Source organism: Citrobacter sp. Ce129 (assembly GCF_030334545.1).
Taxonomy (GTDB): domain Bacteria; phylum Pseudomonadota; class Gammaproteobacteria; order Enterobacterales; family Enterobacteriaceae; genus Citrobacter; species Citrobacter europaeus.
Map to the genome: position 1 here is coordinate 1 of NZ_JAOWDS010000051.1, position 57,671 is coordinate 57,671.

The 57,671-nt window shown below is 52.4% G+C and carries 54 protein-coding genes (1 of these 54 running past the window's edge); 26 read left to right on the plus strand and 28 right to left on the minus strand.

The genetic code is table 11. From position 1 onward, the window contains the following. Window positions 1-194: 194 nt before the first annotated feature. The 10 genes from rlmC to OGV77_RS02120 form a co-directional block, all read right to left on the minus strand. Window positions 195-1,325: a 23S rRNA (uracil(747)-C(5))-methyltransferase RlmC gene (rlmC, locus tag OGV77_RS02075; protein ID WP_043015736.1), complete on the minus strand. Its 1,131-nt coding sequence runs from the start codon at window positions 1,323-1,325 to the stop codon at window positions 195-197. Between the two features lie 166 nt (window positions 1,326-1,491). Further along, window positions 1,492-1,980 carry a YbjO family protein gene (locus OGV77_RS02080; RefSeq protein WP_043015735.1) on the minus strand — a complete coding sequence of 163 codons (489 nt, stop codon included), beginning with the start codon at window positions 1,978-1,980 and terminating at the stop codon, window positions 1,492-1,494. Between the two features lie 59 nt (window positions 1,981-2,039). Next, window positions 2,040-2,885, minus strand: a complete 846-nt coding sequence (gene potI, locus OGV77_RS02085; RefSeq protein ID WP_003831669.1) for a putrescine ABC transporter permease PotI — start codon at window positions 2,883-2,885, stop codon at window positions 2,040-2,042. Continuing rightward, on the minus strand, window positions 2,882-3,835 hold the full coding sequence (gene potH, locus OGV77_RS02090; protein ID WP_043015734.1) for a putrescine ABC transporter permease PotH: 954 nt from the start codon (window positions 3,833-3,835) through the stop codon (window positions 2,882-2,884). The genes potI and potH overlap by 4 nt, the downstream gene beginning before the upstream one ends. 9 nt (window positions 3,836-3,844) lie before the next feature. Then, a complete protein-coding gene (gene potG, locus OGV77_RS02095) occupies window positions 3,845-4,978 on the minus strand; it encodes a putrescine ABC transporter ATP-binding subunit PotG (protein WP_043015733.1) in 1,134 nt (377 codons plus the stop codon). Window positions 4,979-5,116: 138 nt separating this feature from the next. After that, window positions 5,117-6,229, minus strand: a complete 1,113-nt coding sequence (potF, locus tag OGV77_RS02100; protein ID WP_043015732.1) for a spermidine/putrescine ABC transporter substrate-binding protein PotF — start codon at window positions 6,227-6,229, stop codon at window positions 5,117-5,119. Between the two features lie 433 nt (window positions 6,230-6,662). Continuing rightward, window positions 6,663-7,139: a type III secretion system chaperone family protein gene (locus OGV77_RS02105; RefSeq protein WP_047412390.1), complete on the minus strand. Its 477-nt coding sequence runs from the start codon at window positions 7,137-7,139 to the stop codon at window positions 6,663-6,665. A 90-nt stretch (window positions 7,140-7,229) separates the two neighbouring features. Continuing rightward, window positions 7,230-8,132, minus strand: a complete 903-nt coding sequence (rimK, locus tag OGV77_RS02110; RefSeq protein ID WP_043015730.1) for a 30S ribosomal protein S6--L-glutamate ligase — start codon at window positions 8,130-8,132, stop codon at window positions 7,230-7,232. A 59-nt stretch (window positions 8,133-8,191) separates the two neighbouring features. Further along, window positions 8,192-8,914: a nitroreductase NfsA gene (gene nfsA, locus OGV77_RS02115; protein WP_043015729.1), complete on the minus strand. Its 723-nt coding sequence runs from the start codon at window positions 8,912-8,914 to the stop codon at window positions 8,192-8,194. Beyond that, complete coding sequence (locus OGV77_RS02120; protein ID WP_080625477.1) at window positions 8,898-9,188, minus strand: YbjC family protein; 291 nt, start codon at window positions 9,186-9,188, stop codon at window positions 8,898-8,900. Before OGV77_RS02120 ends, nfsA begins: the two co-directional genes overlap by 17 nt. A 172-nt stretch (window positions 9,189-9,360) precedes the next feature. On the opposite strand from OGV77_RS02120, the gene OGV77_RS02125 reads away from it, so the two are divergent. Further along, window positions 9,361-9,624, plus strand: coding sequence for a GrxA family glutaredoxin (locus OGV77_RS02125; protein ID WP_016152408.1), 264 nt, complete (start codon window positions 9,361-9,363; stop codon window positions 9,622-9,624). Between the two features lie 34 nt (window positions 9,625-9,658). On the opposite strand, the gene OGV77_RS02130 is transcribed toward OGV77_RS02125, so the two are convergent. Continuing rightward, window positions 9,659-10,039 (minus strand): inner membrane protein YbjM, encoded by a 381-nt coding sequence (locus tag OGV77_RS02130; RefSeq protein WP_043015727.1) that lies wholly within the window; start codon window positions 10,037-10,039, stop codon window positions 9,659-9,661. 270 nt (window positions 10,040-10,309) lie between these two features. Here OGV77_RS02130 and OGV77_RS02135 point away from each other — a divergent pair, with 270 nt between their 5' ends. Both OGV77_RS02135 and OGV77_RS02140 read left to right on the plus strand, forming a co-directional pair. Next, a complete protein-coding gene (locus OGV77_RS02135; RefSeq protein WP_043015726.1) occupies window positions 10,310-11,995 on the plus strand; it encodes an aspartate:alanine antiporter in 1,686 nt (561 codons plus the stop codon). Between the two features lie 268 nt (window positions 11,996-12,263). Further along, window positions 12,264-13,061 carry an SDR family NAD(P)-dependent oxidoreductase gene (locus tag OGV77_RS02140; protein ID WP_087051497.1) on the plus strand — a complete coding sequence of 266 codons (798 nt, stop codon included), beginning with the start codon at window positions 12,264-12,266 and terminating at the stop codon, window positions 13,059-13,061. On the opposite strand, the gene OGV77_RS02145 is transcribed toward OGV77_RS02140, so the two are convergent. Further along, window positions 13,048-13,608, minus strand: coding sequence for a TetR/AcrR family transcriptional regulator (locus OGV77_RS02145; protein ID WP_043015724.1), 561 nt, complete (start codon window positions 13,606-13,608; stop codon window positions 13,048-13,050). The genes OGV77_RS02140 and OGV77_RS02145 overlap by 14 nt on opposite strands. Window positions 13,609-13,693: 85 nt before the next feature. Here OGV77_RS02145 and OGV77_RS02150 point away from each other — a divergent pair, with 85 nt between their 5' ends. The 3 genes from OGV77_RS02150 (at window position 13,694) to OGV77_RS02160 (ending at window position 16,106) form a co-directional block, all read left to right on the plus strand. Next, window positions 13,694-14,902 carry an MFS transporter gene (locus OGV77_RS02150; RefSeq protein WP_047412405.1) on the plus strand — a complete coding sequence of 403 codons (1,209 nt, stop codon included), beginning with the start codon at window positions 13,694-13,696 and terminating at the stop codon, window positions 14,900-14,902. Continuing rightward, complete coding sequence (locus OGV77_RS02155) at window positions 14,902-15,717, plus strand: Cof-type HAD-IIB family hydrolase (protein ID WP_043015722.1); 816 nt, start codon at window positions 14,902-14,904, stop codon at window positions 15,715-15,717. Before OGV77_RS02150 ends, OGV77_RS02155 begins: the two co-directional genes overlap by 1 nt. Window positions 15,718-15,824: 107 nt before the next feature. Continuing rightward, window positions 15,825-16,106, plus strand: a complete 282-nt coding sequence (locus OGV77_RS02160) for a hypothetical protein (protein WP_043015721.1) — start codon at window positions 15,825-15,827, stop codon at window positions 16,104-16,106. A 28-nt stretch (window positions 16,107-16,134) separates the two neighbouring features. Here the strand turns inward: OGV77_RS02160 and OGV77_RS02165 are convergent, their stop codons facing one another. After that, window positions 16,135-17,367: an MFS transporter gene (locus OGV77_RS02165; RefSeq protein WP_043015720.1), complete on the minus strand. Its 1,233-nt coding sequence runs from the start codon at window positions 17,365-17,367 to the stop codon at window positions 16,135-16,137. Window positions 17,368-17,664: 297 nt separating this feature from the next. Here OGV77_RS02165 and ybjG point away from each other — a divergent pair, with 297 nt between their 5' ends. After that, the gene (gene ybjG, locus OGV77_RS02170; protein WP_043015719.1) at window positions 17,665-18,273 is read left to right on the plus strand and encodes an undecaprenyl-diphosphate phosphatase; all 609 of its coding nucleotides are present in this window, start codon (window positions 17,665-17,667) and stop codon (window positions 18,271-18,273) included. A gap of 64 nt (window positions 18,274-18,337) precedes the next feature. Next, the gene (deoR, locus tag OGV77_RS02175) at window positions 18,338-19,096 is read left to right on the plus strand and encodes a DNA-binding transcriptional repressor DeoR (protein ID WP_043015718.1); all 759 of its coding nucleotides are present in this window, start codon (window positions 18,338-18,340) and stop codon (window positions 19,094-19,096) included. Between the two features lie 45 nt (window positions 19,097-19,141). Here the strand turns inward: deoR and dacC are convergent, their stop codons facing one another. Beyond that, on the minus strand, window positions 19,142-20,344 hold the full coding sequence (gene dacC, locus OGV77_RS02180; RefSeq protein WP_032944358.1) for a serine-type D-Ala-D-Ala carboxypeptidase: 1,203 nt from the start codon (window positions 20,342-20,344) through the stop codon (window positions 19,142-19,144). A gap of 328 nt (window positions 20,345-20,672) precedes the next feature. On the opposite strand from dacC, the gene OGV77_RS02185 reads away from it, so the two are divergent. After that, a complete protein-coding gene (locus tag OGV77_RS02185) occupies window positions 20,673-21,299 on the plus strand; it encodes a glutathione S-transferase family protein (RefSeq protein ID WP_075144939.1) in 627 nt (208 codons plus the stop codon). A 5-nt stretch (window positions 21,300-21,304) separates the two neighbouring features. Here the strand turns inward: OGV77_RS02185 and OGV77_RS02190 are convergent, their stop codons facing one another. Continuing rightward, window positions 21,305-22,402 (minus strand): PQQ-dependent sugar dehydrogenase, encoded by a 1,098-nt coding sequence (locus OGV77_RS02190; RefSeq protein ID WP_087051498.1) that lies wholly within the window; start codon window positions 22,400-22,402, stop codon window positions 21,305-21,307. A 102-nt stretch (window positions 22,403-22,504) separates the two neighbouring features. Further along, a complete protein-coding gene (gene bssR / locus OGV77_RS02195) occupies window positions 22,505-22,888 on the minus strand; it encodes a biofilm formation regulator BssR (RefSeq protein ID WP_006685335.1) in 384 nt (127 codons plus the stop codon). A 220-nt stretch (window positions 22,889-23,108) separates the two neighbouring features. Between bssR and OGV77_RS02200 the strand changes: the two genes are divergently transcribed. Beyond that, entirely contained in the window at window positions 23,109-24,035 is a 927-nt protein-coding gene (locus tag OGV77_RS02200) for a LysR family transcriptional regulator (protein WP_047412423.1), read from the plus strand. A 31-nt stretch (window positions 24,036-24,066) separates the two neighbouring features. Here the strand turns inward: OGV77_RS02200 and glgP are convergent, their stop codons facing one another. Then, entirely contained in the window at window positions 24,067-26,517 is a 2,451-nt protein-coding gene (gene glgP / locus OGV77_RS02205) for a glycogen phosphorylase (protein WP_087051500.1), read from the minus strand. A 52-nt stretch (window positions 26,518-26,569) separates the two neighbouring features. After that, window positions 26,570-26,755 (minus strand): glycine cleavage system protein T, encoded by a 186-nt coding sequence (locus OGV77_RS02210; RefSeq protein ID WP_226791845.1) that lies wholly within the window; start codon window positions 26,753-26,755, stop codon window positions 26,570-26,572. A 231-nt stretch (window positions 26,756-26,986) separates the two neighbouring features. Between OGV77_RS02210 and rimO the strand changes: the two genes are divergently transcribed. Next, entirely contained in the window at window positions 26,987-28,294 is a 1,308-nt protein-coding gene (gene rimO, locus OGV77_RS02215; RefSeq protein ID WP_003831616.1) for a 30S ribosomal protein S12 methylthiotransferase RimO, read from the plus strand. 93 nt (window positions 28,295-28,387) lie between these two features. Here the strand turns inward: rimO and gsiD are convergent, their stop codons facing one another. From gsiD to iaaA, 5 genes are read right to left on the minus strand one after another with little or no spacing between them, the layout of a single operon-like run. After that, window positions 28,388-29,299: a glutathione ABC transporter permease GsiD gene (gene gsiD, locus OGV77_RS02220; protein WP_043015712.1), complete on the minus strand. Its 912-nt coding sequence runs from the start codon at window positions 29,297-29,299 to the stop codon at window positions 28,388-28,390. A gap of 2 nt (window positions 29,300-29,301) precedes the next feature. Beyond that, on the minus strand, window positions 29,302-30,222 hold the full coding sequence (gene gsiC, locus OGV77_RS02225; RefSeq protein ID WP_032942797.1) for a glutathione ABC transporter permease GsiC: 921 nt from the start codon (window positions 30,220-30,222) through the stop codon (window positions 29,302-29,304). 46 nt (window positions 30,223-30,268) lie between these two features. Then, window positions 30,269-31,807, minus strand: coding sequence for a glutathione ABC transporter substrate-binding protein GsiB (gsiB, locus tag OGV77_RS02230; RefSeq protein ID WP_043015711.1), 1,539 nt, complete (start codon window positions 31,805-31,807; stop codon window positions 30,269-30,271). Window positions 31,808-31,835: 28 nt separating this feature from the next. Further along, window positions 31,836-33,707, minus strand: coding sequence for a glutathione ABC transporter ATP-binding protein GsiA (gene gsiA / locus OGV77_RS02235; RefSeq protein ID WP_043015710.1), 1,872 nt, complete (start codon window positions 33,705-33,707; stop codon window positions 31,836-31,838). After that, window positions 33,694-34,659: a beta-aspartyl-peptidase gene (iaaA, locus tag OGV77_RS02240; protein WP_286502596.1), complete on the minus strand. Its 966-nt coding sequence runs from the start codon at window positions 34,657-34,659 to the stop codon at window positions 33,694-33,696. The genes gsiA and iaaA overlap by 14 nt, the downstream gene beginning before the upstream one ends. A 200-nt stretch (window positions 34,660-34,859) precedes the next feature. On the opposite strand from iaaA, the gene moeA reads away from it, so the two are divergent. Next, on the plus strand, window positions 34,860-36,095 hold the full coding sequence (gene moeA, locus OGV77_RS02245; RefSeq protein ID WP_075144944.1) for a molybdopterin molybdotransferase MoeA: 1,236 nt from the start codon (window positions 34,860-34,862) through the stop codon (window positions 36,093-36,095). Continuing rightward, window positions 36,095-36,844: a molybdopterin-synthase adenylyltransferase MoeB gene (gene moeB, locus OGV77_RS02250; protein ID WP_087051503.1), complete on the plus strand. Its 750-nt coding sequence runs from the start codon at window positions 36,095-36,097 to the stop codon at window positions 36,842-36,844. Before moeA ends, moeB begins: the two co-directional genes overlap by 1 nt. Window positions 36,845-36,919: 75 nt before the next feature. Here the strand turns inward: moeB and fsa are convergent, their stop codons facing one another. Then, window positions 36,920-37,582: a fructose-6-phosphate aldolase gene (gene fsa, locus OGV77_RS02255; RefSeq protein WP_043015706.1), complete on the minus strand. Its 663-nt coding sequence runs from the start codon at window positions 37,580-37,582 to the stop codon at window positions 36,920-36,922. 131 nt (window positions 37,583-37,713) lie between these two features. Here fsa and OGV77_RS02260 point away from each other — a divergent pair, with 131 nt between their 5' ends. The 4 genes from OGV77_RS02260 (at window position 37,714) to OGV77_RS02275 (ending at window position 43,449) form a co-directional block, all read left to right on the plus strand. After that, entirely contained in the window at window positions 37,714-38,613 is a 900-nt protein-coding gene (locus OGV77_RS02260; RefSeq protein WP_075144946.1) for a glycyl-radical enzyme activating protein, read from the plus strand. A gap of 5 nt (window positions 38,614-38,618) precedes the next feature. Continuing rightward, window positions 38,619-41,051 (plus strand): glycyl radical protein, encoded by a 2,433-nt coding sequence (locus OGV77_RS02265; protein WP_087051505.1) that lies wholly within the window; start codon window positions 38,619-38,621, stop codon window positions 41,049-41,051. Between the two features lie 167 nt (window positions 41,052-41,218). After that, on the plus strand, window positions 41,219-42,034 hold the full coding sequence (locus OGV77_RS02270) for a Cof-type HAD-IIB family hydrolase (protein WP_087051506.1): 816 nt from the start codon (window positions 41,219-41,221) through the stop codon (window positions 42,032-42,034). Window positions 42,035-42,186: 152 nt separating this feature from the next. Next, window positions 42,187-43,449 (plus strand): DUF1479 domain-containing protein, encoded by a 1,263-nt coding sequence (locus OGV77_RS02275; protein ID WP_043015701.1) that lies wholly within the window; start codon window positions 42,187-42,189, stop codon window positions 43,447-43,449. 83 nt (window positions 43,450-43,532) lie between these two features. Here the strand turns inward: OGV77_RS02275 and OGV77_RS02280 are convergent, their stop codons facing one another. Further along, complete coding sequence (locus OGV77_RS02280; protein WP_087051508.1) at window positions 43,533-45,125, minus strand: ABC-F family ATPase; 1,593 nt, start codon at window positions 45,123-45,125, stop codon at window positions 43,533-43,535. A 232-nt stretch (window positions 45,126-45,357) separates the two neighbouring features. Here OGV77_RS02280 and ldtB point away from each other — a divergent pair, with 232 nt between their 5' ends. Then, window positions 45,358-46,278, plus strand: a complete 921-nt coding sequence (ldtB, locus tag OGV77_RS02285; protein ID WP_003035268.1) for a L,D-transpeptidase — start codon at window positions 45,358-45,360, stop codon at window positions 46,276-46,278. A gap of 63 nt (window positions 46,279-46,341) precedes the next feature. Here the strand turns inward: ldtB and OGV77_RS02290 are convergent, their stop codons facing one another. Both OGV77_RS02290 and mntR read right to left on the minus strand, forming a co-directional pair. Further along, entirely contained in the window at window positions 46,342-47,451 is a 1,110-nt protein-coding gene (locus OGV77_RS02290) for an anion transporter (RefSeq protein ID WP_087051509.1), read from the minus strand. Then, complete coding sequence (gene mntR, locus OGV77_RS02295; protein WP_003035264.1) at window positions 47,448-47,921, minus strand: manganese-binding transcriptional regulator MntR; 474 nt, start codon at window positions 47,919-47,921, stop codon at window positions 47,448-47,450. Before mntR ends, OGV77_RS02290 begins: the two co-directional genes overlap by 4 nt. A 186-nt stretch (window positions 47,922-48,107) precedes the next feature. On the opposite strand from mntR, the gene mntS reads away from it, so the two are divergent. Both mntS and OGV77_RS02305 read left to right on the plus strand, forming a co-directional pair. Beyond that, window positions 48,108-48,236, plus strand: coding sequence for a manganase accumulation protein MntS (gene mntS / locus OGV77_RS02300; protein WP_003831584.1), 129 nt, complete (start codon window positions 48,108-48,110; stop codon window positions 48,234-48,236). Between the two features lie 276 nt (window positions 48,237-48,512). Further along, window positions 48,513-50,099 (plus strand): phosphoethanolamine transferase, encoded by a 1,587-nt coding sequence (locus tag OGV77_RS02305; protein ID WP_047412464.1) that lies wholly within the window; start codon window positions 48,513-48,515, stop codon window positions 50,097-50,099. 63 nt (window positions 50,100-50,162) lie between these two features. Here OGV77_RS02305 and ompX read toward each other — a convergent pair whose 3' ends face one another. Further along, window positions 50,163-50,678: an outer membrane protein OmpX gene (gene ompX / locus OGV77_RS02310; RefSeq protein WP_003035257.1), complete on the minus strand. Its 516-nt coding sequence runs from the start codon at window positions 50,676-50,678 to the stop codon at window positions 50,163-50,165. A gap of 410 nt (window positions 50,679-51,088) precedes the next feature. Between ompX and rhtA the strand changes: the two genes are divergently transcribed. The 6 genes from rhtA to ybiO all read left to right on the plus strand — a co-directional run. Next, window positions 51,089-51,976: a threonine/homoserine exporter RhtA gene (gene rhtA, locus OGV77_RS02315; RefSeq protein WP_003035255.1), complete on the plus strand. Its 888-nt coding sequence runs from the start codon at window positions 51,089-51,091 to the stop codon at window positions 51,974-51,976. 302 nt (window positions 51,977-52,278) lie between these two features. Continuing rightward, complete coding sequence (gene dps / locus OGV77_RS02320) at window positions 52,279-52,782, plus strand: DNA starvation/stationary phase protection protein Dps (RefSeq protein WP_006685362.1); 504 nt, start codon at window positions 52,279-52,281, stop codon at window positions 52,780-52,782. Window positions 52,783-53,147: 365 nt separating this feature from the next. After that, on the plus strand, window positions 53,148-53,894 hold the full coding sequence (glnH, locus tag OGV77_RS02325) for a glutamine ABC transporter substrate-binding protein GlnH (RefSeq protein ID WP_016152370.1): 747 nt from the start codon (window positions 53,148-53,150) through the stop codon (window positions 53,892-53,894). 139 nt (window positions 53,895-54,033) lie between these two features. Beyond that, a complete protein-coding gene (gene glnP / locus OGV77_RS02330; protein ID WP_003035248.1) occupies window positions 54,034-54,693 on the plus strand; it encodes a glutamine ABC transporter permease GlnP in 660 nt (219 codons plus the stop codon). Further along, on the plus strand, window positions 54,690-55,412 hold the full coding sequence (gene glnQ, locus OGV77_RS02335; protein ID WP_003035246.1) for a glutamine ABC transporter ATP-binding protein GlnQ: 723 nt from the start codon (window positions 54,690-54,692) through the stop codon (window positions 55,410-55,412). The genes glnP and glnQ overlap by 4 nt, the downstream gene beginning before the upstream one ends. A 118-nt stretch (window positions 55,413-55,530) precedes the next feature. After that, on the plus strand, window positions 55,531-57,671 hold the 5' portion of the coding sequence (gene ybiO, locus OGV77_RS02340; RefSeq protein WP_043015694.1) for a mechanosensitive channel protein. The gene runs 97 nt beyond the window's last position; 2,141 of the gene's 2,238 nt are visible here — the first part of the coding sequence; its start codon is at window positions 55,531-55,533; its stop codon lies off the right edge, out of view.

Genomic DNA, 57,671 nt, shown 5'->3' on the forward strand with positions numbered 1-57,671 from the left:
AGCGAACGGGCTGCCCCAAAGGGGCGAGCGAAGCGAGTCAATCCCCGCCTCACCGCCATATTTTAAGAAGAGCTCGTACGAAAGTACGGGCTTTTTTTTCGCATGTTGCATTTGCCGGATTCGGCGCTTCGCTTAACAAACCTACAAATGACGAACAGCCTGTAGGCCTGATAAGCGAAGCGCCATCAGGCAAGTTAGTTTTGTCGGCTGAGAAGCGTTAATACTTCGTAGTGCGCGGTGTGTGGAAACATATCGAAAAGCTGGACACGTTCAATGCGATATCCAGACAACTCGCGAATATCCTTCGCCATGGTTTGGGCATTACAGCTGGAATAAACGATAAAACGCGGCGCCATGCGGGAAAGAAAATCACACAGCGGCTTTCCAATCCCCCGACGCGGCGGATTCACCAGCACCAGGTCAGGCACTTCGCCCTGGGCGGTAGCAAACTGGGTCGAATCCAGCGCCTGAAAATGCAGATTCTGCAGCCCAAGCTCCTGCGCAGACTGTTTCGCACAGGCAATCGCCTCTGGTGCAATTTCAATCCCCGTCAGTTTCATCTGCGGTGTGGCGCAGTGCAGACCAAAGCCCCCGACGCCGCAAAACAGATCCCACATATGATTAACCGGAAGCTGACGCACCCAGTCGCGCGCCGTGGCATATAAATGCCCCGCCACCACCGGGTTGGTCTGGAAAAAGCTCTGCGGGCGGATCCACAACGGCACATCGTTAAAGCGTTCCGCCAGCGCCTGTTGTTCCGTCAGGAAGATTTCACTCTCCCCTTCCATAATCGCCATATGCACAGGCTGAATATTGGCGGTGATCACTTTTAACTGCGGCAGCTGTGCCTGTAACCATGGCAGCGCCGCACGCAGTTGGGCCAGTTTTGCCTCGGAACGCAGGACAAAACGCAGCATCATGCCGCCATCGAACCGGCTTTCCGTTAACAGCAGATACTTCAGCTCCCCGCGTTTACGCGCCACGTTATAGGGCGTTAACCCCGCACGGGCGATAAACGGTTTGAGCGCGGCAAATACGGGCGCAAAAGACGCAGGATAGAGCGGACAGTCGCACAAATCCTCCGGCGTACCGTCACGATGCAGCATCCCCAGCAGCGGTTTTTCCACGCTGCCGCTGACCACCATTTTGGCTTTATTACGAAAAGCGCTTTCCGGGCCGCTGACCGGCGCGCACCATTCTCCGACCGGATAATCAGCCAGTAGATTCTGCAGATCGGCTGTTTTTGAGAGGAGTTGATCGACGACTGGCTGTGTTATCCACTGACACGAGCGACAGCGTTCGGCGTCATAAAGTGCGCACTGCATACAAAAACCTACAAATTAACAGGGGGCCAAGATTATATACCCGTCATACTTCAAGTTACAGGTGCGTTGGCTGTGCTCACTCACCCCAGTCACTTACTTATGTAAGCTCCTGGGGATTCATTCTCTTGCCGCCTTCCTGTAACTCGAATTATTTAGGGTATTAACGTTATTGCAAACGGAAGAACCGTCTGCTGGACGCAGGAACAAACAGCAGTAGTAACACCAGCATATCCGGCAATTTTTGCATCACCAGCGTATGCAGGATTTCACGCCTGGACTCCCCCGCAATACTGAACAGTTCCGGGTATCCGTAGCCCAACGAAGCCGCCCACAGATAGACGCTAGCGATAATCTGGGTCAGCAGATAGATCCAGCGCGCCCAGTTTCGTCCTTTGACCAGCGAAAATGCGCAGTAAATTTCGACAAACAGCAGCACCAGGCTACCCAGAAACACCAGCGTCAAATTCCAGGTCTGTACGCTGCGATGAATAAATTCGCTGGTTCCGCGAAACCCGAGCGTATTAAAAATCATCAACAGATCGAGACAGCGGATCATAATAATAGCCAGCGCCGCCACCTGCACCAAAGCAGGGACGTTTAAGCGGGCATGTGATGTGGATGATTTCTTAAAAAATCCCAACGCGTCGTCTTCCATGAAAACGGCGCAGCCACCACAGCTGCGCCGTATAGACAGGTTGGCAGATTTTAGTTTTTTCAGCCACGTCTTGCACGTTGGATATCGCGAATCCGTTGTTTTTCTGTTCGCGCCATCAGATACCAAGCGATAAATCCGATAATTCCTACCACGCCAAGTATCAGCGTCGCCAGCGCGTTGATCTCCGGATTAACCCCCATACGTACGCTGGAGAACACCAGCATCGGTAACGTTGTGGCGCCAGGACCAGAGACAAAGCTGGCAATAACCAGGTCATCGAGCGACAGCGTAAAGGCCAGCAGCCACCCGGAGATCACCGCCGGCATAATCATCGGCAGCGTGATGACGAAAAAGACCTTCAGCGGCGTGGCACCAAGGTCCATTGCCGCTTCTTCAATGGAGTGATCCAGTTCGCGCAAACGTGAAGAGATGACCACCGCGACATAGGCCGTGCAGAAGGTGACGTGCGCCAGCCAGATGGTCAACATACCGCGATCCGCAGGCCAGCCGATGGCGTGCGCCAGTGCCACAAACAGCAGCAGCAGCGACAAACCGGTAATGACATCTGGCATAACCAGCGGCGCGGTGATCATAAAGGCGAAACCATTCGAACCACGAAAACGACCAAAGCGCACCATGACCACGGCGGCTATGGTACCGAGGATTGCCGCCATCGTTGCAGCGCCCGCGGCAATCGTTAAGCTCATGCCGACGGCGCTTATCATCGCGCTATCGTGGAAAAGCTCACCATACCAACGGGTTGACCAACCCGCCCATACCGTCACCAGCTTCGAGCTGTTAAACGAATAGATGACCAACATCAGCATCGGCGCGTACAGGAAGGTAAAGCCCAGCACCAGGATAAAAATACGCCACGGCGAGCGAACGACCGGTAAGTTATTCATCCGTGTTCCCCCACGCTTTTTTGCTGATATTTGTGGAACCACATGATCGGCACAATCAGTAGCAACAACATAATAATGGCGACGGCAGAAGCCACCGGCCAGTCGCGGTTATTGAAAAACTCCTGCCAAAGTACACGGCCAATCATAATGCTGTCCGGGCCACCCAGCAGTTCCGGGATCACAAACTCCCCAACAGCCGGAATAAACACCAGCATTGACCCTGCGATAATCCCGCCCTTGGTCAACGGCACGATCACGCTAAAGAAGGTTTTCAACGGTCGGGCGCCTAAATCAAGCGCCGCTTCCACCAGCGAGTAATCAATACGCGTCAGCGCGGTATAAATCGGCAGCACCATAAAGGGCAAATAGGCGTAAACAATACCGATATAAACCGCCAGATTGGTATGCAGGATCGTCAACGGCTGGTCGATAACACCCAGCCACATCAGGAAGTTGTTCAACACGCCGTTATTTTTCAGGATCCCCATCCAGGCGTAAACACGAATCAAAAACGACGTCCAGGACGGCAGGATCACCAGCAGCAACAGAATATTGCGCGTCGAGGGCTTGCTGTGCGCGACCGCCCATGCCAGCGGATACCCCAGCAGCAGGCAACAGACAGTCGAAACTCCCGCCACCTGCAACGATTGCAGGTACGCATCAAAATAGAGCGGATCGTCCGTCAGTTGCAGGAAATTGCCTAAGTTGAGCGTGATGGAGAGCTGACCATCAGCCCATGAAACGAGGTCGGTATACGGTGGAATAGCGCGCGCCATTTCAGCCAAACTGATTTTGAAGACGATCAGAAACGGCAGCAGGAACAGGAGCAATAGCCACACATACGGCAGCGCGATCACCAGCTTGCGCCCGTGCTTCATTTGCAGCCGCGACATAAACAGCGTGAATCGCCCCGCTTTATCTACGCGTGCCGGAGGTTCAAGTGTACTCATCTTCGCTCCTTAAACCGTCAACACCACACAACTGTCCGCATCCCAACATAAACGGACTTCGTCACCCCAGGTTGGTAATCCTTTGCGATAACGATGTTCATTTTGTAGCTGAGCGCTCAGCATTTGGCCACTTTTCAAACGTACGTGGTACACCGACAAATCACCCAGGTAGGCAATGTGCACCACTTCGCCTACCGCGAAGTTATATCCCTCTGGCGGAGGAGCTTCGCAGAGCATAATTTTTTCCGGGCGCAGCGCAACATACACCGGGACGTTATCGACAACAGAAGCATCGGCGTCAACTTTCAGTGGATGCACCAGACCTGGAGACTCAATAACCAGACCATCTTCCTGCCGTTCTTTCAGCAGCCCCTCAAAGACGTTAACCGAACCGATAAACTCTGCGCTGTAACGCGTGGTCGGATGCTCGTAGATCTCTTCCGGTTCGCCGATCTGGACAAATTTGCCACGGTTCATGATCGCAATGCGCCCCGCCATCGTCATGGCTTCTTCCTGATCGTGCGTCACCATCACGCAGGTCACGCCGACGCGTTCAAGAATATCCACCACTTCCAGTTGCATGCGGTCACGGAGCTTTTTATCCAGCGCTCCCATCGGTTCATCCAACAGCAGCAGCTTCGGCCTTTTCGCCAGGCTACGCGCCAACGCCACACGCTGGCGTTGACCGCCAGAAAGCTGATGCGGTTTACGTTTGGCAAACTCCTGCATATGCACCAGGCCCAGCATCTCATTCACCCGGCTGGCGATTTCAGCCTTCGGCAGTTTGTCCTGCTTGAGGCCAAAGGCAATGTTTTGCTCTACCGTCATATGCGGAAACAAGGCATAGGATTGAAACATCATATTAATCGGACGTAGATAAGGCGGAACGTGCGCTAAATCGACGCCATCAAGCATAATTTGCCCGGTTGTCGGCTGTTCAAATCCCGCCAGCATCCGCAGCAGGGTCGATTTGCCACAGCCGGACGCGCCGAGCAGAGCAAATATTTCACCTTTGTAGATAGTAAGATTGACGTCATCAACGGCGTGCTGACCGTCAAATGACTTGGTCAGATTGCGAATTTCAAGCAGCGGGGTCAGCGCCTTGCGGATTTTCGCTTGTGGGCGTGGGGTTGCATCATTCACTCAGGTGCTCTCCGGCATAAAACAAAGAAACGGTGCAAATAACGCACCACGGTGGTGCGTATTGCCGGGTTTTGTGTGTCCGGGATCGATACTGCCCGGCAGGCGTAAATCCTGCCGGGTCACGTCCCGTACATCAGGTTATTTTCCGCTTTTTACCTTCGTCCAGGCGCGAGTACGGACACGATCGATCTTCGGATCCTGAACTTTCAGCGTGAACAGCTTGGCGCGAACATCCGCAGGCGGGTAAATGCCCGGGTTGTCACGAACTTCCTGGCTGACCAGTGCTGTCGCTTCTTTGTTGGCATTGGCATAGAACACGTGGTCGGAAATATGCGCAATCACATCAGGGCGCAGCAGGTAGTTAAGGAACTGATAGGCTTCATCTTTGTTTTTCGCATCGGCTGGCATCGCGAACACGTCAAAGAACGCCATTGCACCTTCTTTAGGAATGGAGAATGAGATATTGACGCCATTTTTCGCTTCTTTCGCACGGTTTGCTGCCTGCCATACGTCCCCGGCCCAGCCGATCGCGACGCAGGTATCACCGTTTGCCAGGTCGTTGATGTACTGCGAGGAGTGGAAATAGCGAATATTCGGACGCAGTTTTAGCAGCAGATCCGTTGCCGGCCCGGTGTAATCATCCGCTTTGGTACTGTTTGGGTCTTTACCCAAATAGTTCAGCACCGTGGCGAACACCTCTTCGGGAGCATCAAGGAAAGAGACGCCGCAGCTTTTGAGTTTTTCCAGATTTTCTGGCTTGAGGATCAAATCCCAGCTATCAACCGGCGCATCCGGCCCCAGCACCGCTTTGACTTTATCCACGTTATAGCCAATGCCGGTCGTGGCCCACATGTACGGCATCGCAAACTTGTTGTCCGGATCGTGTTTACCCACCAGCTTTAGCAGTTCAGGATCGAGGTTTTTCCAGCCCGGCAATTTGCTCTTATCCAGCGGCTGAAAGACGCCTGCAGTCAGTTGACGCTCAAGGAAACTGGCGGATGGAACAACAAGGTCAAAGCCGGTACTGCCAGCCATGAGCTTACCTTCCAGCACTTCATTGGAATCAAATACGTCATAGATAACCTTAATTCCGGTCTCTTTTTCAAAATTAGCCACCGTATCCGGGGCAATATAATCAGACCAGTTATAAATATGCAGCGTTTTTTGTTCAGCAGCGAGCGTACCGGCAGAGATAGCCATCAGAGCGCCCGCAACCAGGCCTGATAACCATTTTTTATTTAAGGCGGTCATAATCTCTTTCCTTCTGAAAGTTCGTTAACAAACGAACAAAAATGTCACACTCTAATCATATGCAAGAAACGTGCATATTCTTTCATGCGGCACCAATGAAAAGAGAGGCCTCTCCTCACGCCGCTATTGCTCGCTGGCATCCGCCTATGCATTCAACATACATTGTGGCCGCAGCTCAGGTCACAAGGGGCTGTTTAAATGATGGCGTTGGTAAGCTTCGCAAGAATAACTTTAGCCAGGAATTGTGGATATAGCCCAGATTAAAAAACGTCTTTTATCAATTTTTTATGCAAGAATTGTCTATGACATAAAGCGGAACGCGCTGAATCGAGGTGAATAATTCTTTAATGAAAGGTTAAACGCAGAATAAAAACGGGCAATACGCAACCGCTCTGGCAGCGGCTGCGCAATATATGTCCAGATTCAGGAAGAATTAATGGAGGAAATGAACTTCAGCGCTGCTGTTTTGCGCATCTTCTTCAGCGTTAAATAACAGCTGATGCGCACCGGCTTCGAGGATCACCATCGATATTTGCTCTTCACTCTGGCGAACAAAATATTCAAACTGCTCAAACGTCACGCCTGGCGTAACGGATAAAGACTGGCAAACCACTAGCTTTGGCAGATTATCATCCTGCATATCCAGAAAGGCTTTCACCGTCAGTGAACTGGCATTAATCGCAGACAGGTCGGCGGCCAGTGGCAGCAGTGCAGAAGGTCTGACTTCCGCCATCGCGGAAAACAGAATGACGTTATCGACCAAATCAACTTTTGCATCAAAGATGCCGTCAAAATTCTGCATATGCGGCAAATGCAGCGCCTGACAGGTATCGCATTCAAAAAAACTCATGCCCAGGTCGTCGAGCCATTGACGCAACGTATCCAGAGTGGGAACGACCAGTGATGTCATAATAATGTGCGACCTCTATTGATGAAAAAAATACCGGCACAGCTTACGCAAAAAGATCGTGTCATACCACGATCGAAATCGATATTGTGCTTAGCCGCCGATTTTAAGGCAAAATTCAGGCGTAGCGTGACGCTCGATCCACTGGATCATCTTGCCGGCAATATCTATTCCGGTGGTTTTCTCCACCCCTTCAAGTCCGGGAGACGCGTTGACTTCCATAACCAGCGGCCCACGTTCAGCGCGCAGAATATCAACGCCTGCAACGTCCAGGCCCATTGTCTGAGCGGCTTTGAGCGCAATTTCTCTTTCGCGCGGCGTAATGTTCGCAATCGTGGCAACCCCGCCGCGATGGAGATTAGAACGAAAATCGCCCTCTTTCGCCCGGCGCTCAATGGCCGCCACCACCTCGTCACCTACCACGAAACAGCGAATATCTCGCCCTTTCGCTTCTTTGATATATTCCTGAACCAGAATATGGGCATTCAACCCACGAAAGGCATCCACCACGCTTTCTGCGGCCTGGCGCGTTTCCGCCAGTACCACGCCAATCCCCTGCGTGCCTTCAACCAGCTTCACCACCAGCGGCGCGCCGCCAACCATATCAATCATATCGCTGGTATCGTCCGGAGAGTGGGCGATCCCGGTGATGGGTAAATCGATGCCCTGACGCGCCAGCAACTGCAGCGAACGCAGCTTGTCGCGCGCCCGCGTAATCGCTACTGATTCATTCAGCGGATAGCTACCCAGCATCTCAAACTGGCGCAACGCCGCCGTACCGTAAAAGGTAATCGCTGAACCAATCCTTGGGATCACCGCGTCGAAATGGGGAAGCTGCCGGCCCTTGTAATGAATAGAGGACGCCGCCGGGCTAATGTTCATATAGCAAGAAAGGGGATCGATAATTTCTACCAGGTGACCGCGATGCATCGCCGCTTCACGCAGGCGTTTACAAGAATAGAGCGTTCCGTCCCGGGATAAAATGGCAATTTTCACCCTGCACCTCTCTGAATGACCTGGTAAAAGCTGGCGTATCATACACTGGGTTAAAATCTTTAGCGCGTGGCCCATCCCTGTTTATGCAAATATTCCAGGATAAAGGGGCGACTTTCTTTAATGATGGTACGGCGAATATGGTCGCTCCAGGTGTCACGGCGCGTATTACTGCCTCGGGTCAGGTAGTACTGCGCGAGCTGCTCATCATATTGCGACAAAGCCTCTTTATTGAGCGGCTGATACTGGTTTTCGTGCACCACAAGCGATGCGGGCAGACGCGGCTTGATATCCGGGTTATCGGCAGGCCAGCCGAGACACAGCCCAAACAGCGGCAGAACGTGTTGCGGAAGCTTCAGCAGTTCGGTGACTGGCTCAATGTTGTTACGCAGGCCGCCAATAAACACGCCGCCAAGCCCCAAAGACTCTGCAGCTGTTAGCGCGTTTTGCGCCATCATCGCGGTATCAACCACGCCCAGCAGCAGTTGTTCCGCCAACCCGAGTTGCGCGTCAGGGCAAATCTGCAAATGGCGATTAAAATCAGCGCAAAATACCCAGAATTCAGCGGCCTGCGCCACATGTTTTTGTCCACCGGATAAAGTAGCCAGTGATTCACGCAGGGCTTTATCCGTTATGCGAACAATCGTCGTGCACTGTAAAAAACTGGAACTTGATGTACCCTGAGCGGCGGCAATTATCGCCTCTCGCTGCGCATCCGAAATGGTATCATCGGTGAAATGGCGAATGGAACGATGGCTACGAAGTAGATCAATGGTTGGCGTCATCTCTTTTTTCTCTGTCTGAACGGGAAGAATCGCCGGGGGCTCGTGACATCAGCTGCGGCGCAAGCCGTTGAGCAATACGCCACGTTAATACCACCGCAGCGGGGAGCATCAGCAGCACACCCAGAAATATCATCACCACGCAGGCTAACGGACTGCTAAGCGGCGCGGGTAAAGAGAGGTAATCGTTAAGCGATAGCAACGCCAGCGATAACAAAACCATCCCTATGATTTCCAGCATCAATACGCTTTTGGGTAATGTACCAATTGTGCGCATAAGCGGCCTCCCGGCAAAATGGCTTTCATTATAAAACGTTCCGGCTTGTCGTGTTTAACAGTTATAGCTTGAGGATATCAAAGCAACAGGCTGAACCTGCTTTTCATCCGTCACAAATCGCGGCATCATAAACAGTATTGCCATCCGGCCTGATAAGTTCGAGGAGAGAGAGATGTTTGCCGTTATTTTTGGTCGTCCAGGGTGCCCGTATTGCGTGCGCGCAAAAGAATTAGCAGAAAAATTAAGCAATGAGCATGACGATTTTAACTTCCGCTACATTGATATCCATGCCGAAGGTATTACGAAAGCCGATCTGGAAAAGACGGTAGGTAAGCCAGTCGAAACCGTTCCGCAGATTTTTGTTGATCAAAAACACATCGGCGGCTGCACGGATTTTGAAGCGTGGGCAAAAGAGAACATGAATCTGTTCGCCTGATAGCTGTTTCTACGCCCTCCGCTGGAGGGCGTCATCAGTTCTTTTTCCGTCGTTGATGCTGATTGAACAGGCTACTGATAAACAAAAAACATAATGCGCCAAGCGCGCACCAAAACACCGCACTAAACAACCACGCCAGCTCTTGCCACAATGAACGCGTCGGCATAAAAACGAACCGCATCAGTAACAGACAGCACGGCGCCGCCAACATGGCACCAAGAAGGGGTTTGAGCACCTCCCGACGATGGGAGAAAAAACTTGCTGCAGCACCAGGCAGGATAAAAAACAACAATCCGACCTCAGGATGCCCTGCCGCCCTGAATGCCCCTTTCACGTTCAGCGTTAATGAAAGACACACCACAATAAAGAGCACAAAGCAGCAGACCGCACCCGCCCAACTTTGCTTATGTTTCAATCGTTCCTCCTGACACATTCTCTATCGAACACTCTTTTCGCCCGCAGGCGTCCAGTCAGATAAAGTAACCTGGCATTCCATGCCAAAAACACACTCACACGATTCTTATAGCCGTTGATACGTAATGAGATTAAACTAGCCGCATATATTGTTACGCTGCATTATTCGGGGCTGTGTACGAAGCTGTCGCCCCCTTAATTTCTGGCAAAAACATTAGCGTAAATTGCCATTTCTTTCAATAGCTTACTAGTAAACAAGAAGTTAGTCTCCGTGAATATAAACGTCGCAGATTTGTTAAATGGGAATTACATCCTGTTATTATTTGTGGTCCTGGCACTGGGCCTGTGTCTGGGTAAATTACGCCTGGGTTCAGTCCAACTCGGTAATTCCATTGGCGTTTTAGTGGTGTCCCTATTATTAGGTCAGCAGCACTTTAGTATTAACACTGACGCATTAAATCTCGGCTTTATGCTGTTTATTTTTTGTGTCGGCGTCGAAGCCGGCCCCAACTTTTTTTCGATTTTTTTTCGCGATGGGAAAAATTATCTAATGCTTGCTCTGGTGATGGTCGGTAGCGCAATGCTGATCGCCCTGGGGCTGGGTAAGCTGTTTGGCTGGGACATCGGCCTGACGGCGGGTATGCTGGCTGGCTCGATGACCTCCACGCCGGTGCTGGTCGGCGCAGGTGACACCTTGCGCCATTCGGGAATGTCGGGAACATCGCTTTCAACTGCCCTTGATAACCTGAGCCTCGGCTACGCCCTCACCTATTTGATTGGTCTGGTCAGTCTGATTGTTGGTGCGCGTTACTTGCCAAAACTTCAGCATCAGGACCTGCAAACCAGCGCCCAACAAATCGCACGTGAACGGGGTCTGGACACAGACGCCAACCGCAAAGTGTATCTGCCGGTGATCCGCGCCTATCGCGTTGGTCCGGAGCTGGTGGCATGGGCCGATGGCAAAAATCTGCGCGAACTGGGTATCTATCGCCAGACCGGTTGTTATATTGAACGCATCCGTCGCAACGGCATCCTGGCCAACCCGGATGGCGACGCGGTACTGCAAATGGGCGATGAAATAGCCCTGGTGGGTTATCCGGACGCACATGCCCGCCTCGACCCCAGCTTCCGTAATGGGAAAGAGGTGTTCGATCGCGATCTGCTCGATATGCGCATCGTCACTGAAGAAATTGTGGTGAAAAACCACAATGCCGTTGGCCGTCGCCTGGCCCAGTTGAAATTGACCGACCACGGCTGTTTCCTCAACCGCGTGATCCGTAGCCAGATTGAAATGCCTATCGATGACAACGTCGTGCTTAATAAAGGTGATGTGCTACAGGTCAGTGGGGATGCCCGCCGCGTGAAAACCATTGCCGACCGTATCGGCTTCATTTCCATTCACAGTCAGGTGACCGATCTCCTGGCCTTCTGCGCCTTCTTTATCATCGGTCTGATGATCGGGATGATCACCTTCCAGTTCAGTAATTTCAGCTTCGGCATCGGGAATGCGGCTGGACTGCTGTTCGCCGGGATCATGCTGGGCTTCCTGCGTGCCAACCACCCAACGTTTGGCTATATCCCGCAGGGGGCGTTGAACATGGTCAAAGAGTTTGGCCTGATGGTATTTATGGCAGGCGTCGGTTTAAGCGCGGGCAGCGGCATTGGCAATGGCCTTGGCGTTGTCGGTGGTCAAATGCTGATTGCCGGTCTGGTGGTCAGCCTGGTGCCGGTTGTCATCTGTTTCTTGTTCGGTGCTTACGTATTACGTATGAACCGCGCCCTGCTGTTTGGCGCCATGATGGGCGCGCGTACCTGCGCTCCGGCAATGGAAATCATCAGCGACACGGCTCGCAGTAACATCCCCGCATTAGGCTATGCCGGGACCTACGCGATTGCCAACGTTCTGCTGACATTAGCGGGGACACTCATCGTCATTGTCTGGCCTGGCCTTGGTTAGCGCTGAGATTTACCCTTTAACGAAAATTTTTTGCAGGTAAGCAGAACTTTTCTTCAAGGCGTCAGTCATAACTATTGCCACTGCTTTTCTTTGATGTCCCCAATTTGTGGAGCCCATCAACCCCGCCGTTTTGGTTCAAGGTTGATGGGTTTTTTGTTGCCTGTATTTTGCCTCCCTCCTTCCACCCCGGAAATGTCGCCCTATATTTGCAGCACGCCGGTTATGGCACATACTTTTACTCGGTGCTTAATGGTGACGGGAGTAAGCTATGTTGCTCGCAGGCAAAGTCGCGGTGATCTTCGGTGGCAGCGGGGCTATTGGTAGTGCGGTTGCGCAGGCCATGGCGCGCGAAGGTGCCCATGTGTACCTGGGCGCGCGCAGTCAGGAAAAGCTGGATTGGACGGCCAGTCGCCTTCGAACAGCAGGCGGTACCGTCGATACCTTTATCACCGAAGTACTCGACGAACACGACGCATCAAAACAAATTACTCAACTTGCGCAGCAAACCGGTGGAATAGATGTGGTAGTTAACGCGACCGGCTTTATGCATGAGCAGGGTAAGCGCATTGAGGCATTATCCCTCCCTGAGTTTATGGGCGGTATCACCCCTTTCCTCTCGGCGCAGTTCAATATCGCAAAATCTGTAACGCCGCACATGGGCGGCGATCGAGCGGGTGTCATTCTCACCGTTGTCGCGCCCGCGGCCCCGATGGCGATGCCTGGACATCTGGGTCACATCGTCGGCTGTGCGGGAACAGAGGCATTTATTAAAGCGCTCGCCAGCGAACTGGGGCCGGCAAATGTTCGGGTCGTCGGCGTGCGATCACATGCGATTGTGGACGCGGTAGCGGCCGGCTCGTATACCGGAGAGATTTTCTCCGCAAAAGCGCAATCAATGGGTATAACCGTCGATCAATGGTTAGCGGGCGCGGCGCAAAGCACCATGCTCGGGCGCCTGCCTACGCTTGCTCAAATTGCTGAGGTAATGACCTTTCTGGCTTCAGACCATGCAGCAGCAATCACCGCCACGGTGGTGAATATTACCGGGGGCGCTACCCAGAGCTGACTGTCGCGGACAAGCCCGCTATACGCTCCACCATCAGCAAAATATCTTCTCGCTGCAGCGGTTTTTTGTCCGTGACAAAATGCAGCGTCATCCCTTCAATAAACGCATCCAGCGCCCGCGCCGTCACCGGGTCAAACCACTGCTCCAGCGTTTGTTGGCTGCGTAGCATCCAGTTTTGCATCACCGTTTTTAGCGCCGGTTTACGGCTGGCGAAGGCATATAACTGATACATGAGCTCCATGTTGTCAGGCGTGGTGACCTGAGAGCTGTAAATCATATCGGTAATAGCCTGGCAAGCCTGCGACGCATCCTTAACGTCGGCAAAAAAGGCCTGATACTGCAGCAGCATCCTGTCAGTAAAACGGCCAAACGCCTCCATCAAAAGCTCATCGATACCCGAAAAGTAATAGGTCATAGACCCTAGGGGCACCTGAGCAATTGTCGCAATCTTGCGATGTGTAACCGCATGAATACCATGGGCTATTACCGCATCCAGAGTTGCCTGAACTATTTTTTCCCGCCGCTGCGGATCGTTCGCACGTCGCACTGCATTACCTCTTCTTGCATTTGTGTACAAATGTACACAACCTTGCTAATGTTGTCTTCTTTCCTCTTTTCTTTGGCTCGAATTCATGACTGGCATCTCATCACGCAAAGCCTTAAGACGTCGTACCTGGGCGCTGTTCACGTTCTTCTTTTTACCAGGATTATTAATGGCCTCCTGGGCAACGCGTACCCCTGCCATCAGAGATATTCTCTCCATCTCCACCGCCGAAATGGGCGCGGTGCTATTTGGACTCTCTATCGGTTCGATGAGTGGCATTCTTTGTTCGGCCTGGCTGGTGAAACGATTTGGCACGCGTAAAGTGATCCGCACCACCATGTCTTGCGCAGTTCTCGGAATGGCAATCCTCAGCGGGGCGCTCTGGCTGCATTCCGCCTGGCTTTTCGCGTTTGGCCTGGGCGTATTTGGTGCCAGTTTTGGCGCGGCAGAAGTCGCCATCAACGTCGAAGGTGCGGCAGTTGAGCGCGAAATGAATAAAACCGTGCTGCCGATGATGCACGGTTTTTACAGCCTGGGAACGCTGGCAGGGGCAGGGGTCGGAATGATGCTTACCGCCTTCAGCGTCCCGGCGACCGCGCATATTCTGCTGGCGGCGATGGTTGCAATCACCCCTATCTTCATCGCTATCAAAGCGATTCCTGACGGCACGGGTAAAAATGCCGCTGACGGAACTCACTCCGGCGAAAAAGGGTTGCCTTTTTATCGCGATATCCAGCTATTGCTGATTGGCGTCGTGGTGCTGGCGATGGCATTTGCTGAGGGTTCCGCCAACGACTGGCTTCCGCTGCTAATGGTGGACGGACATGGATTTAGCCCGACATCAGGCTCGCTGATTTATGCCGGCTTTACGTTGGGTATGACCGTTGGACGATTTACCGGCGGCTGGTTCATCGACCGCTATAGCCGCGTCGCGGTGGTGCGTGCCAGTGCGCTGATGGGCGCACTCGGAATTAGCCTGATTATTTTTGTCGACAGCTCCTGGGTGGCAGGTGTTTCCGTTATTCTGTGGGGACTCGGCGCATCACTGGGCTTCCCGTTGACCATTTCGGCTGCCAGCGACACCGGCCCCGATGCGCCAACCCGCGTCAGCGTTGTCGCAACGACCGGCTATCTGGCGTTCCTGGTAGGACCGCCACTGCTGGGCTACCTGGGTGAACACTACGGCCTGCGCAGCGCTATGCTGGTGGTGCTGGCGCTGGTGCTTGTCGCCGCCATCGTCGCAAAAGCGGTGGCGAAACCAGATCTCAAAAATACCACTGTGATGGAGAACAGCTAATGAGTATCAAATTAATTGCGGTCGACATGGACGGCACATTTTTAAGCGACCAAAAAACCTATAACCGTGAGCGCTTTATGGCGCAATATCGTCAGATGAAAGAACAAGGGATCCGCTTCGTGGTCGCCAGCGGCAACCAGTATTACCAGCTCATCTCCTTTTTCCCTGAACTGGCCAGTGAAATCTCTTTTGTTGCCGAAAATGGCGGTTGGGTGGTCAGTGAAGGCGAAGATGTTTTTAACGGCGAGCTGGCGAAAGACGATTTTCATGCCATCGTGCAGCATCTGCTGACCCGCACGGACATCGACATTATCGCCTGTGGTAAAAGCAGCGCCTATACGCTGAAGCAGTACAGCGACGAGCATAAAACTGTTTCCGCCATGTATTATCATCGTCTTGAATTTGTAGATAATTTTGACGATCTTAACGACGTTTTCTTCAAGTTCGGGTTGAATATTTCCGACGACCGTATCCCGCAGGTGCAGGCTGATCTGCATGAAGCCATTGGCGACATTATGGTGCCGGTGCATACCGGCTACGGCAGTATCGATTTAATTATTCCCGGCGTGCATAAGGCAAATGGTCTGCGCCTGCTGCAACACCGCTGGAATATTAACGACGATGAGGTTGTTGTGTTTGGCGATGGCGGAAATGATATTGAGATGCTGCGTCAGGCAGGATTTAGTTTTGCAATGGCCAACGCCCATGAGCCGGTTATCCAGGCGGCTAAATATCGCGCGGGGTCGAACAACGAAGAGGCTGTGCTGGATATTATCGACCGCGTGTTAAAGAATGAAGCACCGTTTACGCATTAATGCCTCAGCACAGACGGCAACAAAATAATGGCATGATCTATTCATAATCCGCCTCAAATTAACCCACTGGATTATTACTTCCGGTGAATATTTCAGGCGAGCGGATTATGAAGAAAAGTATACTGATGGCGACATTGTTGCTGGGTTTTGCGGGAACAGCATTTGCGCAAAGCGTTACTGTTGATGTTCCCAGCGGTTACAAGGTGGTGGTTGTACCCTCTTCCGTCAGCGTTCCGCAGGCGGTCAGCGTGACTTCCGCGCCGCAAACGGTGTATGTTGCTCCGGCACCTGCCCCGGCTCCTGTTTATCGCGCACATCCTTATGCGCGACATGTTGCAAGCGTTGGTGAAGGGATGGTTATCGAACATCAGATTGACGATCACCACTAAGTTGTCGCCAGGCCCGGGCAACCGGGCTTTAACCTTCCCGTGAATCCCCTACCCGTTTATCTTTCAGGAAGATAACCATCAGAATCAGCCACAGTACGCCGCTTGCCAGATTGAACAGGCTGAACAAACCGTTCCCTCCCAGCAGATAAGCGTGTTTACTCAGCTCGATACCAACGGTAAAAATCAGCATCTGCAACATCCCCATGGCGGCGGAAACCGTACCTTTACTCATTTCACTGGCGAACAGCGTCAGACGTACCAGTCCCGCATTCGCCACGCCAATGCCAAACGCATAGATGCTCAAACCTGCCGTCATCCATAGATATGCATGGGATGATACCACCGTGGCCGCTGCGGCAATCACCAGCCCGACGGCGATTGGCCAGCCGCCCATGATAATCAGCGAACGTACGGTTTTGCGTGAAGTCAGGCGCGCCAGAACCAGGTTACCGGCAATCAGCGCGCCAAAAATCGGCACCTGCAACAGGCCATATTCGTAGCTGCTGAGATGTTCACCGCTAATGATGATAATCGGCGACTGCGCAATCCACGCCAGTAACGGCAGGCTGACAAACCCCAATGCCAACGCGCCAGCCACGAAGCGCACATTCCTCAGCACCAACTTATAATCTTTGCCCAGCTCTTTAATGGATAACTTTTCGCCAAGTCGGGTTGCCGTTTCCGGCATCGCCCGTTGCAGACCAAAAAAGGAGATGGCGGCAAGAGCGGCAAACAGGATAAACATCCCTTCCCACGGCAGAATATGTACCCAGGCTGCGCCGACCAACGGACCCAGAAGTGGCGCAATCAGCGCTACGTTTGCCATCAACGCGGTTATTTTTATGCACACCGCTTCTTCAAAGGATTCCTGAATTGCGGCGTAACCCACCGCGCCAATAAAGCACAGGCTTATCCCTTGTAAAAAACGCAGGAAGGTAAACTGCTCAATATTCTGCGCAAGCAGGGTCGCAAGGCAGGTCACAATGAACCACAGCACACCGGTTAACATCACCGGGCGACGTCCAATACGATCCGACAGCGGCCCTAACAACCACTGCAAAAACATGCCGCCAGCCAGATAGGCGGTCATCGATGTGGGTACCCAATCTAATCCGGCGTTATATTGCTCCACCACCGCCAACATTCCGGGCTGGATCATATCGTTGCCGATATAAGTAGAGAATTCGTAAAGCACCAGACAGAGAGGGAAAAGTAATGCCTGACGCCCCAAACGGGCGCCTGAAGATAAACGGTTCTGCATGCAATCTCTTAACTATAGAAAAATCGCGCAAAGTGTAATAAATGCGCCGTACTGGTGATAGTGAATTATGTGATTTGAAAGCGAAATGCGCACATTTTTACACTCATTTGCTCACGAAGATTTGGCTTTAAGGTTAATTTAAGTTGAGGCCGCTATCATGCTCAATAAGTCTCATTAACTGTCTTAAAAATAGTCATTTAGCAGACAAATAAGACAAGACCGCTTTTTATTCCGTGAAAGCAATTTTATGCTCTCCCCCCTATGGGCCTTTAAACGATTACACTGAGTCTGGACGTTATGCTGGAAAATCTGAACAACTCACTTTTTTATCTCATCAATGCCACGCCGGACTCTGCGCAATGGATGATATCGCTGGCGATTTTTATTGCCAAAGACCTGATTAGCATCGTGCCATTGTTAGCCGTTGTACTTTGGCTTTGGGGACCGCGCGACCAGGTTATGCTCCAGCGTCAGTTGGTCATCAAAATGGCGATTGCGCTCATCGTCGGGCTGACGATTTCATGGCTGATGGGACATCTGTTCCCCCACGATCGTCCGTTTGTTAACCACATCGGTTACAACTTCCTGCATCATGCAGCGGATGACTCTTTCCCGAGCGATCACGGTACGGTTATCTTTACCTTTGCCCTCGCTTTCCTGTTCTGGCATCGCCTTTGGACGGGCGCTCTGCTGATGGGCGTTGCCGTAGCAATTGCCTGGTCGCGGGTCTACCTTGGCGTACACTGGCCGCTGGATATGCTGGGAGGATTACTCGCCGGACTGATTGGCTGTCTGAGTGCCCAGATGATCTGGCAGCGCTTTGGCGCAACCCTGTATCTCGGCTTGCAAAATTGCTATCGCGCCTGCTTCGCTCTGCCCATCCGTAAAGGCTGGGTGCGTGACTAACCCACGGTAAAAAGAGTAATATTAAGCGCGGCACAGAGCACTTATTCTACTCTCCAGGGGAACTATGGAAACTCGACGCGATGAGCGTATTGGTCAATTACTGCAGGCGCTGAAACGCAGCGATAAATTACACCTCAAAGAAGCCGCGACGCTGCTGGGTGTATCCGAGATGACCATTCGTCGCGACCTGAATAATAACGATGCTCCCGTCGTCCTGCTCGGGGGCTATATTGTTCTGGAACCCCGCAGCGCAAATCACTATTTAATCAGCGATCAAAAATCCCGGCTGGTTGATGAAAAACGCCGCGCCGCCCTACAGGCGGCAAGCCTCGTTCAGGCGCACCAGACCATCTTTTTCGACTGTGGCACCACCACGCCGTGGATCATTGAAGCCATCGACAATGAATTGCCTTTCACCGCAATCTGCTACTCGTTAAATACGTTTCTGGTGTTGCAGGAAAAACCGCAGTGCCGCGTTATTCTGTGTGGTGGCGAATTCCATGCCAGCAACGCGATTTTCAAACCGCTCGATTTCCAGGAAACGCTGAACAATCTGTGTCCGGATATCGCCTTTTATTCCGCGGCAGGCGTTCATATTGAGAAAGGCGCGACCTGTTTTAACCTGGAAGAGCTGCCGGTGAAACACTGGGCGATGTCGATGGCGCAGCATCACGTGCTGGTGGTCGATCACAGCAAATTTGGTAAGGTGCGCCCTGCGAGGATGGGTGAAGTAAAACGCTTTGATACCATCATCAGCGACAGCCGTCCTGACGAGGCATTTGTTGAGTACGCGAAAGCGCAACGTATAAAGCTGATTTATTAAGAGATGCTGCCGGATGGCGATAGCGTCATCCGGCAAACGCGAAGATTAAGAGAACCAGCCACCAAACCACTGGTGGAATTTCATCATCACAAAGTCCCACATGCGGCTAAAGAATCCGCCCTCTTCAACGTCTTCCATCACCATCAGCGGACGCTGCTCGATAGATTTCCCGTTCAACTGGAAGTCGATAGTGCCCACAACCTGACCTTTCTTCAGCGGCGCGGTTAACTGTGGCTCGGTGAGGGTAAAGCTGGCCTTCAGGTTTTTGAGCTGACCACGCGGGATGGTCACCGAACCCGCTTCTCCAGCGCCCAAATTAACTTCGCTCTTATCGCCAAACCAGACGCGCTGGGTCACGAAAGTCGCATCCGGCTTGATCGGCGTAACGGTTTCAAAGAAGCGGAAGCCCCAGGTCAGCAGCTTTTCTGACTCATTAAAACGAATGCGGTCGGTTTTCGCTCCCAGCACCACGGAGATCAGGCGCATATCGCCCTGAGTTGCGGAAGCCACCAGGTTGTATCCCGCCCCGGCAGTGGTCCCGGTTTTCATACCGTCCACGTTCAGGTTGGTACTCCACAACAGACGGTTGCGGTTCGGCTGGCGGATTTTATTAAAGGTAAACTCTTTCTCTTTGTGGATAGCATACTCTTCCGGTACATCGTGGATGAGCGCTTTCCCGAGCAGCGCCATATCACGTGCGGTACTGAACTGTCCTGCGGCATCCAGGCCATGCACCGTCTGGAAAGTGGTGTTGGTCAGCCCCAGTTTTTTCGCGTAGCCGTTCATCAGGCCAATGAAGGATTCCTGACTACCGGCAACGTAATCAGCAAGTGCAATACAGGCATCGTTCCCGGACTGAATAATAACGCCTTTGTTCAGATCGGACACCGCAACCTGATCGCCAGGTTTGAGGAACATGACCGACGAACCGCGCAGGGCCGGGTTACCGGTTGCCCAGGCGTCTTTGCCCACCGTGACCATGTCGTTGAGGTTAATTTTCCCGGCCTTTAGCGCCTGACCAACCACATAGCTGGTCATGATTTTGGTCAGACTGGCAGGGTCCAGTTTCTCATCAGCATTACCTTCCGCCAGCACTTTGCCGCTGGCGTAATCCATCAGGATCCACGCGCGCGCGTCCACGCTCGGTGGGGCCGTCGGTTGCTCCGCCGCCTGTACGGTCGGCGCCAAGAGGATTAAGAGTGCAGAACCTGCAGCAAAGCTGCGAAGTGAAGAGAAGTATTGCGTCATAAATGCCACCCGAGTATCCATTCCAAAAAACCACGTCATACCACACCGTGTTTACACAAAACCGGCCAAACGACCTCGGCCAACCCATGCAGAAAAGGTCTGATGGATGACGTGTAAAATAAGTGCGGTGAGTAATAACGCACTAACGAGCTTAAAGAAACCGTAAGTTGGTAAAGTTTTTAAAGTTTATGCAATAACGCCGCGCTGCGCTGCTCCTGGCACGATTTTTTTAGACTTTGTTGCGTAAATATTAGGTTTACCCCACCATGTGAGCTCGTCAGATGGCATCTGCAGCCATAAAGCTGCTCAATTAATTTGCGGGGTTACTATGATTACACTGTGGGGTCGCAATAACTCGACCAACGTAAAAAAAGTATTGTGGACGCTCGAGGAACTGGAACTGCCGTATAACCAAATTCTGGCGGGCGGACAGCATGGCGGTAACCGCGATGCCGACTATCTGGCACTGAACCCCAACGGACTTGTCCCGCTGCTACGCGATGATGAAACGGGCGTTGTTCTGTGGGAATCCAATACCATTGTCCGCTATCTGGCCGCTCAGTACGGACAAAAGCGTTTGTGGATTGATGCTCCGGCTGCGCGCGCTGTCGGTGAAAAATGGATGGACTGGGCGAACCAGACGCTAAGCCCTGCGCATCGGGTTATCTTATTTGGTCTGGTCAGAACACCTGCCGATCAGCGCGACACGGCGGCCATCGAGGCGGGCGCTCAGGTTTGCGATAACCTGTTTGCCATTCTGGATAACGCGCTGGCGGACCAGTCATGGTTCTCCGGAGCTGAATTTGGTACCGCAGATATTGCCGTTGCGCCGTTCATCTACAACCTGTTCAATGTTGGCCTGAGCTGGACCCCGCGCCCACATCTGGAGCGCTGGTATCAACAACTGACCGAGCGCCCGGCGTTTCAAAAAGTCGTGATGATCCCGGTCAGCTAACCAGGTCAGGGACTCACTTTTAGTAATTCCCCGTCGGACTCGTCGGTTAATACATATAAATAACCGTCTGGTCCGACGCGAACATCACGGATCCGCTGTCCCCGTTCCTGTAACAGACGACCGTCTTCGGTGACCGTATTCCCTTTGACGCTCAGCACAATCAGTTCTTTATCTTTCAACGCGCCGATGAACAACTTCTGCCGCCACTGAGGGAAGGCGTCGCTGTTATAAAAAGCCATTCCACTGACTGCCGGTGACTTTTCCCAGTAAAAGATGGGTTGCTCAGTGCCAGCAACAATTTGACCTTTTGCTTCCGGAATTTTAAGACCGCTGTAGTTAACGCCCCAGGTCGCGATCGGCCAGCCGTAGTTTTTCCCTTTCTCCGGGATATTGATTTCATCGCCCCCGCGTGGACCATGCTCATTGAGCCACAGGGTATCGCTCCAGGGATTCATCGCCATGCCCTGCGGATTGCGGATACCATATGACCAAATCTCTGCCCGCTCCCCCGCCTTGCCCACAAACGGATTATCCGGCGGAATTTTCCCCTCGTCGGTCAGTCGTACCACCTTACCCTGCAGCTTATCCAGATCCTGTGCGCTGGCTCGTTGGTTATTCTCACCGAGGCCAATAAACAGATAGCCGTTACCATCAAATACCATACGTCCGCCAAAATGGTTTCCGGTAGAGAGCTTCGGCTGTTGGCGAAAAACGGTCTGGAATCCTTGCAGATGTTTGAGATCGTCGCTCAGCCGCCCGTAACCTACCGCCGTGCCGGCTTTACCTTCACTATCAGCTTCAGCAAAGCTCAGCCATACCCGGCGAGATTGTGCAAAATCCGGTGCTAACGCCACATCAAGCAGTCCTCCCTGACCATTTGCCCAGACTTTGGGCACGCCGGTCAGTGGGTCGGAAACCCCCTTCTCTGGCTGCCAGAGTCGAAGCTGGCCGCCTTTGAGCGTAATGAGCATACCGCGATTGTCGGGTAAAAAAGCCAGCGACCACGGGTGATCGAGTTTGGTTTGCAGCACTTCCACTTTTACCGCGGCGGCATAAGTGGAAAATAGCGCAAGTGGAATAGCACAGAGAAAGAGTCGACGCATAACACCTCCTGAATAGCTCTGCATAAAGCGTAGCCAGCAAGGGGAATTATCCTGCCATATTTACATAATCTTAACGAAAAGGGGGAGCGCCCTCCCCCTGATTCAGACGTGTTCCAGCGTTGGATAAGATTGCAAACACTGGATACTCAGCGTCAGCGTTGTCAGGCAGTTTTCCAGTTTCTCTGCGTTAACGGCGATGAAGGTTGGACAATCGTGATGTCCACTCATAAGACAAACAGCGGCGGCGGCTAACGCCCCTTCAGCACGATGAAGGGCATTCCACTCTTCCTGATCAAGATGCATACCGTGAAGCTGTGATTGTTCGTGCAATTCGCGATTCAGCACAAAAAAATTATCACGCAGACGATCGCTCTCGCTAACTGACATGTAGCCTTTCGCTTTTCTCAACAGCAGATAAGCGGCAAGTTCGATACGGGCGTTTATCAATTTGTTGAGAAGATCGGTTCTCAGTCTGTCAACAACCATACTTTGTTCCTCCTCTTTCCAACCATGGTGCAACTTAATAGTATGGTTGTTTTTTGAACAAATAGATGTCCTACATCAACAAAGCTCAATTGATTAACATAATTTACAATGTTACAACTCCAGACGGTGTGCTCAGCGAAAATGGTCAGTGTCTGACTGGCCTGACATTTTTTGCTATACCTGATGTGATTACTGCCGTGGCGCTGATTATGAGGGGTGTATGTCGAAAGCAAATGATGCAGAGAAAATTCGCACGCTATCAAAAATTGATCTCAATCTACTGACGATTTTCTGCTTGATCTATAGCGTCGGCAGCATTTCCAGGGTCGCGGACATGTTGAACATTTCGCCCTCTGCCGTCAGCCAGTCCCTGAGAAAACTGCGAGAAATGATGGGGGATAATCTGTTCGTCCGCAGCGGAAATGCGCTGTTACCGACGGTCTACTCTGATGAGCTTTATGATAATACAATCCCAATTATCGACAAACTGTCGTCGCTGATGCCGCTTTCCACGCCTGCCGCCAAAAAAAGGCTAACGCTCTACACGGAATCTTTTATTTCCCCTATCGTCATTCCCGAAGTTACCGCCAGGATAATCGATACCGACGCCGATATCAGTCTCCTGCACCTCACCGCCGACCTGAATGAACAGAGCATTATTGAGTTATTGAATATGCGCCAGGCAGATGCCGTTTTTTCAACTTTTTCCGTTGAGTCAGCAAGCCTTTCATGCCAGAAAATATGCGATATGCGGCTGGTACTGGCGGCATCAAAAAATAACGCTTTATACGGCAGCACCATTAGCGAAGCGCAATTCAGAAACGCGAACCTGGTGGGTTATAATACCAAGAATGAAAAAATCATTTACCATCGCAGCATTGTGGATAAAAAATTCAGAACCGGGGAGCGCTGCCTGCTTACCTCATCATTTACGGCGATACTGACGATTGTCTCCAATACCCATTGTATAGGGGTGATCCCGGAAAAGGTATTTGCAACACATGCTCATCTGTATGGGCTGAAAAAAATAAACACGCCGTTTCCCCTGCCGCAATTTAGTGTGTTTGCTTCATCGCGCAAAGACAGCAATACCCATAAGATCCTCTCCCCCATACTCGCCGATTTGCAAACTGCCTCCCTGTTATAAAATCCAGGGAGGCCCAGCGTTAGGGAAATTGCTATACGCGAATTTTAGCTATGCGCCAGATATGGTCGGCATATTCCTGCACCGTTCTGTCCGATGAGAAATACCCCATGTTGGCAATATTATGCATCGTCTTTGTCGTCCACTCGCGAGGAGTTCGATACAACTCATCCACCGCATCCTGGCAGTTCACATAGCTGCGGTAATCCGCCAACACCTGGTAGGTGTCACCAAAGTTGATCAATGAATCCAGCACGTCTCTGTAACGTCCAGGCTCCTGCGGGCTGAACATACCTGTACCGATTTGCGTCAGCGCCTGGTGCAGTTCTTCATCACTTTCAAAGATCCGTCGCGGGTCATAGCCATCACATCGTAAGGCTTCAACCTGATTAGCCGTGTTACCAAAGATGAAGATATTATCTTCCCCAACATATTCGCGCATTTCAATATTCGCACCGTCGAGCGTGCCAATGGTCAACGCGCCATTCATACCAAATTTCATATTGCTGGTCCCGGAGGCTTCCGTCCCGGCCAGGGAAATTTGTTCTGACAGATCGGCTGCCGGAATAATTAGCTGAGCAAGACTAACGCTGTAATCCGGAATAAAGACTACCTTCAGTTTGCCGCCTGTTTGCGGGTCATTATTAACTAGCTGCGCCACATCGTTGATTAAGCGAATAATTTGCTTCGCCATATAGTAAGACGAGGCGGCTTTTCCGGCAAAAATATTGACACGTGGAATCCAATTGGCATCCGGCGCGGCTTTAATCCGGTTATAGCGCGTGATCACGTGAAGCACATTCATAAGCTGCCGCTTGTATTCGTGAATACGTTTCACCTGCACATCAAACAGCGCATTTGGATCCACCACCACGCCGTAATGGCTGGCAATATGTTGCGCCAGTCGCTGCTTATTTTCATGCTTCGCCCGGCGTACCGCCTCATTCACCGTCGGATAGTCTATATACTGCTTCAACTCGCCTAATTGCATTAATTGGGTCCGCCAGCTTTCACCAATATTATCATCCAGTACATTGGCTAGCGCAGGGTTTGCCAGCGCCAACCAACGCCGCGCCGTAACACCGTTGGTTACGTTGGTGAAACGCAAAGGAAAGATACGCGCAAAGTCAGCAAACAGGGAGTCGGTCATCAGCTTTGAATGCAACGCCGACACGCCATTTACCTTATGACTGACAACCACCGCCAGCCAGGCCATGCGCACCACGCGCCCATTAGATTCATCAATCAGCGATACGCGCTGCAACAGTTCGCTGTCATCGCGATAGCGCTCCTGTAACGTCTTCAGGAAGCGATCGTTTATCTCAAAAATAATCTGCAAATGACGCGGCAAAATTCGACTTAACATTTCTACCGGCCAGGTTTCCAGCGCCTCACTCATCAATGTATGGTTGGTATAAGAAAAAATCTGACAGGTCACGTCAAACGCGTTATCCCAACTAAACTGGTGATGATCAATCAGCAAACGCATCAGCTCAGGGATCGCCAGCACTGGATGCGTATCATTGAGGTGAATCGCGATTTTATCGCACAGATTATCGTATGTGCGGTGCAACTGATAATGACGGCTCAGGATGTCCTGAATCGTAGCCGATGCCAGGAAATAGGCCTGGCGTAAACGCAGCTCACGTCCTGCATCGGTCGAATCATCCGGGTACAGTACTCGCGAGATCCGATCAAAGTGGTATTTGTTTTCCACTTCCGTAGCAAAGTCTTCCTGCTGATTTAGTTTGCCCGCATTAACCTCACTATTTACCTGAACGTTCCACAACCGTAATGTGTTGGTGGTATCCGTCGCATAGCCGGGAATAATTTGGTCATGGGCCACCGCCAGAATATCTTCAGTTTCAAGCCAGCGGGTTTTATTCCCTTCTTGTTGCAGTCGCCCGCCAAAACGCACTTTATAATGTGTATTATGACGTTTGAATTCCCACGGATTACCGTATTCTAACCAATAGTCCAGCGACTCTTTTTGTACGCCGTTGACGATATTTTGTTTAAACATACCGTAGTTATAGCGAATGCCGTATCCACATCCCGGCAGGCCAAGCGTTGCCAGAGAATCAAGGAAACAAGCCGCCAGACGACCAAGACCGCCATTCCCAAGTCCGGGATCGTTTTCTTCGTCAATCAACTCTTCCAGTTCAAGTCCCATTGCCTCCAGCGCGCTTCTGATTTCATCGTAAATACCTAACGACAGCAGCGCATTCGACAGCGTACGGCCAATTAAAAACTCCATCGACAGATAATAAACCTGGCGTGCATCCTGAGAGAATTGAGCCCGATTAGAACGGTGCCAACGCTCGACCATTCGATCGCGAACCGCATATAACGTCGCGTTAAGCCACTCCCGCTTCGTCGCGATGGCGGGATCTTTGCCAATAGTAAATAAGAGCTTATTAGCAATATCGTCTCTCAGTTTATCAACATCAGAGTCCGTCGCAAGCGGCAGTGGCGAAATATACATATTAACGTTACCTTTCAAATTTTGCAGGATGGGTAATAGACAGATGAATTATTTAAACTCTGGGTTTGCGAGCATCAGTTTTTTGTCGAATAATTTCATGACTGGCGATAAACGTTAATTCTGCCATTAATACGCGCCAACTTAAGCCCGTGGCAAGTGAGATATAATATAAACTCACACCATTAGCATAAAGAGTTTTCGCCATTTCAAGTTTCGACTGCAAAACAATATCTTTCAAATTTAACCTCATTAATAACGCTCGACGAGATAAAATTTACGATAATTAATTTCTACAGCCAAGAAGTGGCACTTAAAGCCGGAATTAGACTCGCTAAACACCTTCCGCTAACCGATCCACTATTTCTGGGTATTGGTCCTTATTCTCCCGGCCTTATGCTGATCAGATATAGATGTACCGTGAAGGCATCTGTATAATCGCCCGATTACGAGCAATGTACAGTATAAGAAAATGGCAAAAATTGGTTTTATATCACTAGGTTGTCCGAAAAACCTCGTCGATTCTGAGCGCATCCTGACCGAACTTCGTACCGAAGGCTATGATGTTGTGCCAAGCTACGACGACGCGGATATGGTTATCGTTAACACCTGCGGTTTTATCGACAGCGCGGTTCAGGAGTCTCTGGAAGCAATCGGCGAAGCGCTGAACGAAAACGGCAAGGTGATCGTCACCGGCTGTCTGGGCGCGAAAGTCGATCAGATCCGTGAAGTTCACCCAAAGGTGCTGGAAATCACCGGGCCGCACAGCTACGAACAGGTTCTGGAGCACGTTCACCACTATGTGCCAAAACCTAAGCACAACCCGTTCCAGAGTCTGGTTCCTGAGCAGGGGGTCAAGCTGACTCCGCGCCATTATGCCTATCTGAAAATTTCTGAAGGCTGCAACCACCGCTGCACGTTCTGCATTATTCCGTCGATGCGTGGCGATCTGGTGAGCCGCCCGATTGGCGACGTCCTCAGCGAAGCCAAACGTCTGGTGGATGCAGGCGTAAAAGAGATCCTGGTCATTTCTCAGGATACCTCCGCCTACGGCGTGGATGTGAAGCATCGCACCGGTTTCCATAACGGCGAGCCGGTCAAAACCAGCATGGTTGATCTGTGCGAGCAGTTATCAAAACTGGGGATCTGGACGCGTTTGCATTACGTCTATCCCTACCCGCACGTTGATGACGTGATCCCACTGATGGCGGAAGGGAAAATTCTGCCGTATCTGGACATCCCGCTGCAGCATGCCAGCCCGCGTATTCTTAAACTGATGAAACGCCCAGGTTCCGTGGACAGACAGCTGGCGCGCATCAAGCAGTGGCGTGAAATCTGCCCTGAACTGACGCTGCGCTCCACCTTCATTGTCGGTTTCCCGGGTGAAACGGAAGAAGACTTCCAGATGCTGCTCGACTTCCTGAAGGAAGCACGTCTGGATCGCGTGGGCTGCTTTAAATACAGCCCGGTAGAAGGCGCTGGCGCCAATGATCTTCCGGACCAAATCCCGGAAGAGGTGAAAGAAGAACGCTGGAACCGCTTTATGCAGTTGCAACAGCAGATCTCTGCTGAACGCTTGCAGGAGAAAGTGGGCCGCGAAATTCTGGTTATCGTTGATGAAGTTGACGAAGAAGGCGCGATTGGTCGCAGTATGGCTGACGCCCCGGAAATCGACGGCGCGGTATACCTGAATGGCGAAACTAAGGTGAAACCTGGCGATATCATCCGCGTGAAAGTCGAAAACGCAGATGAATACGATCTGTGGGGCACCCGCGTTTAAATAAGCGTAAGCCAACTGCAGACCGGATTAGGCGTTTCGCCGCATCCGGTAAGGCCTGATGACGATGCTAATGCGTCTTATCAGGCCTGTGATTTACCCTTTAATTTTCGGGTCCAGCGCGTCGCGCAGACCATCTCCCAGCAGGTTAAACGCCAGCACTGTCAGGAATATCGCCACTGCGGGGAAAATCGCCACGTGCGGCGCGATCACCATATCAGCGCGTGCTTCATTGAGCATGGCCCCCCACTCCGGGGTCGGCGGCTGCGCGCCCAATCCCAGAAATGACAAGCTCGCGGCAGAGATAATCGACGTGCCAATTCGCATGGTAAAAAAGACCACGATCGATGAAACCGTACCCGGCAGGATATGGTTAAAAATGATGGTCGCATCGCTGGCGCCAATACTGCGCGCAGACTCAATAAAGGTCTGCTGCTTCAGCACCAGCGTATTTCCGCGCACCAGGCGTGCGAAGGCAGGAATGGAGAAAACGGCCACGGCAATGATCACGTTCGCAATGCCGCTGCCCAACACGGCGACGACGGCTATCGCCAGCAAAATCCCCGGAAAAGCGAACAGCACGTCGCAGATACGCATAATCAGTCTGTCCCACCAGCCTTCATAGTATCCTGCCAGCAGACCCAACACCGTGCCAATCGCCGCACCAATAAACACGGCAAAGACCCCTGCCGCCAGCGAGATTTGCGCGCCAACCAGCACGCGGCTAAAGATATCCCGTCCCAGTGAGTCAACCCCAAACCAGTGCAGCATCGACGGTCCGTCATTCAGACGGTCATAATCGAAGTAGTTCTCGGCATCAAATGGCGTCAGCCAGCGCGCAAAAATCGCCACCGCTATCAGCAACAGGACAAACAGCCCCGCAAACATCGCCATGCGCTGACGGCGGAAACGACGCCAGAATTCATGCCACGGCGTGCGGATTTGCTCAGGCTTAACAAGTGGCATCGCATTTAAAATCGCCTGTCGGCGCCAGTTAAAAAATCGCATCCTTACTTGTACCTGATAGCCGGATTAATGGCGGCGTAGAGCACATCCACCACTAAGTTAATAAGAATAAACTCCAGAGAAAACAACAGCACCTCGGCCTGAATCACCGGGTAGTCGCGCATTTCAACTGAGTCCACCAACAGCCGCCCAAGCCCTGGCCAGTTGAATACCTTCTCAACCACAATAGATCCGCCGAGCAAAAAGCCAAACTGTAGCCCCATCATGGTGACCACCGGGATCATCGCATTACGCAGACCATGTTTTAACACCACCCAGGTTTCACTCACTCCTTTAGCCCGCGCGGTCCGCATATAATCTTCACTGAGCACATCGACAAACGACGCGCGGGTAAACCGGGCCAGCACCGCAGCCACCGCCGCGCCCAGCGTAATAGACGGGAGGATATAGTGCAGCCAGGTGTCAGCACCAACGGTGGGTAACCAACCGAGCTCAACGGAGAATATCTGCATGAGCAGCATGCCAAGCGCAAATGCCGGGAACGAGATCCCGGTGACCGCCAGCGTCATACTCAATCTGTCCGGCCAGCGATTGCGCCATACCGCGGCAATAATCCCTGCCGTCATGCCAAATAACACCGCCCACGCCATACTGGCAATAGTCAGCCATAGCGATGGCATAAAACGACTGGCTATCTCTTCTGAAACCGGGCGACGAGAAACCATCGAGGTCCCAAAATCGCCTTGCAATACATTGGTCATGTAATGCCAGAACTGAACATGCAGCGGCTGGTCCAGACCCAGTTGCTTGCGCACCAGTTCAATCACCTCGGCGTCAGCTTCCGGTCCGGCAATCAGCCGGGCCGGATCGCCGGGTAGCAGGTGAACAAATAAAAACACCAGCACCGCAACAATCAACAGAGTTGGAATCAACCCCAGCAGGCGCTTGAAAACATAGTTAAGCATCACACTCCCTTCGTCGGCCCCTGGGCTGCGGGGCCGAATGAATAGCTTATTTTAAATCCGCATCATCAAAGCTAAATCCGGTATCCGGCATAATCCAGAACCCGGTCAACCTGGTGCTGTGCGCCGAAATCAGTTTTTCCACTACCAGCGGGATCCACGGCGACTCTTTCCAGATAGTATCCTGCGCATCCTTGTACAGCTTCGCTTTCTGCGCAGGATCGTTGGTTTGCAACGCTGCCGCTAAATCACTGTCCACCTGCTTGTTGCTGTAGAACGCCGTATTAAACAGAGTCGGCGGCCAGTTTTGTGATGCAAACAGCGGTGACAACGCCCAGTCAGCTTCACCCGTAGAGGCAGACCAGCCGGTGTAGAACATCCGTACTCCGCTCTCTTTTTGCGCTTTTCCTTCAACTTCCGCGGCGCGTTGTCCGGCATCCATCGCTGTTACCTGAGCCTTAATACCCACCTGCGCCAGCTGCTGCTGGGTAAATTGCAGCACTTTCTGCGCCGTACTGTGGTTATGCGAAGACCATAACGTTGTGGTAAAACCGTTCGGATAACCTGCTTCTTTCAGCAGTTCGCGCGCTTTCGCCGGGTCGTATGGCCATGGCGTATAGCTTTGCGCATAGGCTATCGACGGGGGGAGAACGCCGGTTGCCGGCGTCGCGTAACCGGCAAAAGCCACTTTCACCAGCGCCTGGCGGTTGATGGCATAATTCAGCGCTTCACGCACCTTCGGGTTGTCGAATGGTTTTTGCGTGACGTTCATGCTGATATAACGCTGCATGATAGACGGACTAGCCACCAGTTCCAGGTTTTTGTTCTTCGCCAGTAACGCCGCCTGCTCGTAAGGGATCGGGAAAGCAAACTGCGCTTCCCCGGTCTGCAGCATGGCCGCACGCGTGTTGTTGTCGGTCACTGGACGCCATGTAATCGTATCCAGCTTTGGCAGCCCTTGCTGCCAGTAGCCCACGAACTTCTTAACCTTCACAAAATCCGTCTGATTCCAGGTATCAAGCTGGTACGGCCCGGTCCCCACTGGGTGGAAACCTATCTCCTTACCGTATTTCTCCAGCGCGGCGGGAGAAATCATCGCCGTTGCCGGATGCGCCAGAATATTGATAAAGGCAGAGAACGGCTGTTTCAGCGTAATCTTCACCGTCGACGGATCGACGACTTCGGTTTTATCGATATTCTTATACAGATTGTAACGTTTCAGATGGTTTTCCGGATTACTGGCCCGGTCGAGGTTAGCTTTAACCGCATCGGCGTTGAAGTCAGTGCCATCCTGAAACTTCACGCCCTGACGCAGCTTAAGGGTGTAAGTCAGGCCATCATCAGAAACCGTATAGCTCTCCGCCAGCACGTTTTTCAGCTTCATCTCTTTATCAAGGCCAAACAGCCCCTGATAAAACGACTTCGCTACCGCCTGCGACAGCGTGTCGTTCGCGTCGTAGGGGTCGAGCGTGGTGAAATTAGATCCTACCGCCACCACCACATCCTTGGCGGCCCAGCCAGGTGTTGCGGCCAGCGCAGAGGCCACACCCACAGCAACCAGCCATTTTCGAGCAACAATTTTTGTCATGTTATTCTCCTTAAACCCTGCCTGCCTGTTATAAACGCGAAAGCGCATTTTCTGGTTGCCCACGCGCGACATAATGCCCCGGGCCAACTAACTGTAGTGAAACGGGGGGAATCTCTTCGCCGCGTTTGCGGATATTACTGGGGATATCATCCGACAACAGCACGCGCTGGGGCCGGTGATGCGATGGATCGGCAACCGGGACCGCCGCCATCAGTTTGCGGGTGTATGGGTGCTGCGGATTTTCAAACACCGCGCGCCGGGAGCCGATCTCGACAATCTGCCCAAGGTACATTACCGCCACACGGTGACTGATCCGCTCCACCACCGCCATATCGTGGGAAATAAACAGGTATGCGATCCCCAGTTCACGCTGCAGGTCGAGCAACAGGTTGATAATTTGCCCGCGAATCGAGACATCCAGCGCCGAAACGGATTCATCGGCAATGATCACCTTGGGATTGAGCGCCAGCGCCCGGGCAATGCAGATACGCTGACGCTGACCACCGGAAAACTCGTGCGGATAGCGCCAGGCATGCTCAGGGAGCAATCCTACGCGCTTCAGCAGCCAGGCAACTCGTTTTGCCGCCGCATCCCCTTGCAGTAATCCATGCACGCGCAACGGCTCTAAAATGGAATATCCTACGGTCTGACGCGGATCGAGCGAAGCATAGGGGTCCTGGAAGATAAACTGAATATCCCGACGCAGCGGCTGTAGCTTACTGGCGGCCAGGGTATCGATACGCTGGCCATTGAAGATGATTTCTCCACGCTGAGACTCTACCAGACGCAGTAGCGCCCGCCCGGTGGTGGATTTCCCGCAACCCGACTCCCCCACCAGCGAGAGCGTTTCTCCGGGCCACAGGTCGAAGCTGACGTTTTCAACCGCATGCACCTCGCGAGTCACCCGATTAAGAATGCCGCTGCGCAAAGGAAAACGCGTTACCAGATTACGTACCTGCAGAATAGGCTCGCCTTCAACCACGGTGTCCTGCTCGGTCTGCGGTTCTACATGACTGGGATCGTGTAATGATATAAGTGGGAAACGGCGCGGATACTCTTGTCCACACATCGCGCCAAGCTGCGGCACAGCGGCCAACAGCGCTTTGGTATAGGGGTGCTGAGGAGCATGAAAAATCTGCTCAACGCTGCCGGTTTCTACCGCCTCACCCTGATACATCACCAGCACGCGGTCGGCAATATCCGCCACGACGCCCATATCGTGGGTAATAAAAATCACGCCCATCGACATATCCTGCTGCAACACTTTTATCAGTTGCAGGATCTGCGCCTGGATAGTGACATCCAGCGCGGTGGTCGGCTCATCGGCAATTAAAACCGCAGGGCGACAAGACAGCGCCATGGCGATCATCACCCGCTGACGCATGCCGCCGGAAAGCTGGTGCGGATAACGCGATAAAATCGCCTTCGCCTCAGGGATACGGACCTGATCGAGCATCCGTTTAGCTTCCACCATCGCCTCTTCGTGACTGGCCCCCTGATGCAAACGGATTGACTCGGCAATCTGCTCACCCACGGTGAATACCGGATTGAGCGATGTCATCGGCTCCTGGAAGATCATGGCGATATCCGCGCCGCGTACGTGACGCATCTGCGACGCGCTCTGCTCACCCAGCTCAATAACCTGTCGGTTACGGCGTCGTAGCAGCATTTCATCGCAACTCACCTCGCCGCCTGCCTGTTCAATCAGACGCATCAGCGACAAGGCTGTTACCGATTTTCCTGAACCGGATTCGCCCACGATCGCCAGCGTTTCGCCACGCTTCAGGCGAAATGACAGATTGCGCACCGCACTGACGCGCTGCTGCTCCTGTTCAAAGGCAATATTCAGATTGTTGACTGCCAGCACGTCGCTGGCGTCAAGCTCATCACTGTGTGGCAACGGTATCTCCTTTTTCCCGATAAATACCGGTGGTTGGCGTATCGCCTGCGTATCCCCAGGCGCGGTACATGCCTTCGCTGTTAAATGGCAGGGCGACGTTGCCCTCGTGGTCGATGGCAATTAAACCGCCGCTGCCGCCGAGCGCCGGTAATTTTTCCATTACTACGCGTTCACACGCCTCCGATAAACTCAGGCCGCCGTAGTCCATCAACGCCGCAATATCATAGGCCGCCAGCGCACGAATAAAGACTTCCCCGGTTCCGGTGCAGGAGACAGCCACACTTGCATTATTGGCATAACAGCCTGCGCCGACCAGTGGACTGTCCCCCACCCGACCGGGTAATTTGTTGGTCATTCCGCCGGTCGATGTTGCCGCCGCCAGATTGCCATACATATCCAGCGCGACCGCCCCTACGGTACCCATTTTGGTGTTTTCATCCAGTGGGCTCGCACTATGATCCAGTAGCGTTTCACCTGCCGCTTGCGCCGCCAGCAGTTGCGCATAGCGTTCTGGCGTCGAGAAAATATCCGCCGATACGCGCTCCATACCGTGCGCAATGGCAAATTTTTCAGCCCCTTCACCGATCATCATGACGTGCGGGCTGTGTTCCATCACCAGGCGCGCCGCGAGAATCGGATTTCTCAGATGACTGACCCCGGCGACGGCTCCCGCATTCAGCGTATTGCCGTCCATCACGCAGGCGTCCAGTTCATGGGTTTCATCACGGGTATATACCGCGCCAATTCCGGCATTAAACAACGGACACTCTTCCAGCAAGCGCACGGCTTCGGTCACTACATCCAGTGCGTTACGACCGTCCTCAAGCATCCGCTGGCCGGTTTCAACAATATCCGACAGCGCCTGTATATAACGCAACTCTTGCTCCTGGCTCAGCTGCGAACGGGTGATAGCCCCTGCGCCGCCGTGAATTGCAATGACTGCTTTACCCATTTTTTTCGTCCATCAGGTGGCAGATACCGGGGTTATAAATATCAGAATTTCTGTGACTTATTGATTCGATTTTTGAATATAGAAAGATGCAGACGTCATGTAAAGGTAAAGGCCAGCACCTAAGACTGAGGTGGCATACTGTCCGCGTCCATTTTCTGACATAATGAGCGGATTCGATTTTGCCCCGCAGGAGTCTTCTCATGGAATTTACCGCCGGACTGATGCCGCTTGAAACGGCTCTCTCTCAGATGCTGTCGCGTATTACCCCGCTTACCGCTGTTGAAACGCTGCCGCTGGTTCAATGCTTTGGCCGCATTCTGGCCACCGATGTCGTCTCCCCGATTGATGTGCCGGGATTCGATAACTCGGCAATGGATGGCTATGCGGTGCGATTAGCCGATTTACAGTCTGACCAGCCTCTGGCTGTGGCAGGCAAAGCTTTTGCCGGTCAGCCTTTCCATGGCGAGTGGCCTGCGGGAACCTGCATCCGCATTATGACTGGCGCCCCGGTGCCTGTCGGTTGTGACGCGGTGGTGATGCAGGAGCAAACGGAACAAACCGACGACGGTGTGCGTTTTACCGCCGAGGTCCGCAGCGGACAAAATATTCGTTTGCGCGGCGAAGATATTGCCAATGGCGCGGTGGTGTTTCCCTCCGGGACGCGCCTGACCACCGCCGAGCTTCCCGTGCTGGCTTCGCTCGGTATTGCCGAAGTCCCCGTTGTGCGTAAAGTCCGCGTGGCGCTGTTCTCTACAGGCGATGAGCTGCAGTTGCCGGGTCAACCGCTGGGCGACGGACAGATTTATGACACCAACCGTCTGACCGTTCACCTGATGCTGCAGCAGTTGGGCTGCGAAGTGATCAACCTGGGGATCATTCGCGACGATCCCAACGCGCTACGCGCCGCGTTTATCGAAGCCGACAGCCAGGCCGATGTCGTCATCAGTTCCGGCGGCGTTTCCGTAGGCGAAGCGGATTACACCAAAACCATTCTGGAAGAGCTGGGAGAAATTGCCTTCTGGAAGTTGGCCATCAAACCGGGCAAACCGTTCGCCTTTGGCAAACTGAGCAACAGTTGGTTTTGCGGCCTGCCGGGTAACCCGGTGTCTGCAGCCCTCACCTTTTATCAACTGGTACAACCGCTGCTGGCAAAACTCAGCGGCAACACCGCCTGCGGGCTGCCTGCGCGCCAGCGCGTACGTACCGCATCACGCCTGAAGAAAACGCCTGGCCGTCTGGATTTTCAGCGCGGTGTGTTGCAGCGCACCGCAGAAGGCGAACTGGAAGTCACCACCACCGGACATCAGGGCTCGCATATTTTTAGCTCCTTTAGCCTCGGCAACTGTTTTATCGTGCTGGAGCGCGATCGCGGTAACGTCGAAGCCGGAGAATGGGTTGAGGTCGAGCCGTTTAACGCACTGTTTGGAGGCCTGTAATGGCGGAACTCAGCGACCAGGAGATGATGCGCTATAACCGGCAAATCATTCTGCGCGGCTTCGATTTTGAAGGCCAGGAAGCGCTCAAGGAGGCGCGGGTACTGGTCGTCGGTCTGGGGGGGCTGGGATGTGCAGCAACCCAGTACCTTGCGGGCGCTGGCGTCGGGCATTTAACCCTGCTCGACTTTGACACGGTCTCCGTGTCGAACCTCCAGCGCCAGACACTGCACAGCGATGCGACCGTTGGACAGCCAAAGGTGCTCTCCGCCCGCGACGCACTGACGCGGATTAATCCATACATCGCCATTACGCCGGTGAATGCTCTGCTGGAAGATAGCGAGATTCACGCGCTTATTGCCGGGCACGATTTGGTGCTGGACTGTACGGATAACGTCAGCATCCGCAATCAACTGAATGCCGGATGCTTTGCCGCCAGGGTTCCGCTGGTTTCTGGTGCGGCAATTCGCATGGAAGGACAAATTACCGTATTTACGTATCAGGAAGGGGAGCCCTGCTACCGCTGCCTGAGCCGTCTGTTCGGTGAAAATGCCCTGACCTGCGTCGAGGCCGGAGTGATGGCCCCGCTGATCGGCGTGATCGGCTCATTACAAGCGATGGAGGCCATTAAGCTGCTGGCAAACTACGGTAAACCGGCGTCGGGAAAAATCGTCATGTACGACGCCATGACCTGCCAGTTTCGCGAAATGAAGCTGATGCGTAATCCGGGGTGTGAGGTTTGTAGTCGGTAATAAAGTCGGGTGGCGCNCGACCTACAACGGCTCGAACGTAGGCCAGGTAAGCGTTAGCGCCACCCGGCAACAGCATCAGATCGATGTACGACCGAATGCACTCTGCCAGTCGTGCTCGAACTTCGCTACGGCGGCATCAACGGCCGGAGAGCTAATCATCTGCTGAGCGACATCCAGCGGCAGCGTGATGGACTCGCAACCCGCCAGCAGGCAATCCAGCGCCTGACGCGGTGTTTTGAAACTGGCTGCCAGGACTTTGGCGTGTGGGGCATGCATTTTCAATAAGGCCTGCAGATCGTTCACCGTCTGAATGCCGTCTCCCCCCTGCGCATCCACGCGGTTAACGTAGGGCGCCACGTATTCCGCCCCCGCCAGCGCAGCGAATAGCCCTTGAGCGGCGCCGTATACGGCGGTACCCAGCGTCGGGATGCCCTCTTCTTTCAGCAATTTAATGGCCGTCAGACCTTCTGCCGTCACCGGCACTTTAACTACGATATCCGCGATGATTGCCCGCAGTTTACGCGCATCGCTGACCATACCTTCGGCGGTGGTCGCCATTACCTGAGCAAACAGTCGTCCTTGCCCTCCCATCGCCTCCTGCAGTTGCGGCAGTAACACCTCCAGCGTCTGCTTACCTGCCGCCACAATGCTTGGGTTAGTGGTCACCCCTGCCAGCGGAAAAACACGCGCCAGCGCTTTTACCGCGGCAACGTCAGACGTATCTAAATAGAGTTCCATAACCTTTCCTTAAACGAATAATTGCATGGATAAAAGGTAGCACGGCGAAACCTCACAGTTAGTTGACGCACGTCAATATAACTTTCATTCGAAAGTAATTTAATCTTTATACGAAAGAAAAGAGGCCGCTTATGATTTTCAATATCCAGCGCTATTCCACGCATGATGGTCCCGGGATCCGTACCGTGGTGTTCCTTAAGGGATGCTCCCTGGGCTGTCGGTGGTGCCAGAATCCGGAAAGCCGCGCACGCACGCAGGATCTGCTCTATGACGCGCGTTTGTGCCTCGAGGGTTGCGATCTTTGTGCTCAGGCAGCACCGGAGGTGATTGAACGGGCGCTAAGCGGATTGCTGATTCATCGCGAAAAACTGACCGATGACGCGCTTACCGCGTTGACCCACTGCTGTCCGACGCAGGCACTGACCGTCTGCGGAGAGATAAAAAGTGTGGACGAGATCATGGCGACCGTAATGCGTGACAAACCGTTTTACGACCGCAGCGGAGGGGGCCTCACCTTATCCGGCGGTGAACCGTTTATGCAGCCAGAACTGGCGGCAGCGTTGCTCAAAGCCAGCCACGATGCCGGCATTCATACGGCGGTAGAAACGTGTCTGCATGTTCCGTGGAAGTATATTGAACCGTCATTACCTAACGTCGATCTGTTCCTGGCCGATTTAAAACATGTGGCCGACGCCCCGTTTAAACAGTGGACCGATGGGCGTGCCTCTCGCGTACTGGAAAATCTAAAAAAACTGGCCGCCGCTGGTAAAAAAATGATCATCCGCGTACCGCTGATTCAGGGATTCAACGCTAACGAAGCCGCTATTCAAGCCATTACCGATTTTGCCGCCGACGAGCTTCACGTCGGTGAGATCCATTTTTTGCCCTACCACACTCTGGGCATCAACAAATACCACTTACTCAGTCAACCCTACAACGCACCGGATAAACCGCTTGATGCGCCTGCGCTGCTCGAATTTGCCCAGCAGTACGCCAGCCTTAAAGGTTTAACCGCGACCCTACGAGGATAATCGCCATGACCACACTGAAACTGGACACACTCAGCGACCGTATCAAAGCGCATAAAACGGCCCTGATCCACATCGTAAAGCCGCCGGTTTGTACCGAGCGCGCCCAGCACTATACCGAGATGTACCAACAGCATCTGGATAAACCCATCCCGGTTCGCCGCGCGCTGGCGCTGGCCCATCATCTGGCGGAACGTACCATCTGGATTAAGCATGACGAGCTGATCGTTGGCAACCAGGCGAGTGAAGTACGTGCTGCGCCTATCTTCCCGGAATACACCGTCTCCTGGATTGAAAAAGAGATCGACGACCTCGCCGACAGGCCGGGCGCAGGCTTCTCGGTAAGCGAGGAGAATAAACGTGTGTTGCACGAAGTGTGTCCATGGTGGCGCGGTCAGACCGTGCAGGATCGCTGCTACGGGATGTTTACCGACGAACAGAAAGGGCTGCTGGAAACCGGCATTATCAAAGCCGAAGGTAACATGACCTCCGGCGACGCACACCTGGCGGTAAACTTCCCGCTGCTGCTGGAAAAAGGTCTCGACGGCCTACGCCACAAAGTCGATGAACGTCGTTCCCGCATCAATCTGACATGTCTGGAAGACCTCCATGGCGATCAGTTCCTGAAAGCGATAGATATCGTGCTGGAGGCCGTCAGCCTGCACATTGAGCGCTTCGCCACGCTGGCACGTAAAATGGCGTCCACAGAAACTCGCGCCAGCCGTCGTGATGAACTGCTGACCATTGCGGAAAACTGCGATGTGATCGCCCATGAGCCGCCAAAAACGTTCTGGCAGGCGCTGCAGTTGTGCTATTTCATTCAGTTGATCCTGCAAATTGAATCTAACGGTCACTCGGTGTCGTTTGGTCGTATGGATCAGTATCTCTATCCGTTCTATCGTCGTGACGTAGAACTGAACCAGAGCCTCGATCGCGAGCACGCCATTGAGCTGCTGCACAGCTGCTGGTTGAAACTGCTGGAAGTGAACAAAATCCGTTCCGGCTCCCATTCGAAAGCATCGGCGGGCAGTCCGCTGTATCAGAACGTAACCATTGGTGGTCAAAATCTGGTTAACGGTCAGGCGATGGATGCCGTCAACCCGCTCTCCTACGCGATTCTGGAATCCTGCGGCCGTCTGCGTTCTACGCAGCCCAACCTGAGCGTGCGTTATCACGCAGGGATGAGTAATGACTTCCTGGATGCCTGCGTGCAGGTGATCCGCTGCGGCTTCGGGATGCCAGCCTTTAACAACGATGAAATCGTCATCCCGGAATTCATTAAGCTTGGCATTGAACCGCAGGACGCCTATGACTATGCAGCTATTGGTTGCATCGAAACCGCCGTTGGCGGTAAATGGGGCTACCGCTGCACCGGCATGAGCTTTATTAACTTTGCCCGCGTAATGCTGGCGGCGCTGGAAGGTGGTCGTGATGCCACCAGCGGCAAAGTCTTCCTGCCACAGGAAAAAGCGCTCTCAGCCGGTAACTTCAACAATTTCGACGAAGTGATGGACGCCTGGGATGCGCAGATTCGCTACTACACGCGTAAATCTATCGAAATCGAGTATGTCGTCGACACCATGCTGGAAGAGAATGTACATGATATTCTCTGCTCCGCGCTGGTAGACGACTGCATCGAGCGCGCGAAAAGCATTAAGCAAGGCGGCGCGAAGTATGACTGGGTATCAGGTTTGCAAGTGGGTATCGCCAACCTCGGCAACAGTCTGGCGGCTGTGAAGAAACTGGTCTTTGAACAAGGTGCTATCGGCCAGCAACAGCTGGCCGCCGCGCTGGCCGACGATTTTGACGGTCTGACCCATGAGCAATTACGCCAGCGACTGATCAACGGCGCGCCGAAATACGGCAACGATGACGATAGCGTTGATACGCTGCTGGCCCGCGCTTATCAGACCTATATCAGTGAATTGAAACAGTATCATAATCCGCGTTACGGACGTGGCCCGGTTGGCGGCAATTACTACGCCGGCACCTCGTCTATCTCCGCAAACGTACCGTTTGGCGCGGCAACGATGGCAACGCCGGATGGCCGTAAGGCGTACACCCCGCTGGCGGAAGGCGCAAGTCCGGCCTCCGGGACGGACCATCTCGGCCCAACGGCGGTAATTGGCTCGGTGGGAAAACTGCCGACCGGTTCAATCCTCGGCGGTGTGTTGTTAAATCAGAAACTGAACCCGGCCACGCTGGAGAATGAATCCGATAAGCAAAAGCTGATGATCCTGCTGCGTACCTTCTTTGAAGAGCACAAAGGCTGGCATATTCAGTACAACATTGTCTCGCGTGAAACGCTGCTGGAAGCCAAAAAACACCCGGATCAGTACCGCGACCTGGTGGTCCGTGTAGCAGGTTATTCCGCCTTCTTCACCGCGCTGTCTCCGGATGCGCAGGACGATATCATCGCCCGTACTGAACACATGTTGTAAAACCCCCGCCCGGTGACGCTGCGCTTACCGGGCCTTCATATCTCCCCCTTAGCCGGGTAAGGCGAAGCTGTCACCCGGCCTTTTACTTTCATTCGAAATTAAATTTGTGCCACAGGTCACATTGTTATTAGAATGTTTCTGGTCGCAGTTATGAGCCAGGAGCAAGTATGACCATCAAAGTTATCGTCACCGATATGGACGGAACTTTTCTCGACGACGCCAAGCAATACGATCGTGCCCGTTTTATGGCGCAGTATCAGGAACTAAAAAAACGAGATATTGAATTTGTCGTGGCCAGCGGCAACCAGTATTTCCAGCTGATCTCCTTTTTCCCGGAGCTTAAAGACGAAATATCGTTTGTCGCTGAGAATGGCGCGCTGGTTTATGAGCATGGCAAGCAGCTGTTTCACGGTGAGCTCACCCGTCACGAATCACGCATTGTCATTGGCGAACTGTTAAAAGATAAGCATCTCAACTTTGTGGCTTGCGGCCTGCAAAGCGCCTACGTTAGCGAAAATGCCCCAGAGTCCTTTGTCGCGTTGATGTCAAAACACTATCATCGCCTGAAACCCGTGAAGGATTATCAGGACATCGACGATGTACTGTTCAAGTTCTCGCTAAATCTACCTGACCAACAGATCCCATTAGTTATCGATCACCTTCATTCAGCCCTTGACGGTATTATGAAGCCCGTCACCAGCGGCTTTGGGTTTATCGACCTGATCATTCCTGGTTTACATAAAGCAAACGGGATCAGCCGTCTGCTAAAGCGCTGGAACCTGTCACCGCAAAACGTGGTCGCGATTGGCGATAGCGGTAATGACGCGGAAATGCTGAAAATGGCGCGCTACTCTTTCGCCATGGCCAACGCTGCAGAGAGTATCAAAGCGATTGCTCGCTATCAGACCGACGACAACAACCATCAGGGCGCGCTGAACGTGATTCAGGCGGTGCTGGATAACACTTCGCCTTTTAACATCTAATCCTGCCAACCGGGGTATCCCTTACCCCGGTTTTCACTCTTTTTCCATTTTGCTCACTCCATCAAGTTTTAAACTTGCGTTAACTAAATTTTAACTTATATTATCATTTGTAAGTTAAATGAGTTTCGAATGAAAGTTAATGTGAGGTGGATATGGCTTTTACTTTTACCAGCGACACGTTGCCCGCCGATCACAAAGCGACAATCCGGCAGATGAAACAGCAACTGCGTGAACAGCTTGGAGATGTTCAGCTGATTTTCAATCAGTTGAGCGATGCCATTGCCAATCGCGTGGCGGAAATCAACGCCCTCAAAGCGCAAGGCTCCCCGGTTTGGCCCGTAGTGTCTTATGCAGATATCAACGCGGGTCGCGTAAGTGCAGAGCAGCGTGAAGAAATTAAGCGTCGCGGATGCGCGGTGATTAAAGGCCATTTCCCTCGAGAACAGGCCCTCGATTGGGATCGGTCAATGCTGGACTATCTGGACCGCAACCATTTTGACGATGTCTATAAAGGACCGGGCGATAATTTCTTCGGTACCCTGAGCGCATCGCGGCCTGAAATCTACCCCATCTACTGGTCCCAGGCGCAGATGCAGGCCCGTCAGAGTGAAGAAATGGCCAATGCACAGTCGTTCCTTAATCGTCTTTGGACATTTTCAAGCGCAGGTAAGCAATGGTTTAACCCGGATGTCAGCGTTATCTACCCTGACCGGATACGCCGTCGCCCGCCGGGAACGACGTCCAAAGGGCTGGGCGCGCATACGGATTCCGGCGCGCTGGAGCGCTGGCTTCTTCCGGCATATCAGCAGGTCTTTGCTAATGTTTTCAATGGTAAGCTGGAAGATTATGATCCATGGCAGGCGGCGCATCGCACCGAGGTAGAAGAGTACACGGTGGATAACACCACCAAATGTTCGGTCTTCCGTACCTTCCAGGGCTGGACTGCACTGTCCGATATGCTGCCGGGTCAGGGATTGCTGCACGTGGTCCCTATTCCTGAAGCGATGGCATATGTGCTGTTACGCCCATTGCTTGATGATGTGCCGGAAGATGAACTTTGCGGCGTCGCGCCCGGCAGAGTCCTGCCGATTTCCACACAATGGCATCCGCTGCTGATTGAGGCGTTGACCAGCATTCCGCAACTGGACGCCGGAGACTCCGTCTGGTGGCATTGCGACGTGATTCACTCCGTCGCCCCGGTGGAAAATCAGCAGGGCTGGGGCAACGTGATGTACATTCCTGCCGCACCAATGTGCGAAAAGAATCTGGCTTATGCCCACAAAGTGAAAGCCGCACTGGAAAAAGGCGCGTCGCCGGGTGATTTCCCGCGTGAGGATTATGAAACTAACTGGGAAGGACGCTTCACGCTGGAGGATTTGAATATCCACGGTAAACGCGCGTTGGGGATTATTTAATCTGTAACTTATACCCTTTTCCCTAAGAATCTCGCGTTACAGGTGTAGCCAACACACCTGTAACGCGAAAGACGGCGGGAAAATTATTCGACGCCTTTACTACGCAGATAATCTTCGTAGTTACCGGTGAAGTCGATCACGCGTTCCGGCGTAATTTCAATCACGCGGGTGGCCAGCGAGCTGACAAACTCACGGTCGTGAGAAACGAAGATCAGCGTGCCCTGGTACATTTCCAGCGCCATATTCAGCGACTCGATAGATTCCATATCCAGGTGGTTGGTTGGTTCATCCATGACCAGGATATTCGGTTTCTGCATCATCAGTTTACCGAACAGCATGCGGCCTTTTTCACCACCGGAGAGCACTTTCGCAGGTTTCTTGATATCGTCCTGGCTGAACAGCAGACGGCCAAGGAAGCTGCGCACAACCTGCTCATCATCGCCTTCTTGTTTCCACTGGCTCATCCATTCGAAAACGGTCAGATCGTTTTCGAACTCGTATTCATGATCCTGCGCGTAGTAACCGACCTGAGCGTTTTCAGACCACTTAACGGTACCGTTGTCCGGCTGCAAATCGCCAACTAACGTTTTCAGCATGGTGGATTTACCCACGCCGTTGGCGCCAATGATGGCAACCTTCTCCCCCACTTCCAGCAGCAGGTTGAAGTTTTTAAACAGCGGGCCTTCATCAAAACCTTTCGCCAGCGCTTCCACTTCCAGCGCGTTACGGAACAGTTTCTTATCCTGTTCGAAGCGAATGAACGGGTTCTGACGGCTGGACGCTTTCACTTCGTCGAGCTTAATCTTATCAATCTGACGCGCACGAGAAGTCGCCTGTCGAGATTTAGACGCGTTGGCGCTAAAGCGGCTGACGAAGGATTGCAGATCGGCAATCTGTGCTTTCTTCTTGGCGTTATCAGCCAGCAGACGTTCACGCGCCTGGGTTGCCGCCGTCATGTATTCGTCGTAGTTACCCGGATAAACGCGCAGTTCACCGTAGTCCAGATCCGCCATGTGCGTGCAGACCATGTTCAGGAAGTGACGGTCGTGCGAAATGATGATCATGGTGCTGTCACGCTCGTTCAGCGTCTGCTCCAGCCAGCGGATGGTGTCGATATCCAGGTTGTTCGTTGGTTCGTCGAGCAGCAGAATGTCCGGGTTAGAGAACAGCGCCTGCGCCAGAAGCACACGCAGCTTCCAGCCGGGCGCGACTTCGCTCATCGGGCCGTAATGCTGTTCTACCGGAATACCGACGCCCAGCAGCAGTTCACCCGCACGCGCTTCCGCAGAGTAGCCCTCCATTTCGCCATACTGAACTTCAAGGTCAGCAACTTTGTAGCCATCTTCTTCGCTCATCTCAGCCAGGGCGTAAATGCGATCGCGCTCCTGCTTTACTTCCCACAGTTCGCCGTGACCCATGATCACGGTGTCAAGCACGGTGAACTCTTCAAAGGCGAACTGATCCTGACGCAGCTTACCGATGCGCTCGTTCGGATCGAGGGAAACGTTGCCCAGCGTCGGTTCGAGGTCGCCGCCGAGAATTTTCATAAAAGTAGATTTACCGCTACCGTTCGCGCCAATCAGGCCGTAACGGTTGCCGCCGCCAAATTTGACGGAAATATTTTCAAACAGCGGCTTACTGCCGAACTGCATGGTGACGTTGCTGGAAACTAACACTGGCGTATCCTGAAAGAGAAAGAAATATGTGACAAACCGCTTATTATGCCATAAGTCTGCAATAAGATCGCCCCCTGATGCTGAAGGGCTAAAATGAGAGTAAAAGGAAAAAAATGTGATTTAGTACACATCCGAATTCCTTGTTGCTCAGATTGCACATATAATGCGTGCCCAACACTACATAAATCTCAACCCACTAGCCTGCCTGGCACTGAATCTCGCATACATGAACATGAATATGAAATTAACAACGCTTTTCGCGGCGGCACTCGCAATAGTTGGTTTTTGTAACACAGCTTCTGCCGTCACGTACCCGCTGCCTACCGATGGCAGCCGTTTAATTGGGCAAAACCAGGTCATCACGATTCCTGAAGGCAACACCCAACCGCTGGAATATTTTGCGGCGGAGTATCAGATGGGTCTGTCTAACATGCTGGAAGCCAACCCGGGCGTGGATACCTTCCTGCCGAAAGGCGGCACGGTGCTGAACATTCCTCAGCAGTTGATCCTGCCGGATACCGTGCATGAAGGTATTGTTATCAACAGCGCTGAAATGCGCCTGTACTATTACCCGAAAGGCACCAACACCGTTATTGTTCTGCCGATTGGTATCGGCCAGTTGGGCAAAGACACGCCAATCAACTGGACTACTAAAGTAGAACGTAAAAAAGCGGGTCCAACCTGGACGCCAACGGCGAAAATGCATGCGGAATACCGCGCTGCGGGTGAACCGCTGCCAGCCGTTGTTCCAGCAGGTCCGGATAACCCGATGGGTCTGTACGCGCTGTATATTGGTCGTCTGTATGCCATCCACGGCACCAATGCTAACTTCGGCGTCGGCTTACGCGTCAGCCACGGTTGCGTGCGTCTGCGTAACGATGACATCAAATTCCTGTTTGAAAATGTACCAGTCGGCACCCGCGTACAGTTTATCGATGAGCCGGTAAAAGCCACTACCGAACCAGACGGCAGCCGTTACATCGAGGTACATAACCCACTGTCTACCACTGAAGCACAGTTTGAGGGCGGGGAAATCGTACCGATTACGCTGAACAAGAGCATTACCAGCATCACCGGTCAGTCTGACGTCGATCAGGCCGTCGTTGAGCAGGCGGTTCAGAACCGTTCAGGTATGCCGGTTCGTCTGAACTAAGCACATACCTGACACGAAAAAGGCGGATAATTCATCCGCCTTTTTATTGCCTCAATGCCGCTATTACATTAGTAACAACAAACCATATCCCACCAGCGCCGCCCATATCAGCATCGGCACCGAATACCAATGAAAACGCCACCAGATCCGTCGGTCGTTTGCCATCCGTAAAGCAATAAGATTCGCCAGCGACCCCGGCAACAGCCCAAAGCCGCCCACATTGACCGCCCAGGCTAACAGCAGCGTTGGCGGGACGTAGTTCAGCAGCAAAATCGTACTGGGAACATTACTGATAAACTGCGAGAGGCCAATGGCGGTCAACCAAAGCCCCGGCGCTGAGAGGATGCCAATCTGATGGGTCATCCCCTGTAAGGCCGGGAGCTGCGTCAGCAAATGCACATCAATGAACATCGCCATAAACACCAACAGCAACGTCCAGTCCACGCTGAGGATCACGCGGCGAGCCAGCACCATGAAACCTGCCGCCACAACCGCCAGGCCCCACAGCCCATGTTTTAACTCCAGTGCCGTCAGGAAGATGATATACAACGCAAGACAGCCCCACACCAGGCGCGGTTGCCAGTCAGGCGCGCGCGTACCGGTATGATAGTGCAAGGCTTTGTGTGGGAAACTGAACCAGCACAGCACCACCAGCGTCAGCATCATGGCCCCCGCAAGCGGTGCCATTTGCCAGATAAACGCGCTAAACGATAAGCCTGAGCGTCCCCACATCAGAATGTTTTGTGGATTGCCTATTGGCGTGAGTAACGATCCGGCGTTTACCGCCAGCGCCTCAAAGATAATCAGGCGATTCACCGGAATGGCGCACAATTTTTTCAGGGTGATGGTCAGCGGAACCACAATAAACAGCGCAACATCGTTGGTCAGAAACGTCGACAGCAGCGCCGCCGCCAGCACCATAAATATCGCCAATTGGCGTTCAGTATTGAAGCGGCGGGTCATCTTGCGCCCTAACACATCGAAGTAACCGCTTAGCTCCACCCCTTTGGTCAGTAACATCAGCCCGCTAAGCGTGATAATCGTGTGCCAGTCAATCGCCCCCGGCCACGACCGGGGCGCAAATGGCGTAAACAGGCTTAGTACAATCCCGACGATGATTAACAACTGAAAAAAACGATCGCGCTGTAAGGCGCGTAATAAAGGAAAACTCATTCAGAGCCTGTTCCTTGCTGTTGCGTAAACCGGCTAAAAGCTTCCAGCGTTTCCTTACTGACGTGGTGCTCCATTCCCTCAGCGTCGCGACGGGCAATTTCCGGGCTGATACCTAACATCAACAGGAAATTCTCTACAATCTGATGACGCTCCCGACTCTCCTGAGCCAGTCGCTCACCTTCTGCGGTTAAAAACACGCCTCGCCAGGGGATCATTTCAATCAATCCGACTGAAGCAAGACGCTTAAGCATTTTAGCAACCGTCGGCTGGGAAACCCCAAGCCGCGCGGCCATATCTACCTGGCGCGCTTCACCAACCTCAATAATGAGATCGGAAATCAGCTCTACGTAGTCATCAATCAGCTCACGGCGATGTGCCTCCCGGACCTGACGAAATCCTTCAACGTGTTCTTCGACATTCACCAATTGCGTCACTTTTTTTGTTGTTGGCGTACCTGCGCGACGACTCATTATGCTTCCTCGTTCCTGTGACGCGTTAACGGCATCTGATTAGAGAGCGCTCATTGTAAACCAGAGTTGCGTGGGCACAAAAAATTAACGTTTTAGCAATAGCTATATAATATAGCCTGTGCTATATCTGTATATAATAAAGACATCCCTCAAGGACTGATGGGATCGTGAAGTCAGGAGGTTTATATGAATGAATTTAAGAGGTGTATACGCGTGTTTAGCCACTCTCCCTTTAAAGTACGGTTAATGCTTATCTCTATGCTGTGCGACATGATTAACAGCAAACCAGAGCAGGATAAACCTTCAGAAAAATAATGCGGCGTCGCGGTACGCCGCTTCTTTTTCCTGCCGTAACACGGATACGGCGATCGTTTTCCTGCCAATAACCCTTCTTTTTGTCAGTTTTGCCACGTCCCTCGCAAAACAATTTCTTTGTAGTAGTTGACCTTCTCCTGCGCACACTCTATCTTTTCGCAGCCCTGCGTATATTGCGGCTCGCGGATGCGGACCCTATCCCTCTTCTCGCTCTCTCAGGCAGGCAATGACCCTTAGCGCCAGGGTAAGCACATGGCGTTTTTGTAACAGTGGCATATGAATTTAACCCTCAAAGATTCAATCATTGCTCGTAGCCGGGCAATTAGTCCGTGGACTGGCCTCTATTTCTTACAGTCTCTGCTGATCAACCTTGCGCTGGGCTATCCGCTTAGCCTGCTCTATAGCGTTGCTTTCACCTGTATATTGATGCTGCTGTGGCGTAGCGCGCCGCGCGTGCAGAAAGCACTGATTGGCATTTGCTCACTCATTGCGGCAATGTACTTTCCGTTCGGCCAGGCTTATGGTGCGCCGAACTTCAATACTTTGCTGGCGCTGCACTCAACCAATATGGAAGAGTCTACTGAAATCCTGACCATCTTCCCCTGGTACAGTTATCTGGTTGGGGTATTTATTTTCGCCCTCGGCGTTATCGCCGTACGCCGTAAAAAAGATGTACAGCAGCGTGGCTGGAACAAGTTCGACAGCGTTTGTTTGCTGTTCAGCGTTGTCGCATTCTTTGTTACCCCGATGCAAAACCTGGCCTGGGGCGGCGTGTTCAAGCTGAAAGATACTGGCTATCCGGTTTTCCGCTTTGCCAAGGACGTTATCGTCAATAACAACGAAGTGCTCGATGAACAAGAGCGTATGGCGAAACTGTCGAGCGTAAAAGACAGCTGGACGGTAACCGCCGTCAAGCCGAAGTATCACACCTACGTCGTGGTGATCGGCGAAAGCGCCCGCCGCGATGCGTTAGGCGCGTTTGGCGGCCACTGGGATAACACCCCGTTTGCCAGCTCCGTTAACGGCTACATCTTCGCGGATTACATTGCGGCAAGCGGTTCGACGCAAAAATCACTCGGCCTGACGCTGAATCGGGTGGTCGACAATAAGCCCCAGTTCCAGGATAACTTTGTCACCCTGGCCAACCGAGCGGGATTCCAGACGTGGTGGTTTTCCAATCAGGGACAGATTGGTGAATACGATACGGCCATCGCCAGCATCGCGAAACGCGCTGATGAAGTTCAGTTTCTCAAAAGCGGTGATTTCGAAGCGGATAAAAACACCCGTGACGAAGCGCTGTTGAAGATGACCGCCCAGGTGCTGGCAACCGAGCGCACCCAGCCACAGCTCATCGTGCTGCATTTAATGGGCTCACATCCACAGGCCTGCGACCGTACGCAGGGTAAATACGAGACCTTCGTCCAGTCAAAAGAGACATCCTGCTACCTGTACACCATGACGCAGACGGATGACCTGCTGCGTCAGCTATACGATCAGCTACGTAACAGCGGCACCAGCTTCTCGATGGTCTATTTTTCCGATCATGGCCTCGCGTTTAAAGAGCGAGGAAAAGAGGTGCAGTACCTGGCGCATGACGATCAGTTCCAGCAGAATTTCCAGGTGCCTTTCATGGTGCTGTCGAGCGATGATAAAGCGCATCGGGTGATTAAAGCCCGTCGCTCTGCGAATGATTTCCTCAGTTTTTTCTCACAGTGGACAGGGATAAGCGCAAAGGAAATTACCAACAGCTACCGCTTTATTTCAGAGAAAAAGGCCGGCCCGGTGTACATCACCAACTTCAAACTGCAGAAGGTGGATTACAACCATCTTGGTACCGATATCTTTGAGACCAAATCTCGTTAATCTCTAAATTACACGCAAAAAAAATCCGCCCTAAAAGGCGGATTTTTCATATCACCGGAGTGATTAGAAGCGGTAACCCACGCCAGCGATCCAGGTGCCAACGTCAACGCTACGAATACGGCTCTGCTCGTAGGAGAAGTCCAGAGCAACGTTTTCGATCGGGTTGAACTGCAGACCAGCACCGTAAGAGAAACCGTAGTCGCTGGTGGTGTGGTTGTCAGCCGGGGATGCTGCGTTCTGGAATTTACCGTAACCAACACCCACTACACCGTAGATGCTTGCCCAGTCGTTCAGACGGTAAGCCGGACCAGCAGTGATGCCGTAGTACTGGGTTTTGTTGTAGTCGCCAGAAGCATCGGTACGATCTTTTTCAGTGTAAGTGAAGGAACCGATAACACCCAGCGGGTTGTTGTCCTGCTCGTAGCGATACTTCAGGTTGAAACCGTTCATTTTGTTCGCTGCGCCCTGAGCATCGCTCTGAGCGTAACCACCGGTAACGGTAGAAGTAGCAGCTACTGCAGTACCTGCGGAGAAAGCCAGAACAGCGGCCAGTGCTGAAAGACATGCAATTTTTTTCATAACCACCTCAAATGTGCTTCAAGTAAATCTTAAGTTTTAAATATACCAAAAATTGATGGGAAACTCTTTGCGATTCGCGATGTCTAACGGGGTCTTTCATGTAACAGAACATTTCAGAAACCCGCTATCTCTTTCAATTAACATCACTTTTCTAACGTAAAATGCCATTATTGCGCGCACAATATGGCACATTCATCCAGATTAATCCTAATCACACAGATTATTAATCCATCATTTTCATGCCATTGTACGGAACTGAGCAATTTTTTTTTCAACGAATAGTCAACCAGCGATGTGTATTTCCATTACACTCGCTGTTTTACTTTTCTATACATAAAGTCATCCGTGTCGTAGCAAAACTGCAACGTCGCGCAGATGAAGGCGTGTAATCATCATTGACAGGAGAAAGGATGCCGGGGTCGTCACGTAAAGCGCCAGTCTGGTTGCCTATTTTGGTTTTGCTCATTGCTATGTCCTCCATTCAAAGCGGAGCATCTCTGGCGAAATCGCTGTTCCCGCTCGTTGGCGCGCCGGGCGTTACCGCGTTGCGCCTTGCGTTGGGCACCCTCATCCTTATCGCCTTCTTTAAACCCTGGCGTTTGCGATTCGCCAAAGAACAGCGCCTGCCCCTGCTGTTTTATGGCCTGTCTCTGGGCGGGATGAACTATCTCTTCTACCTGTCAATCCAGACCGTGCCATTGGGAATTGCCGTGGCGCTGGAGTTTACCGGTCCGCTCGCGGTAGCGCTGTTTTCATCCCGGCGTCCGGTGGATTTCATCTGGGTTGCACTGGCTGTTCTCGGGCTGTGGTTCCTGCTGCCGTTAGGTCAGGACGTTTCTCACGTGGATTTAACCGGCGCCGCGCTGGCGCTGGGGGCTGGCGCCTGTTGGGCAATCTATATTCTTACCGGGCAGCGTGCAGGCGCGGAACATGGTCCGGCGACCGTTGCGGTTGGGTCATTAATTGCGGCGCTGGTTTTTGTCCCCATCGGCGCGATCCAGGCTGGAGATGCCCTGTGGCACTGGTCCATTCTGCCGTTAGGCCTCGCCATTGCGGTCCTCTCCACTGCGCTTCCCTACTCGCTGGAGATGATTGCATTGACGCGGCTGCCAACCCGTACTTTTGGGACGCTGATGAGCATGGAGCCCGCACTGGCAGCGGTTTCCGGAATGATCTTCCTCGGTGAAACGCTGACGCTTATCCAGACGCTCGCTTTGGGCGCCATTATCGTCGCATCAATGGGGTCTACGCTCACTATTCGCAAAGAACCGCAAATTAAGCAAGTTGACGTGAATTAACCACTTAATATTCTGCATGGTTTGCATAATCATGCAGAATATCCAATTGTAAATCTGCGTGATAATTATTCTAATAAATATATTTTTCTCATCCGCATATTTCTTTTACTTTTTACATTAACATAAAAATAACACCCCCCGGCAACAACCATCATATCACTATGATTTCATTAATTATTTTATACCAACCTCTCTCTTCGCTATTAAAGTGATAGGCAAGATCGGAAAAACAAATCCAAATTTAGCGCTATACTTAATCCCGTTGAAGAGCTGGGACATAAATATCAAGAGGATATGAAAATATGAGTACCGCAAAATTGGTAAAAACAAAAGCATCTGCCCTCCTATATACCCGCAACGATGTGACAGATAGCGAAAAGAAAGCGACCGTAGAGCTGCTGAATCAGCAAGTGATCCAGTTCATCGACCTGTCGTTGATCACCAAACAGGCTCACTGGAACATGCGCGGCGCCAACTTTATTGCCGTACATGAAATGCTGGATGGCTTCCGCACAGCCCTGACCGATCACCTCGACACCATGGCTGAGCGCGCCGTACAGTTGGGCGGAGTCGCACTGGGTACAACCCAGGTGATTAACAGCAAAACGCCTCTGAAAAGCTACCCGCTGGATATCCATAGCGTGCAGGACCACTTAAAAGAGCTGGCCGATCGTTATGCCGTCGTCGCGAATAGCGTACGTAAAGCCATTAGCGAAGCTAAAGACGAAGATACTGCAGATATCTTCACCGCCGCGTCACGCGATCTCGACAAATTCCTGTGGTTTATCGAAGCCAATATTGAATAACAGCAGACATAAGAATTACCTATATAACCCTCGCCCTGGCGGGGGTTTTGCACTTCTATGGTGCATAACATTGATCATTCGTCACCCCAAAGTAAATTAATTGTAATAATCACCTCACACAATCGTTAACGAAAGATTGTTTTATCAACAATTTTTACGCTAAATAGTCATACCGTTTGCACCGTGTCAGGCGCGCACCAAATGAGTGCCCCAAAATAGTGCAGATCGCCCGCTTTGCCCTACTTATTGTGCAGAGAAACAAGACACCCTCTTGTTAAAACAATGAGTTGCAAAATTGGCACGATTTTTTCATTAAGCCATATGTTCTCGCAGGGGATCGCCCCGTGGATATAAAAGGAAATCCTATGAAGTCTGTATTAAAAGTTTCACTGGCTGCACTTACCCTGGCTTTTGCGGTGTCCTCCCATGCCGCAGATAAGAAACTGGTTGTCGCAACCGACACCGCGTTTGTACCGTTCGAATTCAAACAGGGTGACAAATACGTTGGTTTTGATGTGGATCTGTGGGCTGCCGTGGCCAAAGAACTGAAGCTGGATTATGAACTGAAACCAATGGATTTCAGCGGCATCATCCCGGCTCTGCAAACCAAAAATATCGACCTGGCACTGGCGGGTATCACCATCACTGATGAGCGTAAAAAAGCGATCGACTTCTCTGACGGCTACTACAAAAGCGGTCTGTTAGTGATGGTCAAAGCGAATAATAACGACGTGAAAAGCGTGAAAGATCTGGATGGTAAAGTCGTCGCTGTGAAGAGCGGCACCGGTTCCGTTGATTACGCAAAAGCTAACATCAAAACCAAAGACCTGCGTCAGTTCCCGAATATCGATAACGCGTATATGGAACTGGGCACCAACCGCGCAGACGCCGTGCTGCACGACACGCCAAACATTCTTTACTTCATCAAAACTGCGGGTAACGGCCAGTTCAAAGCCGTAGGTGAATCCCTGGAAGCCCAGCAGTACGGTATCGCCTTCCCGAAAGGCAGCGATGAACTGCGCGAGAAAGTGAACGGCGCGCTGAAAACGCTGAAAGAGAACGGCACGTATAACGAAATCTACAAAAAATGGTTCGGTACTGAACCTAAATAATAACCGACAGCGTTGCCCGGTAGCGCGATGCTTACCGGGCTTACGCCGGGATTTTTGAGACCTGTAGGCCGAATAACCACACAGTGAATCCGGTAAAACAGGCATTTGAATATTTACACCACGGTAACAGGAACGACATATGCAGTTTGACTGGAGTGCCATCTGGCCCGCCATCCCGCTTTTGATTGAAGGCGCCAAAATGACCCTGTGGATTTCGGTCCTCGGTCTGGCTGGCGGTCTGATAATCGGGCTTGCAGCGGGGTTTGCACGTACTTTCGGCGGTTGGATAGCCAACCACGTAGCGCTGGTGTTTATCGAAGTCATTCGCGGAACACCAATCGTTGTGCAGGTGATGTTTATTTACTTCGCCCTGCCAATGGCATTTAACGATTTACGCATTGATCCCTTTAGCGCCGCCGTTGTCACCATCATGATCAACTCCGGGGCCTATATTGCGGAAATCACCCGCGGTGCGGTGCTCTCAATCCATAAAGGATTCAGCGAAGCCGGACTGGCGCTTGGACTTTCACGCACAGAGACTATCCGCCACGTAATTTTGCCTCTCGCACTGCGTCGTATGCTGCCGCCGCTGGGTAACCAGTGGATAATCAGCATAAAAGATACCTCGCTGTTTATTGTCATTGGCGTCGCTGAACTGACCCGTCAGGGCCAGGAAATCATTGCCGGTAACTTCCGCGCACTGGAAATCTGGAGCGCCGTTGCGGTGTTCTATCTGATCATTACGCTGGTGCTGAGCTTCATTCTGCGTCGTCTGGAAAGAAGGATGAAAATCCTGTGATTGAATTTAAAAACGTTTCTAAGCACTTTGGTCCAACTCAGGTGCTGCACAATATTGACCTGAACATTCAGCAGGGCGAAGTGGTGGTGATTATCGGTCCGTCCGGGTCCGGTAAATCTACCCTGCTGCGCTGTATTAACAAACTGGAAGAAATCACCTCCGGCGATTTGATCGTCGATGGTCTGAAAGTAAACGATCCGAAGGTAGACGAGCGGTTAATCCGCCAGGAAGCCGGGATGGTGTTTCAGCAGTTCTATCTGTTCCCGCATCTGACGGCGCTGGAAAACGTCATGTTCGGACCGCAGCGCGTACGCGGGGCGAATAAAGAGCAGGCTGAGAAACTGGCTAAAGAGCTGCTGGCGAAAGTGGGTCTGGCTGAGCGTGCGCATCACTACCCTTCTGAACTGTCCGGTGGTCAACAACAGCGTGTGGCTATCGCCCGTGCGCTGGCGGTGAAGCCGAAAATGATGCTGTTTGATGAGCCAACCTCAGCGCTGGACCCGGAACTGCGTCATGAAGTTCTGAAAGTTATGCAGGATCTGGCGGAAGAAGGGATGACCATGGTGATTGTAACCCACGAAATCGGCTTTGCCGAAAAAGTGGCTTCACGCCTGATTTTCATTGATAAGGGACGTATTGCCGAAGACGGTAATCCGCAGGCCCTGATTGAAAATCCGCCCAGCCAACGCTTACAGGAATTTTTGCAGCACGTTTCCTGATAGTTCAGCCTCCCTTCGCCCGAAGGGAGGTTTTTCACCAGAATCCTCTCATTTCATTTCTCCCCCGCTCTGACATCTATACTTATCCTTTTGAATTTATTTTCTCATGGGAGGAGTCATGCGCTGGATCCTGTTCATCTTTGTTTGTCTGCTGAGTATTCCGGCTCAGGCGGTGACGATACCTGGCGTCACCTCGCCAACGTCAACCAACGCACAAACCGCGCCAACGAAAGAGCCGGATGTTGAACAGAAGAAAGCGGCCTACGGCGCACTGGCGGATGTGCTGGAAAATGACGCCTCACGTCAGGAACTGATCGATCAGTTACGCAAAGTGGCGACAGCGCCCCCTGCCGAGCCGGTGCCAACCATTGTTCCACCCACATTAACAGAAGAAAAAACGGTGCTGGAAAACGTCACGGATGTCACACGGCACTACGGTGAGGCGCTCTCCAGCCGCTTTGCCCAACTTTACCGTAATATTACCGACGCACCGCATAAGAGTTTTAACCCACAAACTTTCACCAATGCCCTGACCCATTTTTTAATGCTGGCGGCGTCAGTGTTCGGTTTTTTCTGGTTGATTCGCCTGTGCGCGCTTCCGCTGTATCGCAAAATGGGGCAATGGGCACGACGGAAAAACCGTGAACGCAGCAACTGGCTCCAGCTTCCGGCAATGATAATCGGCGCATTCATTATCGATTTGCTTCTGCTGGCGCTGACATTGTTTGTCGGGCAAATACTGAGCGACCGAATGAACGCCGGCAGTCGCACGATCGCCTTTCAGCAAAGCCTGTTTCTCAATGCCTTTGCCCTGATTGAATTCTTCAAAGCCATTCTACGTCTGATATTTTGCCCAACGGTGGCCGAACTGCGCCCGTTTAACATTCAGGATGCTGGTGCTCGCTACTGGAATCGCCGTTTGAGTTCGTTGAGCAGTCTGATTGGTTACGGACTGATCGTTGCCGTTCCCATCATCTCCAATCAGGTCAACGTGCAGGTCGGCGCGATGGCAAACGTCATCATCATGCTGTGTATTACGCTATGGGCGCTGTACCTGATTTTCAGAAACAAGAAAGAGATAACACAGCATTTACAGAATCTGGCGGAAAGATCGTTAGCTTTCTTCAGCCTGTTTATCCGCGCTTTTGCGTTGGTATGGCATTGGCTGGCCAGCGCCTACTTCATTGTGCTGTTTTTCTTCTCGCTGTTTGATCCTGGCAACAGCCTGAAATTCATGATGGGCGCTACGCTGCGCAGCCTCGTGATTATCGGGATTGCTGCCTTTGTGTCCGGCATGTTTTCCCGCTGGATAGCCAAGACCATTACCCTTTCGCCACACACCCAGCGCAGCTATCCGGAATTACAAAAACGACTGAATGGCTGGCTGTCGACGGCGTTAAGCGTGGCCAGGATCCTGACGGTGTGCGTTGCGGTGATGCTGCTATTGAATGCCTGGGGACTGTTCGACTTCTGGAACTGGCTGCATTACGGCGCAGGAGAAAAAACGGTGGATATTCTGATCCGTATCGCGCTGATTTTATTCTTCTCCGCCATCGGCTGGACGATCCTTGCCAGCCTGATTGAAAATCGTCTGGCTTCCGATATTCATGGCCGCCCGCTACCCAGCGCCAGAACCCGCACTTTGCTGACGCTGTTTCGCAATGCGCTGGCGGTAATAATCAGCACGATCACCATCATGATTGTGCTGTCTGAAATTGGCGTCAATATCGCCCCCTTACTGGCCGGGGCCGGGGCTTTGGGGCTGGCTATTTCTTTCGGCTCGCAAACGCTGGTAAAAGATATTATTACTGGGATCTTTATTCAGTTCGAAAATGGTATGAACACCGGCGACCTGGTGACCATCGGCCCACTCACCGGCACGGTTGAACGAATGTCCATCCGCTCTGTGGGCGTGCGTCAGGACACCGGGGCGTACCATATCATTCCCTGGTCATCGATAACGACCTTCGCCAACTTTGTGCGTGGAATTGGATCGGTCGTCGCCAATTACGACGTAGACCGTCATGAGGATGCGGATAAAGCGAATCAGGCGTTGAAAGACGCGGTTGCTGCGGTGATGGAAAAAGAAGATATCCGCGGGCTTATTATCGGCGAACCGTCGTTTGCCGGGATCGTGGGATTAACCAATACGGCTTTCACGCTCAGGGTCTCGTTTACTACTTTACCGCTGAAGCAGTGGACGGTACGTTTTGCCCTTGACAGCCAGGTGAAGAAATACTTCGATTTGGCCAACATACG

Bases quoted from the DNA above. Each gene is read 5' to 3' on its own strand.
- OGV77_RS02160 (WP_043015721.1), top strand. From the start codon at position 15,825: ATGAAGAAAAGTATACTGATGGCGACATTGTTGCTGGGTTTTGCGGGA.
- OGV77_RS02260 (WP_075144946.1), top strand. From the start codon at position 37,714: ATGATTTTCAATATCCAGCGCTATTCCACGCATGATGGTCCCGGGATC.
- fsa (WP_043015706.1), bottom strand. From the start codon at position 37,582: ATGGAACTCTATTTAGATACGTCTGACGTTGCCGCGGTAAAAGCGCTG.
- gsiD (WP_043015712.1), bottom strand. From the start codon at position 29,299: ATGCGATTTTTTAACTGGCGCCGACAGGCGATTTTAAATGCGATGCCA.
- potH (WP_043015734.1), bottom strand. From the start codon at position 3,835: ATGAGTACACTTGAACCTCCGGCACGCGTAGATAAAGCGGGGCGATTC.
- dps (WP_006685362.1), top strand. From the start codon at position 52,279: ATGAGTACCGCAAAATTGGTAAAAACAAAAGCATCTGCCCTCCTATAT.
- nfsA (WP_043015729.1), bottom strand. From the start codon at position 8,914: ATGACGCCAACCATTGATCTACTTCGTAGCCATCGTTCCATTCGCCAT.
- glgP (WP_087051500.1), bottom strand. From the start codon at position 26,517: ATGTATATTTCGCCACTGCCGCTTGCGACGGACTCTGATGTTGATAAA.
- rlmC (WP_043015736.1), bottom strand. From the start codon at position 1,325: ATGCAGTGCGCACTTTATGACGCCGAACGCTGTCGCTCGTGTCAGTGG.
- OGV77_RS02140 (WP_087051497.1), top strand. From the start codon at position 12,264: ATGTTGCTCGCAGGCAAAGTCGCGGTGATCTTCGGTGGCAGCGGGGCT.
- OGV77_RS02165 (WP_043015720.1), bottom strand. From the start codon at position 17,367: ATGCAGAACCGTTTATCTTCAGGCGCCCGTTTGGGGCGTCAGGCATTA.
- potF (WP_043015732.1), bottom strand. From the start codon at position 6,229: ATGACCGCCTTAAATAAAAAATGGTTATCAGGCCTGGTTGCGGGCGCT.
- dacC (WP_032944358.1), bottom strand. From the start codon at position 20,344: ATGACGCAATACTTCTCTTCACTTCGCAGCTTTGCTGCAGGTTCTGCA.
- OGV77_RS02105 (WP_047412390.1), bottom strand. From the start codon at position 7,139: ATGACATCACTGGTCGTTCCCACTCTGGATACGTTGCGTCAATGGCTC.
- moeA (WP_075144944.1), top strand. From the start codon at position 34,860: ATGGAATTTACCGCCGGACTGATGCCGCTTGAAACGGCTCTCTCTCAG.
- mntR (WP_003035264.1), bottom strand. From the start codon at position 47,921: ATGAGTCGTCGCGCAGGTACGCCAACAACAAAAAAAGTGACGCAATTG.
- OGV77_RS02125 (WP_016152408.1), top strand. From the start codon at position 9,361: ATGTTTGCCGTTATTTTTGGTCGTCCAGGGTGCCCGTATTGCGTGCGC.
- ybjG (WP_043015719.1), top strand. From the start codon at position 17,665: ATGCTGGAAAATCTGAACAACTCACTTTTTTATCTCATCAATGCCACG.
- OGV77_RS02265 (WP_087051505.1), top strand. From the start codon at position 38,619: ATGACCACACTGAAACTGGACACACTCAGCGACCGTATCAAAGCGCAT.
- OGV77_RS02190 (WP_087051498.1), bottom strand. From the start codon at position 22,402: ATGCGTCGACTCTTTCTCTGTGCTATTCCACTTGCGCTATTTTCCACT.
- bssR (WP_006685335.1), bottom strand. From the start codon at position 22,888: ATGGTTGTTGACAGACTGAGAACCGATCTTCTCAACAAATTGATAAAC.
- OGV77_RS02270 (WP_087051506.1), top strand. From the start codon at position 41,219: ATGACCATCAAAGTTATCGTCACCGATATGGACGGAACTTTTCTCGAC.
- mntS (WP_003831584.1), top strand. From the start codon at position 48,108: ATGAATGAATTTAAGAGGTGTATACGCGTGTTTAGCCACTCTCCCTTT.
- gsiC (WP_032942797.1), bottom strand. From the start codon at position 30,222: ATGCTTAACTATGTTTTCAAGCGCCTGCTGGGGTTGATTCCAACTCTG.
- OGV77_RS02120 (WP_080625477.1), bottom strand. From the start codon at position 9,188: ATGCGCACAATTGGTACATTACCCAAAAGCGTATTGATGCTGGAAATC.
- iaaA (WP_286502596.1), bottom strand. From the start codon at position 34,659: ATGGGTAAAGCAGTCATTGCAATTCACGGCGGCGCAGGGGCTATCACC.
- glnP (WP_003035248.1), top strand. From the start codon at position 54,034: ATGCAGTTTGACTGGAGTGCCATCTGGCCCGCCATCCCGCTTTTGATT.
- ldtB (WP_003035268.1), top strand. From the start codon at position 45,358: ATGAATATGAAATTAACAACGCTTTTCGCGGCGGCACTCGCAATAGTT.
- rhtA (WP_003035255.1), top strand. From the start codon at position 51,089: ATGCCGGGGTCGTCACGTAAAGCGCCAGTCTGGTTGCCTATTTTGGTT.
- rimO (WP_003831616.1), top strand. From the start codon at position 26,987: ATGGCAAAAATTGGTTTTATATCACTAGGTTGTCCGAAAAACCTCGTC.
- OGV77_RS02290 (WP_087051509.1), bottom strand. From the start codon at position 47,451: ATGAGTTTTCCTTTATTACGCGCCTTACAGCGCGATCGTTTTTTTCAG.
- ompX (WP_003035257.1), bottom strand. From the start codon at position 50,678: ATGAAAAAAATTGCATGTCTTTCAGCACTGGCCGCTGTTCTGGCTTTC.
- OGV77_RS02150 (WP_047412405.1), top strand. From the start codon at position 13,694: ATGACTGGCATCTCATCACGCAAAGCCTTAAGACGTCGTACCTGGGCG.
- glnH (WP_016152370.1), top strand. From the start codon at position 53,148: ATGAAGTCTGTATTAAAAGTTTCACTGGCTGCACTTACCCTGGCTTTT.
- moeB (WP_087051503.1), top strand. From the start codon at position 36,095: ATGGCGGAACTCAGCGACCAGGAGATGATGCGCTATAACCGGCAAATC.
- gsiB (WP_043015711.1), bottom strand. From the start codon at position 31,807: ATGACAAAAATTGTTGCTCGAAAATGGCTGGTTGCTGTGGGTGTGGCC.
- OGV77_RS02305 (WP_047412464.1), top strand. From the start codon at position 48,513: ATGAATTTAACCCTCAAAGATTCAATCATTGCTCGTAGCCGGGCAATT.
- OGV77_RS02155 (WP_043015722.1), top strand. From the start codon at position 14,902: ATGAGTATCAAATTAATTGCGGTCGACATGGACGGCACATTTTTAAGC.
- potI (WP_003831669.1), bottom strand. From the start codon at position 2,885: ATGAATAACTTACCGGTCGTTCGCTCGCCGTGGCGTATTTTTATCCTG.
- OGV77_RS02185 (WP_075144939.1), top strand. From the start codon at position 20,673: ATGATTACACTGTGGGGTCGCAATAACTCGACCAACGTAAAAAAAGTA.
- OGV77_RS02275 (WP_043015701.1), top strand. From the start codon at position 42,187: ATGGCTTTTACTTTTACCAGCGACACGTTGCCCGCCGATCACAAAGCG.
- deoR (WP_043015718.1), top strand. From the start codon at position 18,338: ATGGAAACTCGACGCGATGAGCGTATTGGTCAATTACTGCAGGCGCTG.
- OGV77_RS02080 (WP_043015735.1), bottom strand. From the start codon at position 1,980: ATGGAAGACGACGCGTTGGGATTTTTTAAGAAATCATCCACATCACAT.
- OGV77_RS02200 (WP_047412423.1), top strand. From the start codon at position 23,109: ATGTCGAAAGCAAATGATGCAGAGAAAATTCGCACGCTATCAAAAATT.